Genomic DNA, 57,671 nt, shown 5'->3' with positions numbered 1-57,671 from the left:
TCAAAAAATCGCCGATATTGTTCATGTCAAGCGTCTGCAATGCATCCACATAGTGCAAATAGTGTTCTGTAATCCTGGAAATAGGAATGTCATAAATATTTACCTCTTCCTTTTTAATCAAATAAAGGAGCAGATCAACAGGACCGTTATAAATGTCCAAATCTACTTTATAATTATCCGTTATTTCCATAAAGCTTATCCTGCAAAAAGTAAAAGTACTGCATTTTTCTCTGCCGCTTCAATAAAAATGCCGTCCTCCCTTTTAAGATAATCCGGAGAAAAGCCTCAGGAAGTATTTTATCGGAGGGCCAAGCACCAGGCTAATAATAGACACACCGGTAAAATTCCCCATTACAATAAGCCCTAACAGGATAAAGGGTCCGTAACGTTCTATTTCTTTATATCGGACGGACAGTCTATACGGCAATAAGCCTTCCAGGATATGTGAACCGTCAAGAGGAAAAATTGGGATCATATTAAAAAATGCCAATGACAGGTTTACGACAATCACCGTGATTAATAAATTAAATATCATCATGGAGAGATTTGACGGAAGGGGAATATTGCGCAAAAGCTGAAATGCCATGCCAAATAAAAATGCCGAAATGAAATTAGATGCAGGGCCTGCAAATGAAACAATCATGTTATCCCTGCGTGGAGTTCTAAAATTGTTGGGATTTATGGGAACAGGTTTGCCCCATCCAAAACCTGCAAAAACAAAACATAACGCCCCCATAATATCGATATGGGCAAGCGGGTTTAACGTTAATCTGCCTTGTAGTCTTGCTGTTGGGTCGCCACACCTGTTTGCCGTCCAACCATGAAAAAATTCATGTATTGTCAACGCATAAAGAATTGCTGGTATTGTTATGATTAAATTGTTTATATTAAAAATCGCTCTGTCCCTATTATTAAAATTTTAAAAATTATAAAAAATAATAACACAATAAAAATATGTTGTCAAGTTAGCAGAACAATTTGATTTATGCAAATTTCCTTTTATTTTAGCACAAATAGGCGTATAAATTTGTAATAATTTGTAACACTTTAGTCTTTTGAAACAGGAAATAGTCATTTGTAGTGCGACGAGGTTCGTCGCACCAAAAAAACAGTGCGATATTGTCAAAAAAATAAGGTTTTCGGAAGATGAATAATAAAATTTATTGCAAGGGTGGTACAGGCATCCTGCCTGTATTCCGCACAGGCAAGATGCCTGTGCCACCCATCTATTGATACCTGGATTGTATATTAAATTTTAGAAAAACAGATACTTTTGGCTATATACGATAAAGAATAGGGTCTACTCAAAATAATGCGACGAACCTCGTCGCGCTACATTGTTGGAATTTTTCAAAATACTAAAGTGTTACATAAATTTTAATTGCATTGCATATGTGTCGTGAAAGCCGAATATAAAGAAACATCGCTACCTGTTATACAGCGGGCATTATTCCCTGAAAGGGCGTTAAATGCAGATACTCGTCGATGCTGATGCATTTCCCGGCGTGATAGTGGATATCCTGTTCCGGGCAGTTGAGCGTGTTCGCGTTCCTTTGATTCTGGTCTCGAACAAGCATCTGAAGATTCCTCAATCTATGTACATTTCGAGTATTACTGTATCTACGGGTTTTGATGTGGCAGATAATCGTATTGTTGCAATGGTTCAACAGGGCGACCTGGTTATTACTGCTGATATACCGCTTGCAGACCGCGTTGTTGAGAAGGGCGGATATGCGATTGACCCGCGAGGTGAGCTTTATACGGAAGCGAACATAAAACAGCGGCTGGCTATGCGCAATCTCCTGAATGAACTCCGGAACGGCGGCATGATTACCGGCGGCCCCTCTTCGTTTGGCCGGAAAGACATTCAGTCGTTCGCCTACCAACTGGATCGTTTTCTGACAAAACATTGTAAGGGCTGAAGGAGCATAACAATGACATGCATGCAGTCGCTCCATGCTTCGCGCCGATTATGCTTATGTGAGGCGTTTAAAAATGAATAATTGGTTTTTGTATGTCATACGATGTAAACATGGAAGATTATATACTGGCATTACCACCGATGTGGAAAGAAGATTTGCAGAACACTCAAGTGATGATAAAAAAGGGGCAAAATATTTAAGGGGAAAAGCCCCTTTAACGCTGGTCATGAAAAAGAAGATTGGAAGCAGGAGTATGGCGCTAAAGATGGAAGCAAGGGTAAAAAAACTATCAAAGATCAAAAAAGAGATGTTTGTAGATGGTAAAATCAAAATAAGAGAAATAGGGAAATAGAACAGACACGGGATTGGGCCCACAGCTTTGATATTTACTATTCGTTTTATTTGAATAAACCTTATCAGGTTAAGATTTGACAGAAATATTGAGGTAGCAAAGAATTGTCCAACATTCTAATTCCTACAAAATCACCAGAAGATTGGAAAGACTTCCTGTCTGAACCAGACAAACAGTGGAAATCCGGTTATTCAGCCAGGGCACTTGCCTATTGTTGGGAAGAAGCTAATGGCTTCCCGGCAAGTGTACAATTTGTTTTCTCGAAGGCAGGAGCACCTTTTTATGATTTAGAACCACTTCTGATACTCCCGGAACACAAAGTACCACTGCCCGGAGGCCAGCGACCGTCTCAAAATGATATTTGGGTCTTGGCAAAATCTAAAAATGAATTGGTATCAATGGGCGTTGAGGGTAAAGTTTCTGAACCTTTTGGGCCTACTCTCTATGAATGGATGGAACAAGACTCGCCTGGCAAACGGAAAAGGCTTGAATTTTTGAAAAACGAGTTATGCTTGAATGAAACTATCCCAAAAACCATCAGATACCAGCTTCTGCATAGGACTGCTTCTGCAATCATTGAAGCGAAGCGTTTTAATGCTGCGCATGCCGTGATGATGGTGCGTTCTTTCAGTCAGACGCATGAATGGTTTGATGATTACAACAAGTTTCTAGGCCTTTTTAACCTGCGTGGCGCTCCAAACCTTATTTCATCCATGAGTATGAGTAATCTTGAATTACATTTTGCATGGATACAGGGTGAGGAACAGTATCTCAGCATATAATCGTTGGAATGGGTTTACATCTTTGGTATTTGATATTGGAGTCCGGGGGCCATTAATAAATATATGAACAAAAATAAAACGCGGGATCAAATAGAAGACAAATACAAATGGGATTTGTCTGTTTTGTATGCATCGGATGATTGTTGGGAGAAAGACTACCGGAAGGTGGAAAAAGGACTTCCTCCGCTCCTGGAGTTTAAAGGTGCTCTTGCCGATTCTGGCAAACTCGGGCAGTTCATGCAGTTATACATTAACCATTCTATCGTGAGAGAAAATTTATATGTGTATGCGCATGTACGCTTTTTTGAAGATACCAGGAATGCCGTGTATGAAGAGATGAAGGGACGTGTCGAACTGCTTGTTTCAAAGATTTCTGCAGAAACCGTTTTTATAAAAAAAGAGCTGTCATCTTTATCGCTCGATGATATCGATACGATGATTCATGAAAATTCTCAGCTTGCAGGGTATCGCTTCTTTTTGAAAAGCTATGCCCGATACAAACCGCACATCCTTTCGGAGGAAACTGAAACTGTTTTAGCGGAACTGGAGATTGCTTTAAAAAAACCTGATGATGTTTTTTCGGCCTTTAATGATAACAATATTTCATTTGAGGAATTTGAACACAAGGAGGAAAAAATCCACCTCTCTCATGCAAAATATGCCCAACTATTAGAATTTCCCGACCGTGTTCTCCGGCAGAAGGTGTTTGATTATTACTATAGGCCATTCCGGCAGAATATTGATGTACTGGCAAATACCTATGCTGCAAATGTACTTGCAAATATTAAGCTGGCGAAGGTGCGCAATTATGCGTCGATACTGGAAATGTCCCTGTTTCCCGATTATGTGCCAAACAAGGTATTCAGCAATCTCGTTGAAGTCGCAAAAGAGAATATTGCTGTGATCAGCGAGTTCAATGCCCTCAAACAGGAAGAACTCGGAATAGAAACATTACACTTCTATGATAATTATGTTCCCCTGGTTAAAGATGTTGATAAAAAATATTCCTATGAAGAGGCGCGTACTTTGGTTCGTACTGCACTTGAACCGCTTGGGACTGAATATCTCAGGAAGTACGACGCTACCGTTAGTGCACGGGTAATTGATGTTTTTGAATCTCCCGGCAAAAGATCAGGAGCGTTCTCATGGGGAAGTTATGCGAGCCGGGGATTAATTTTCTTAAATTACACGGAAAAGTTTTCGGATGTTTCAACATTTGCACATGAATTCGGCCACTGCCTGCATCGGGATTATTCCATCGAAAATCAACCATACATTTATTATCAGAATCCCATCTTTCTGGCAGAGATAGCCTCGACATTCAACGAAGCGCTACTGTTTGATCATATGTCAAAGATTGCCGAAACCCGCGAGGAGAAGAAATTTTATCTGTATCATAACATGAAACGTATAGAGGCAACCTTCTATAGGCAGACCATGTTCGCAAATTTTGAAAAGGATATTCACGAGATGGCAGAATCCGGCAAAGTGCTTACCTCGAAAAGCATAACCGGCATTTACCGGAAAAACCTTGAAGCCTATCTGGGTAATGGAATGGTTATTGATGAACAATTAAACTACGAGTGGGCTAGAATTCCTCATTTTTACAATGCCTTTTATGTCTACAAATATGCTACCAGCCTGTCCGCAGCAATAGCTTTGTCTGAACGCGTAACCTCCGGTGAAAAAGGCGCAGTCGAAGACTATCTGGCATTTCTGGGGGCAGGGTCACACAAAGAACCGCTTGAAATCCTGAAAGACGCCGGGGTCGACCTTACCGGAAAAGAAGCATATGAAGTGACGGTTAACAAATTAAGGAAATTACTGAAAGAATACAAATCATTATAAGGGGTATGCTTTATAGTGGCAATACATGCCTTGCTACTACAAGGAAAATGTTTTATTCCTGTTATATAACAGGCACAGGTGAATATCTTTTTCAAAAAACCAAATTGTTACGAAGCCTCTAAAATCAAGCATGGCGTCCCCGGAATTCTCTAAACGTTTTGGTTTTGGAAAGAAGAACAATATGTTTCACGATAAAGAGTACCTTTTAAAGGTAGTGAAGGCACGCATGCCTTTTGGCAAATACAAAGGGCGATTGTTGATTGATTTGCCCGAAGCTTATATTGTATGGTTTGCCCAACAGGGATTTCCGAAAGGTGAATTGGGCAATATGCTTGAATGCGTCTACGAAATCAAGCTGAACGGACTGGAATATTTATTGAATCCACTGCGATAATGTAATAATGCGTAACATTGTCTTAACAAGCATGTATACTCAAGAAGCTCACAATCTGTGATTTATAGACAATGTCGTACAAGTTCAACACGGACAAACAAGGTTTGTCCGTGCCACCCAATTAACACTTTAAAATCCACATTTTATGAGCATCTTGAGTATATATTAACCCTGACAGGGTTATTTCTCTCATTTTCAACGGTAGAAACAGATTTAAAAAGGTGTTTCTTTTCCAATCAATCGTAACACTTTAGTCTTTTGAAACTGGAAATTGTCATTTGTAGTGCGACGAGGTTCGTCGCACAATTTAAGTAGACCCTATTCCTTATCGCACAACTCTTTTTTTGGTGCGACGAACCTCGTCGCACTACATGAATTTAGTGGGCTTAGATATTTCAAGTGAGGAACGAGCAGCAACCGTTTATAACAAATGCCCCGCCCCTACACTATACGGAAAACATCGCTATTATTGGGATTTTTCAAAAAACTAAAGTGTTACGCGTTTTTACTTTTTCAAAGGACTAAAGTGTTACAATCAATCAGAAACTATGCAGATATCCGGTGCTTTTACATATATGGCAGACAGTGTTTTTCTTATTTTTCCTGCCCAGAATTTCTTTTCTGGCGGAAACGTACATTTCGTTATTCCATATTTGCACAAAAGATTCCCTGTTAATATTGCCAAACGCAAACGTCTCGCTGTAGACGGCGCAACAGGGTAGTACTGAGCCGTCCCAATTAATAACGGTTTCCGTCCAGGGAAGTGTGCAGGAGATTCGTTTTTTCTTTTTCTCTGGACAAACTAAAAATTTCCGGTTCCCGGGTATCCAGTCGGCGTCTCTTTCCAGCGCATCTTGTACTGTTTCAAAGATTTCCTTTCCCATATCAGGCCTCATCTTGTTTATTTTAATCTGGATGCCAATCCCTTTTGCCATTTTCTGCGCCTGCTCTCTCTCGTGTTCGTTCTGTTTAAAAACATGAAATAACCATACCAGTTTCGTCCGGCAGCCGTGCATTTCCTTTTTCTTTTGAACAAGGCGTGTCATATTTTCTTTCACCAAATCAAAATCTCCGCCAACATGGTATTTGAGGTACGTTTCCTTACTTGCGCCATTACAGGAAATATACAACACTTTTAGTCCCGCGTGTAACAGTTCCTCGATATCTTTGTCCTCCAGCTTTAGTGAAAGGTTTGTGCTTATTTTCACATCAATCCCATACTTTCGGGCATAGTGGATCATTGGCAGCAGATCTTTATTTAAAAGAGGTTCTCCCCAATTATATAACCGGATCAGTCTGAGGTATCTGCCGATTTCATCGAGGATTTTTTTGTACAATTCAAGGGGAATAAATCCCTTTTTGGCGCTGCTGTCATGCTGTCCCGTAGGGCACAAGGAACAACGCAAATTGCACACATTGCCGGATTCAATGGTAATTTTTGATGGGAAATATGGTAGGTTTGTCCTGCCAAGGAAAGTATAGATGCGGGATAAAATGGAATTAGACAGTTTTTTCATTTTGTTTTTTTTCTCTGCCATTCCCGTGCGTACATTCCCAAAGTTTTACGTATTTAACAAATATGTAAAAAGCGTTTGTAATTGCAAGGATGAAGCCGGGTAGGCCGTCCAAAAAACCCCTCTTTAATATGTATACTTTAATAAACTTGTACAGCGGCCTGAAGATGAGCTGAAACAAACTAAAGTCTTTGTTTCGTTCTACCATAATACCGGAAAAAACATCCGAGTAATTATCCATCGTCTTTAATTGGTGGGAAAGATTCCGGTAGTTAAAATGATACAAGTCGTGTTTCATATACCGTGTTTTTCCTTCGACACTTACCCTTCCATGCGGATTTGTTCCCTGCCACCTTCCACGTCCCCTTTTGAAGAGACGTAATTGATAATCAGGATACCAGTCACCATGAAATATCCAGCGTCCCAGGTAACTGCTTCGTCTGGGGAAAAAAAACCCGTCTGCCGTATCATGGCTATTGAGAACATTTTGTATTTCTTCTGTAAGTTCAGGCGACAATCTCTCATCGGCGTCAAGGCAAAGCAGCCAGTCTTTCGTTGCCAGCCCTATCGTATGGTTCTTCTGATCGATATTCCCGCCCCATGCGCGCCGATAAACACGTTCCGTATATTCTTTGCATATATCTACCGTTTTATCCGTGCTGAAAGAATCCACCACGATGATTTCGTCTGCCCATTTGACGCTTTCAAGGCAATCACGAATTCTGGATTCTTCATTAAAAGTAATGATACAGACAGAGACAGGGTACGTTCGGGTCATTTTTCTTTATGCTGGATAGAGAGGGTTATGAACGACATGAAGCTGCGCTACTATTTTGTGACTGCGCTCGTTCCTAAAGATCCAGCGCGGGAACATAATGGCGCTGGAAAACTACATTAGCGGGTTCAAGCCTTTGGCGGTTTTTTTAAGAGAATACCGAACCGCAGAACAAGGAATATCGAATATTAAAGCAAAATACTTCATCATTCGATATTCAATATTCGGTATTCCTGCCCGGGTATTTCTGTGAAATTCCCAAACAGGAGTTTGGGAATACTCAGGGTAGATATTAAAGGCGATTTTCAAACAACTAAAATGTTACGTAGTATTTATTTTTCTTCTTGTTCATGTTCATGTTCATGTTCATGTTCCTGTTCCTGTTCCTGTTCCTGTTCTTGTTCTTGTTCTTGTTCTTGTTCCGGGATATCATGTTCGGCTTCTAAATCATCCGGGGCTGGATTTTCTTCTGGAATTACGCGGGCGACCGAGATTAATTTATCTGATTTACCAATATCAAAAAGTTTGACGCCCTGGGTATTTCTTCCGATGATTCGAATCGTATTTACCGGAGTCCTTATGATCTTCCCCCCCTTTGTTATCATGATCAATTCATCGGTTTCCCTGACGTCAAGCAGCCCCACCACTTTCCCGTTTCTTTCAGTAGTTTTAATATTGATAACCCCCTGGCCTCCTCTGTTTTTCGCCGAATACTCTTCAAAATTTGTTCGTTTGCCAAAGCCATTTTCACAGATGGTCATAAGTGACGACTCATCATCGACAGCAACCATGCCGCATACTTTATCACTATTTTTAAGCTTTATCCCCTTTACTCCGCGCGAAACACGTCCAACCGATCTGACGTCTTCCTCCGAAAAACGCACCGCCTTCCCCTGTTCAGTCCCGAGTATGAGGTCTTGTTTTCCGTTGGTTAATTTTACCCCGATTAATGTGTCTCCCTCATCGAGGTTAATTGCGATAATACCTCCCTTTTTCGGATTGCCATACGCCTTGAGCACGGTCTTTTTGATAATGCCGTGGCTGGTTGCCATGACCAATTGCCTGTCGTCAAAATTGCGGACAGGAATGAAGGAGGTAACGTTTTCTCCTTCTTTTAATTCCAGCAGGTTGATGAGCGCCCTTCCTTTTGTAATTTTACCCATTTGAGGAACATCATAAACCTTCAGCCAGTACACCTTGCCCTGATCCGTAAAAAAGAGGATATAGTCATGGGTTGATGCTACAAACAGGTGTTCGGCAAAATCCCCTTCCTTCATTTCCGCCCCGATAACTCCCTTCCCGCCACGCTGTTGTTTACGATAGGCGCTTAATGGCAGCCGCTTTATATATCCTTCATGGCTGATAATGACCGTTACATTTTCTTCCGTAATAAGGTCTTCTCTCTCTAAATCGCCCACGGCGCCTACAATTTCCGTCCGGCGTTTGTCGCCAAATTGTTCTTTTATTTCCGCAACGTCTTTTTTTATAATATCCAGCACTAACTTTTCATTTGCCAATATCGACTGGTATTCTTTTATATCTGCACACAGTTTTTCATATTCGGCGTCAATTTTCCCCTGCTCAAGCCCTGTAAGCCTTTGCAGTCTCATATCCAGGATAGCGTTCGCCTGTATTTCCGAGAGAGAAAACGAAGAGATAAGCCCTCTTCGCGCCGCATCTACGGTATCCGAGGTTTTAATCAGTTCGATTACCCGGTCTATATTATTTAAGGCTATTTTTAAACCTTCAAGCACATGCGCCCTGTTCTGTGCTTTTTCCAGTAAAAACTTTGTTCTTTTAACGATAACAACTTTTCTATGTTCAATGTAGCATACCAGCATTTGTTTCAGATTAAGTGTTTCCGGACGATTATCCACAAGCGCAATCATGATAATGCTGAAAGTGTCCTGCAGTTTTGTGTGTTTATACAATTGGTTTAAAACTACCTCTTCATCTTCTCCCTTTTTCAGATCGATCACCAGGCGGCTTCCGTGTCTATCGCTTTCGTTTCTGACATCAGAAATACCCTTAAGCACTTCTTCGCGCACCAGGAGGGCGATACGTTCCAAAATATTATCTCTGTTGAGTTGGTATGGAATTTCAGTTACGACAATGCTCTTTCTTCCGGTTTTTGACGTTTCAACATATGCCTTCGCCCGTACGATTATCGTTCCCCTGCCGGTTTTGTACCCTTCCTTAATCCCGCTTGTTCCGCAAATTTGCGCTCCCGTAGGAAAATCTGGACCTGTGATTACCGTCATCAATTCTTCTATGGTGACGTCGGGATTGTCAATAACCATGGCAATGCCGTCACATATTTCATTTGTATTATGCGGCGGGATGCTTGTCGCCATGCCAACGGCAATACCGGAGCAGCCATTGCAAAGCAGGTTGGGAAATTTTGACGGCAGCACAACCGGTTCTGTGCGGGTATCATCGTAGTTGGAGGTATAGTCCACCGTTCTCTTTTCAAGATCCTCCATGATCGTGATTGTCACGTCCGTCATGCGTGCTTCTGTGTATCGCATTGCCGCAGGTGGGTCCCCGTCAATTGAACCAAAATTCCCCTGTCCCTGAATAAGAGGATAGCGGTAGTTAAAATCCTGCGCCATACGGACGAGGGTGGGATACACTACCTGTTCACCATGGGGATGGTAGTTTCCTGTAGTATCTCCGGCAATTTTGGCGCATTTTCTGAATTTTGCGCGCGGGCTGAGGTTAAGATCGTTCATGGCAACGAGAATGCGCCTCTGGGAAGGTTTTAATCCGTCTCTGGCGTCAGGAAGGGCCCGGCTCATGATAACGCTCATGGCATAGCTGAGATACGAATCCTTCATTTCTTCTTCAATGAACAAATCTTTTATATTTTCTTTTCTTTCGGTCATCTGCTACTTTCTTACTGGAGAAAAGGATTATGTTGTTTCTCTTCTGCCAATGTTGTAGAGGGTCCATGTCCAGGATAGATTATTGTTTTCTCATCAAGGACAAGCAATTTATTTTTGATAGATTGTATAAGCGTTTCCTGGCTGCAACCCGGAAAATCCGTGCGGCCTATTCCGTTTTTAAAAAGACTATCGCCGGAAAATAATACCGGCGGCTGCCCATTTTCCTGATCTTTACAATAAAGGCATATCCCGCCTGGTGTGTGTCCCGGGGTGTGAATTACTTCAAAAATGCATTTACCGGCAGAGATGGTATCACCCTCTTTCAGTGTACGGTCTGCATGTGGAGACCGCACGGTTGCGCCGCCATAAAAGGCAGCAAGGATAGAAAGATTTTTCGCAGGGTAAGGCAGCATGTCCTGGTCTTTTTCATGAACACAAATCTGCAATTCAGGAAAAGCCTCTTTCAATGAGGCGTTTGCCCCAATATGATCTCCATGTCCATGGGTAATTACGACATGTTTCGGGAGCAGTTTCAATGCATTAATAAATGCAATAATTTTTTCCGGATCGGCGCCCGGGTCAACAATCATCGCTTCAGCAGAATCATCATACACAATATAAGTACATACCTGCAATGGACCTACCGTTATCTCTTTGATAATCATTTTTGATTATTTATTGCTTAAATAATCTTCTATCAGGGTCTTTAGTTCCTTCACACTTTCGCTCTTCCACAACCCGATAATCTTTCTTTCCCGTTCCGCATTCTCCACAGAATCCGAGGCATGGGCGGCATTTTTCATGATATCCTCCCCATAGATTCTGCGCACCTTGCCCGGCTCGCCTTTTTTCGAATCGGTAGGCCCTAAAATATTTCTTATTTCATTGATTGCATTCGGCCCGCGGTACAAAAGGGCAAGGCAGCGGGCGGTGCCGGGATTTTTTTTCTCCGCTTCTGTTGCCTTTGCCACGTCCAGTCCCGTCATGTAATGCACAATTTTATTGAATTCGTGTTTTGCATTTATCCCTTTTAACTGTTCTGTTAATTGCGTTGCATGTTCATTAATCGTCACATCCGGGATTTCAAAAGAGAAAATGGATTTGAGACCTTCTCTAAGCTGCGCCGCAATTTTCTCGGGTTTGGGCTTTAGCTTCTCTTCAAATATGCTCACCAGCGGACCGTAAAACTCTTCCGCCTGGGCAATGCTCATCGACAACAACTTTATGCCCACGATAAACAAACCCGTTCTCGAAAACATATCAATGATATTGCCAGGTAGCGGGCTTTGCTTCTCAAAAGGTTTTAATATTACCAATGTTGTTTCCGGCTTCGCCCCTTCGGGAAATGTAACGATATTTTCCAGAATTCCGCCGTCGTTTGTTAAATAATCCGCAAACAATTTCATTTGTTTTTTGTTAGAGTTATGGTCGGCGGCAGTCAAAACTGCAGGTTCAAAATACTCAACCGTACCGTCAGAACGTTCTATGTAATCGCCAAAACTGCCGCGGATAGTATGTCCCTGGAAACTTGAAATAGGGCCGATTACATCGTCCTTTAATTTTTTAATGGCATTGTGTCCTTTAAAGAACAGCAGCACCGCCCTGTTGGTAATGCCAAACTTGTTTCCCTTTCTCAGGCTGCTGTTAATATAATTAATCATAACCTCTTTCCACGAGGACTTCCCTTCCTGTTCCCCGATGGTTTCGCAATATTTCTCAACAAACTCATCGCCCGGAGCAAACATTGTCGCCCCGATAACTTCAAGATTTGATAATGAGAGCAACCGGCCCAAAATACCACCCGTGCGGCTCTTTAAAAGACTGTAAGGCGTTATTAACGCATAGGTTAATTCTTCTTCCATAGTGACGTATATTCTCCAACAACAAGTAATGAATCAAAGGATTATAAAAGGCTAAATGATAACACAATAAGGATATTTGGTCAAATACTTTCAATCTTACGGATAGAGATACAAAATAGGGGGTTTTGTGTCGTTGACTCACTGTATATGAAGTGATACACTTTTATGGCTGCAATTTTTTTTACAAAACTACGTAGGGGCGAAGCATTTGCCTGCATAGGGGAAGGGAAAGAAAGGGTAAATGCTGCACTGCATCAACCTTGTTATGGTGAACGTGTTATACACTGTACGCAGGCAAATACTTCGCCCCCGGCCTGTAATGTTTTCGAAAATAGATTTGTTCCCTTATACGATATTTCCTGAACGCCGGTTAAGATGATTGCCCAAAATACCCTATGCTTACGATCATACGAAGAGGCGTGTGCTTTTCTCAATGCGTCGCTCGACTATGAAAAGCTAATCAGTTACCAATATAATACTTCAACCTTCAGTCTGGACAGAATGGTTCGCCTCCTTGAACAAGTGGGTAATCCGCACAGGGAATTTTCCTCCCTCCACATAACAGGAACAAAAGGAAAAGGGTCTACAGCAATTATGTTGTCAACCGTCCTTCAATATGCCGGTTATAAAACCGGGCTTTTCACTTCCCCACATTTAACTAACCTCAAAGAACGAATTCAGTTTAATCATACGAACATATCCAAAGAGGATTTTACCGCTGCATTAAATATCCTCGTGCCATATATTCAGCGATTGAGAAATACTAATCCTGCAGAATCACCTACGTTTTTTGAAACGCTTACGGCGATATGCTTCCTTTATTTCAAAGAAAAACAGGCGGAGATGGCCGTTCTGGAGGTGGGAATGGGGGGACGTTTAGATGCTACCAATGTAGTACTACCGCTCGTATCGGTTATTACCAACATCGGCCTCGACCATGTCAATATTCTTGGAAATACTATCTCCCGCATAGCCTATGAAAAAGCGGGAATTATTAAAAAAGGCATACCGGTAATCTCTGCTGCAGAAAAACCGGAGGCCCTTTCTGTGATAAAAGAGGTCTGTATGGAAAAAGGCGCACCGCTCTATCTACTGGGCAAAGATATTAGGATAGACGACGCACAGCCCTATACAAATAAGAACTCAAGGGGTTTGCTGTGTAATATAAAAACGTGGCAAGGCGCATACGGGAATCTGTTTATTCCCCTCATGGGAATACATCAGGTAAAAAACTGCGCGATGGCATTGGGGGCATTGGAAGTCCTGCGTGAGCATGGCAAAATCTCAATCGACAACGAAACCATACGTGAGGCGTTTACCCACGTCCGTTGTCCGGGGAGGATAGAGGTTCTTGGGGAGACGCCATTGATCGTACTGGATTTTGCACATACCGTGGAATCAATGGCGTCATTGCGGGAAACCTTATTTGAACATTTCACGTTCAATAAACTGGTCGTCATATTAGGATTTTCACAGGATAAGGATATTGACAATATTCTCCGGGAGATTGTGCCTTGCGCAAACGATATCTTCGTTACAAAGAGCACGAATTCCCGTGCCGCGCCGCCTGAAGAATTAGCCAAAAAGATAAAGGCCGTCTATGGGAAAAGGGCGGAGATATGCAATAGCGCCAGAGATGCGGTAATCGCAGCGCAACACGCCGCTTCCACTGACGATTTACTTTGTATTACCGGATCGGCATACATCGCAGGCGAAGTGAGGCAGGAATTAGCCAACCAAAACATTGCCAGAGCATAACAATAAAAATATAGTCAACAAATAATGAATATCCATTTATCTCATGAAACAATTGCCGCAATTGTGACACCCCTGGGCGAAGGGGGCATTGGCAAGATAGTTGTTTCCGGGCCTAAGGCTTTAAATATGGCGAATGACATCTTTGAAGGGAAACACATAAAAGACCTTTGCAATGCGGAAAACGGCAAACTTTACTACGGTCATATCGTCAGTGGCAATCAAAGGATCGACGAGGTTATTTTGAATATTGAAAAACAAGGGAACAGTTTCACCGGCGAAGACGTGGTTGAAATAAATTGTCATGGCGGTATTCGGATCCTCATGCGGGTATATGAGCTGGTTGTTTCACATGGGGCAAAAAAAGAAACATGGGAAGGGCTGGCAGCACAGGCGCTCGAAAACAACCAAATAGATACTATTCAAAAGGAGGCGTTGCCGGAACTTGTTGCGGCACGCACAAAACTATGCGCGAAAGTGCTTTTAGACCAGTACAACGGCGCATTGTCAAGAATGCTTCACGAATGCCTGGACATTACAAAACAAATGGAATGTACCTCCGCAGAGCGACCAAATGCAGACGAAAAAACCATTCTTTTTTTAAAAGAACTGACGCACAGCATTGACGCCCTGCTCAATACCGCCCCGTTCGGCATGGCATTAATATCCCCGCAGGCTATTGTAATCCTTGGCAAGCCGAATGTCGGAAAATCAACACTGATGAACGCCGTACTAGGCGAAGAACAAATGATTGTGCACCATGAACCCGGAACAACGCGTGATTACGCAAGCGAATATATCTCTATCGAAGATATCCCCTTTGAAATTGTCGATACCGCGGGCATAAGAAAGACAGAAGATACAGTTGAATCCATGAGTATTGAAATGACGCGGGAACAGCTTGGACGCGCGGACAAGGTGCTTGCCATATTTGATAATTCAAAGCCCCTTGATCATGAGGATAGAGAGATATTAGATGCATTGAAATCGTGGAAAATGGCAAAGGAATACGAAAGGCAGCGTGCGTGCACCATCATTCCATTGATAAATAAAACCGACCTTCCCGCTCAATTAGACACAAAGATCATTGAATCGGAAATCGCATCTCCGGTATATTACATTTCCGCCCAAAAAAAGGAAGGACTGGACGTTGTCTATAAAAAACTTGTTGGAGAGTTTAACACCTGCTATTATCCCGGAACGCCCGTCGTGTTTAGCAAAAGACAGCTTCATTTACTCTCGGGAGCACGCCGGATGCTGGAAACAGCCGCATTCAGTGCCGCAGCAAGACAGGAGTTAAGGAACATTTTTAACGAATGTTTGTGGGGAGCCATTTATTGAATTTTCTGGTAAATTTTGTGCCTGCTACCGTAGAAAGCAGTATAACGAGAGAACTTACAGGCATAAGTATTGCCGCAACAAGGGGCGAGATAACGCCGAAAAGAGCGGCTATTCCGCCGGCAAAGTTATAAAGAAAGGAAATGACAAGGTTTCTCTTGATAATAGATAGGGTGTTTTTGCTTAATAAAATCAGGTCTAAAACAGGAGAAACCCCCTCCTTCGCTGAATAGATGTCCGCAGCGACCAAACTCGCCTCTACGCTGCCCTGAACGGCAATGCCAATGGAGCAGGATGACATAGCAAGGGCGTCGTTTACTCCATCGCCTACCATAAGAGCATTTGAAACTGTATTGACGATCGTGCTTTTCTCTTCCGGTGAAACTCCAGCATAGATAGAGTCGTCTGCCAGTTCTAGTTTTTTTGCAACATTCCGCACCGTGGAGTCGTTATCCCCTGAAACTATATGTGGTTTTATGCCAGATTTTTTTAATGCAGTAATTGTTTCTTTTGCATCTTTGCGAAGTTTGTCCCCTAAACAGGCATAGGCAACAAGCAATTCATTCCGGTATATAGCAACGGTACTGGCTATAATGCCGGAATCATCATTGCCGTCATCGGGTAATGCGGAAATTAATTTATAATGATTATCTTCAACTGTTCCTGAAATACCCTTCCCTGGAATTTCCTTTAAAGAACAAACAGGCAATTTCACATCACAGACTTTTTCCAGTTGCTTTACCAACGCCCTTGCAATGGGATGCTGAGAATGTGTTTCGATTGAATATATGGCATTAAGGGTTATGGTATCGGGCACAAAATTAACAGACTCGCCAGACTGAAGAGATTTCCATTTTAAGAACTCAAATTGCCCTTGTGTAAGGGTTCCTGTTTTGTCAAAAAAAACGTTTTTGACCCTGCTTAGTTTTTCAAGTGATTCGGCATTTTTTATCAGATACCCCTTTTTTGAGGCTTTTTTTAAGGATAGGCTTTGCGTCAGCGGCGTTGCAAATGCTAAGGCGCAGGGACATGCAAGTATGATGAGTGCAAGTGTTCGCCTTACCGCTTCGGCAATGTCAATAACGCTGTAAAACAAAAAGAACAGCATTCCCAACGAGAGGATGAAGAGCGTAAAATAGTGGGCGGCCTTGTCCGTCAGTGAAATTAATGGTGTTTTGTTGTAGATTTGCTCCTCAACCTTTTTTAATATCCTTCCGATGCGGCTGCCGCCTGTGGTATGTTCTATAAGAATTTCAGCGTATCCGGAAACCACCTTTGTTCCGGCATAGATTTTTGCCCCTTTGAAAAGTTTTTGCGGAAGGCTTTCGCCTGTCAAAACAGAGGGATTTATATTAACCCAATCATTTATCATTTCCCCATCTGCCGGGATACGTTCTCCTTCATTAACAAGGATTTTATCGCCGGTATTTAAATGGCTGGCAGACACCTTTTCATAGGCATGGCGGCCCTCGTTCCATCTCCGGCATATTTGTGCTTCAAAAAATGATAATAAATAGGAACTGTTTAAAAATTTCTGTTGTGTCCTGCTCAGAAGATATCTGCTTGCCAATAACAAAAAAATTAATACGGAAAGCGAATCGAAATAAAAATCCTGACGTCCCTGAATCAGATGAAGCAGGCTTAAAACAAAGCCTATGGCCACCGCAAGCACAATGGGCAAATCGATGCTTGGCCGCCACGCCCGGAAAGACCTCCATAAATTTATGTAAAACGGCCTGGCGCAGTAAAAGAGCACAGGAAGAAAAAATGCCAGGTTTATATACTGAAACACCTGAGCCATAGGGCCCGTCAGCCCGGAATAAAGGGCGAACGAGTAGAGCATAATACTGCCCGCGCAGGCGCCTGCAACGCCTAGCCTCATTAAATGCCTGTGGTTTTCCTTTTTCTGGAAATGCCTTGCTTCGCCGGTATTCCTGATCGGATATGTTTTATAGCCTAACGCCGCAAGGGTGGATACCACTTTTCCGAAAAACCCCGGACTCTTTAGCGACACAAATAAGGTATTTTGGCTCATGTTCAAATGAACAGTTTCAACCTCAGGAATCCAATGGGGAATCTGATCGATGATCCATAGGCAGGAGGTGCATTGCACCCCTTCGACAAAAAATCTCATGCCTTGCCTGCCATCCTGCAACACTGAATAGTCTCTTAAAAAAGACTCATTATCCAGAATATCATATTCGGAACTGCCAGCGTGAGGTTTGTTGATGAGTGAGAAATGTTCTTTTTTAAGAATTGAATAAACGGTTTCGCATCCCCAGCAGCAAAAAATAGCGCCGTTGGCATTTATAATGGCGTCTTCTTTTTTTGCAATGGTTTTACCGCAATGTACACAGTCAGAATAGGAATATGGAGGCACATCTACACCTTGGGGCAGGGATTGTTAGAATTTTATCCGTTAGGTAATATCATGAACCATATACCAGTATCTGAATCACAGGTAATAGTTCAGCCACTTCCATTAAACTATCTAAGCTGGTATAGCCAGAACCAAACAAGCACGAGAAAAAAAATACGAAGCAAGAAATACGAAATACGAAACAAATTCTAAAATACAAAATCCCAATGAAAAAAACCGGGTTTTGAACATTTGAAAATTAAAATTTAGCATTTGTTTCGGATTTCGTGCTTGTTTGGTTCTGGCTATACCAGCTTAGGGTTTAGATGAATACATAATATCTGACTACAACATAAATAGTCGCCAATACCAATGTCTCTAAAGTAATTGGTATTGAATAGATGAGAAATTTTCTGAAGGTTATCGGGTATCCTGCTTTTTCAGAAAGACCTATGGTAATAACATTTGCGGAGGCGCCAATGGGGGTACCGTTCCCGCCAAGGCAAGCGCCCAACGCTAACGACCACCATACGGGCATAAGGGTTGGATGCTGAAGCACCGGTGTAATATCCCATCCTTGCGGCAATACCGCCTCTGCCGTGTCCTTTACAAGTGGAATCATACTTGCAACAAAAGGAATATTATCAACAATCGCCGAACCTATCGCGGAAAACCACAACAGGACAATCGACAACGTGAACATGCTTTCCACACCTGGCTGCGTCAGCGCAATCAATCCTTCGGAAAGCTTTGAAATAAGACCTACCTTTACAACGCCCCCCACAATAATAAACAGCCCCATAAAAAAGAAAAGCGTAGACCACTCTAAATCCCGAAACACATGATGTACGTCTTCCTTAGAAATGATCAGCAGCACAGCAGCGCCGACCAGCGCTATTGTCGCCGGCTCGTAATGAAATACCCCATGAAAAATAAATCCAAGGATAACCATGCCCAGTACGCCAAGTGATTTTTTTAATAAACCAACATCTTTAATTAAGGCATATTCGTCCATTGCAAGTATCTTCTGTCTTACTTCTTCCCTTACATGCATCTTTTTCGCAAAAAGAAACCGGACAGTCAGGAGAAATCCCCCGAATATGAAGAATACAGCGGGCGTTAAATGATAAATAAAATCCATAAATGTCAAATGTACTTTGCTGGCAATCATAATGTTGGGGGGGTCTCCAATAAGCGTTGCCGTACCGCCAATATTACATGCCATAACCTCAGTAATCAAAAAAGGAAAGGGGTCCAATTCCAACTCCTCCGCAATGAACAACGTTACGGGAATAAGAAGCAAAACACTGGTAACATTATCAAGAAACGCGGAAGCAACTGCCGTTATACAGGCAAAGAAAATGAGGATCAGGAACGGTTTCCCACGCGCAAGTTTTGCTGATTTAATAGCAACAAATTGAAATATCCCTGTTTTCTTAAGGATATTTACAATAATCATCATGCTTATTAGCAAAAATATTACATTATAATCTATAGCATAATGTTCCTCATAAAAGGCTTCATGTTGGCTGACAATCTTAAGGAGGATCATCAAGCCTGCGCCAATGAGCGCCACTTTCGTTTTGTCGATCTTTTCAGAGACAATTAACCCGAAAGATACAAGGAATATGAGCGTCGCAATCCAAAAGACCATATTTTATCTCTCCATTATTTATCAAAGTAATTGATTATTAAACTCAAAAACGTAAAGTAGGATATCATAAAAAACCTGATTAAAAAACAGTAAAACCTGACAAAATTTTAGTTTTTAAATAACACTTTATTTTTTTTGAAAAAGTTTAGTGTAGACGAACTTCATCGCACTACAAAACGACAATTTCTCGTATCAGCTCAATAAATAGTGGCAATGCATCCAACATAACCTATGAAGCCTTTTGGCAACACCTTTTTTTAAAAACGGCATTGATACATACTTTGTGATTTCGTATTCTTGTAATATCGGTAAATTTCCGGCAGCGCAAAGAAGTCTGTCTTCTGACCGCCTGTTTAGGTTTGCCCTGTGAGGCAAAGGTAAAAATGTATCTTTTAAGAACTATGGTGATAAAAAATGATTCGTTTTCATAATGTTTGTCTGAATTTTGGCTCTACCGTCATTTTTGACGAGCTTTCTCTGCAAATTCGATTGAATGACCGCATTGGATTAATCGGACCCAATGGCGCGGGCAAATCCACATTTTTCAAGCTCATCTGCAAATATATCGAACCCTCTTCCGGGAGTATTATTTATGCGAAAGGCGTGAAAACAGGATACCTGCCCCAGGAATGTTTTGCGTTCAGCAAAAAAACTGTTTTTGAGGAAGCGGGTTCCGCCTTTGAAGATATTCACCATTTGAACCGGCAAATAGATGCGGTACATAAAGACCTTGACAGCCCTTCCCTTACCGATGAAGACCGCCAGCTACTCCTTGACCGGCACACACACCTGCTACATCAGTTGTCCGTGGTGAACGCAAACAAAATGAATGCTGAAATTGAAAAGGTATTAAAAGGCATCGGTTTTAAGGACACCGATTTCAGGAAAGATATTGACGCCCTGAGCGGTGGGTGGCGGATGCGTGTTGCCTTAGCCAGGTTGTTGCTGCAAGAACCGGATATCCTGCTTCTGGACGAACCCACAAACCATCTTGACGTAGATTCTATTCTCTGGCTTGAGCAGTACCTTAAGGAATTAAACGGGGGGTTGATTATTATTTCCCATGACAGGGCTTTTTTAGACCGGAATGTTTCCGGTATCTGGGAGCTTGAGAAGGGGAATATCACTGAATATCACGGCAATTATTCTTTTTATGAAACCGAAAAAGAAAAAAGGAGTGGGCTGCAAACCTCACGCTATGTCAATCAACAGAAGAAAATTAAAGAAGTAGAAAGATTTATCGAGCGATTTCGGTCAAAAAACACAAAGGCGTCACAGGTACAGAGCCGAATCAAAATGCTTGGAAAAATGGAAAAAGAGACCTTGCCTGACAACTCGGTTCACAGGGTTACCTTCAGGTTCCCACCTGCAAAACAAAGCGGTGCAAGCGTCCTTGAAGTGAAAGACGTTTCCTGCAAATATGCAGATCAATGGGTATTTCAGGGAGTCTGCCTTTCCATAGAACGGGGAGAAAAGGTTGCGCTCGTAGGGCAAAACGGCTCTGGAAAATCCTCATTATTACGTATTATAAACCGTTTGCATACTCCCCAAAGCGGTACTGCCACTTTCGGGCACAATGTGCTCGCCGACTATTTTGCCCAGGAAACCGCTGAAAGCCTCCAGGGTAACAATACGGTATTGGAGGAAGTCGAATCCATTGCGCCGTTTTCTATGATACCGCACGTAAGACACCTTCTGGGGGCATTTCTCTTCTCCGGAGATGACGTGTTTAAAACGGTAAACGTTTTAAGCGGCGGAGAAAAATCGCGTCTGTGCCTTGCAAAAACCCTTTTAAAACCAACGAATTTCCTCGTGCTGGATGAACCCACAAATCATATTGATATCACTACCAAAAAAGTACTCAAAGAGGCGTTGCTGAATTACCCGGGAAGTCTTTTAATTGTTTCCCACGACAGAGACTTTCTGGACGGACTCGTTTCAAAGGTGTATGAATTGAAAGAGGGAAATCTTTTCATTCATCTGGGTAGTTTTAAGGATTTCTTAGAAAAAAGAGAGGCTGAATTACGGTCAGGAACACATAAAACGGTGGGACAAGAAGCGCCGGAATTAAAATCTTCAGGAATAACCACTCAAAAGCAGATATTTTTACAAAAAAAGGAACAAAACGCTAAAAGAAGAAAACTCACAAAAGAACTTCAAAAAATCGAGGAGAGAATCACCTACCTTGAAACGCAAAAAAAAGAACTTGACCAAACCCTTTTAGATACCGAGCTATATAATGACAAGGAAAAGCATATTATCATCAACAAACAATATAAATCAGTTTCCGAAGAGTTAAACGACTTTTATAAGAAATGGGAGGTCATACACACCGAATTGGGGACTGTAGATGCAGGGATAGCCGTGTAATAATGGTTTGGCCGCAAGCTGCCTTTCCGCTTTCAAACTTCCCTCGCCGGGAGAGGGCGCTCTGTAGTAATGCCTCTCCGGGCGTTATACTGCCTTGCCCGTAAAAATTCTCCGGTTCTTTTTAAGATTACACAATGCCTATGCCTAAATTTTTTATGAAAAGGAAGAAGATGAGTTCAAGACCACAGAGGGTTGCCGTCAAGGCAGTACACAGTATTGCATATCCAGGAAATTTTTCTTCCCTTCTAAGAAGAAAGGCATATACCAGTGCGATAATTACAAGAATTGCAGTAAATGTCTCAAGAGTGGCCACTTCGATGGTGAGTTTCTTTTTATACAATAAGGATATTTCCTCCAGAAGGTCGAAACCAAGACAGACGACCAAGGATACAATGGCAGGCGTAACCGTCTTGCCATGCCTTACTTTTGCAAGTAATATAAGGGCAACGATTGCGGCGGTAAACGTGATTAATTCAAAAATGAGTTCCATTTACATCTCCTTTCTATAGAGGAATTCCGTGAGCACTTCTTTTTTCAAATCAAACAAGATCGGCATGATGACTGTGTATTATTTATTTTCATCCCCTTTTGTAATCAAAGGTTATGGATGTTTCATTAAATCTCTCTTTGTATTTTTTTAAATGGAGGCAAACCGGTTAAGGCATAAATCACCATCTCCATCGAACCTACCCAAATGAAAAAATATCCGCATAGCTCAATTAGTTCTTCAACCATGCGCTTATAATTACGCACGTAATCGGAAAGCATCAATGCATCCAGCAACCTTCCGTGCCCCACCGATTGGGCGCACACAATGACTGTTAACAAACCGAACCAGAGTATCGGGAAGGGATAGCCCTCAATAAACCCGTGCACCTGGCAGGGCAGAGTTTTTCTATAACGCCAGACACAAAGGGCGGCAGAAAGAATGAGAACCCCTGCAGGTACTTTCCATCCAAAAACCGGAATGCACCGGTCTAAGACAGAATCCAGCTCTCTGGCTACTACCAGGCTTACAAGAAAAACAAACAAACACAACAAACCGCGCCAGGCGGGCGCACGCCATGCACCTATCCCAAACAATCCCGCAGAAAATATGAGAAGTACCAATTGAGCCCACTCAACCGGACCGCCTTCCTTAAAGGTTGCACCACCTTTACGTTCTGCAAGTATAGGTAAGGAAAGAATGCCTGCGGTGAAAAAAACTGTGTAAATGGCAAACCGTATTGACTTATACACAAATCGCATATTCGTAATAACGTCGGCGGAGTGCGGTGAGGTTCGAGTCATTTTCAGTCTTTTATTATAAAGAAAGCCTGTATGAAAAATACATTACATTACATTACATTACTTTACTTTATTTTATTTAATTGGGGGGGGATGAACATCAGGAATACTGTTATTATGGAAGGGGTTTGATCCTTTGGCGCTCCTTGTTCAGCGGAAGTCCGTCAAAACATCAGCACACCTACCACAGAGGGTCTGAAACTCTTCAACCGTTCCAACGCTTTCCCTGTAATTCCAGCATCTTTCACATTTTTTATGTTGTGATACGCTACATTCAATCCAAATATCTTGTGTTAATTCTCCTTTTACCGCATTTTTGCCAATGCCTTTGTGTACCTTTACTTCCGATACGATGAATAATGCCGGCAGGTCATTTTCATAGTTTATGAGGAATTTGCAACGTTCTTCATTTTCGGTAAAAAGAGAAACCGATGCCTCTAATGAATTACCAATGGCTTTTGCCATACGCATTTTTTCCAGTTCTTTCGCCACATCGGTACGGATATTTATTAGATTTTCCCAATTTTGATTTAATGAAGCATCTGTCCATGCAGGATTACATTTTGGAAATGTTGTTAAATGAATACTCCAAAGGTCTTCATCCTTAAATTCAATATTTGACCAGACTTCTTCAGCCGTGTGAACGATGATGGGCGCGGAGAGTTTTACCAGGGTAAGTAAAATGGTGTGGAGGGCAGTTTGTGCCGCACGTCGTTCCCTCGAGTCTTTTGCAAAGGTATAGAGGCGATCTTTTAAAATATCGAGATAAAACGAACTCATTTCTACCGCGCAAAAGTTGTGGATGCTATGAAATACCTTGTGAAACTGTAAGGTTTCGTAATGAACAGTAACCTGTTTTATCAATTCCTGTGTTTTATGTATTGCCCAGCGGTCAATCTCCAGCAAGGCATCGTGAGGGATGGCGTTTTCGTGTGGATTAAAATCGTAAAGATTGCTGAGTAAATATCTGAAGGTATTGCGAATACGCCGGTACGCATCTGAACATCTGCTGATTAAATTGCTGGATACCCCCATATCGTGCTGATAATCCATTGAAGATGTCCATAATCTCAGGATATCCGCTCCAAATTCCTTTAAAGTATCCTCTACGGAAATAAAATTCCCGATAGATTTTGACATCTTTTCGCCCATTTCATCAACGACAAATCCATGTGTCAAAACAGATTTAAAGGGGGCCATTCCCCATGCACCTACTGAAGGAATTAATGAAAGCTGAAACCATCCGCGATGTTGGTCGGTTCCCTCCAGGTAAAGGTCGGCAGGATATTCTAATCCTGATCGTTTTCTTAATACGGAATTGTGGCTTGAGCCGGATTCAAACCATACGTCAAAGATATCCATTTCTTTTTCAAAATGAGCGCTCCCGCATTTTTTACATTGAGCATCCTGGGGCAGGAAATGAGATGCGTCCTTAAAAAACCATGCATCCGCTCCTTCCTCTTCAAATTTGTCCCGCACAAAGAAAATAGTCTTTGCGTCAATGTGTTCTTGTCCGCAATTTTTACAAAAAAAGGCCGGTATCGGTACACCCCACGAACGCTGCCGCGAAATGCACCAATCGGGCCGATCGGATACCATTTTTTCCATTCTGTTTTCACCCCACGAAGGTATCCATTTTACGTTTTTAATTTCCGCCAAAACAGTGCTGCGTAAATTATTGTGGTCAAGATTGACAAACCACTGCTCCGTTGCCCTGAATATTACGGGGTTTTTGCAACGCCAGCAATGGGGGTATGAGTGAGTTATATTTGTTTTCTGAAGCAACGCCCCGATTGCATCTAGTTTATTAATTATAGAGGTATTGCCTTCTATGATGTTTTGGCCGGCAAACTCACCCGCTTCACTCGTGAAGGCGCCTTCAGCATTAACGGGACTCAATACAGGCAAATGGTATTTATTGCCGGTTATGAAATCTTCCTGACCATGTCCCGGCGCTATATGAACACAACCCGTGCCGTCAGATAAAGTAACATAATCTGCCATGACAACAGAACCCGTTCTATCCATGAAAGCATGTTGATATTTTACCCCCTCCAGCGCAATCCCCTTTACTGTACCAAGTTTTTTAAAGTCATTTATGCCCAATGATTGCAGTACTTCATTGACACGCCCATCCGCCAGTAAGGAAACCTCTTTTTTATTTGTTTTGGGGTGAAAATAACGGATTGCCGTGTAATCGTAATCAGGGTGTAGTGCTATTGCCAGATTTGCCGGTAGTGTCCACGGGGTTGTCGTCCAGATCATTAAAGAAACATCTTCGTACCCGTCATCAGGAAAAAAGTTTTTAAGCGTGTCCTTTATCTTAAAATTTACGTAGACGGAAGGACTCGTTTTGTCATGATATTCAAGTTCCGCCTCTGCGAGGGCGGTAGAACAACGCGTACACCAATGGATAGGTTTTCTGCTCCTGTATATGTAACCATTTTCAACGAGTTTTGCAAATACCTCAATGACGCCTGCTTCGTACGCGGGAGTGAAGGTAAGATATGGATGTTCCCAGTCGCCGAGTACACCTAGCGCTTTGAATTGTTTTTTCTGAATAGTGACGAATTTTTCCGCATATTTTTTACATTTTTTGCGTATTTCCGTCTTTGTGAGATTTTTAGCTTCGCTTCCAACCTCCTGCATAACACGATGTTCAATAGGAAGACCGTGGCAATCCCAGCCTGGAACGTAAGGGGCGTTGTATCCCTGCATTGTGAAAAAACGCACAATAAAGTCTTTTAATATCTTATTAAGCCCTGTTCCAATGTGTAGCTCACCTGTAGGATAGGGGGGGCCGTCGTGCAGGATATATTTTTTCTTATTTGTTCGTGCTGCGCGAATTTGTTCATAGAGCAGATCCTTTTCCCATTTTTTCTGAATAAGGGGTTCTTTTTCAAGCAAATTTGCCTTCATTGAAAACTTTGTAGTAGGCAGGTTAAGTGTTTTTTTATAATCCATGACGGTTGGCAGGGTTTTCTATGAATTAAAATTCAATAAAGTATTTATGCTTTCAGGAGTCACGCCCTCTATCATTATTTTTTTGTCCCGGGAAGTCTTTCCAGAAATGATGTGTATAGAAGACGAATTAATATGAAATGTTTCTGCCAACAATTCAACGATTGCCTTGTTGGCCTTGCCCTTTTCAGGTGCTGCAGAGACCGCTAATTTTAGACGTCCTCCCAGATTTCCCACTATACGATCCTTGCCTGAACTGGCTTGCACTTTGACGGAAACAATGATACCTGTATTTGTTGCTATGATATCAAGCACGCTATAATATTATAGAAAATCCGTCAAATGCGCCGGAAGGTTCTTCCTTATGAACTTGCACTTCTTCAACAAAAGCGCCCGCGGGGCCTTTCCGGCACCAATCGATTATTTTATCAACCGCCTCTTTTTTACCTTCAAAGACCGCCGCTACCCGGCCATCGGTACAATTCTTCACCCAGCCATGTATTCCAAACTCTGAGGCCTTCTCTTTTGTGGTGGCACGGAAAAACACTCCCTGAACATGGCCCCGGATATATACGTGCGCTCTAACATTTGACATAGGTGAAAAAAATCAAACAGTTAAAGAATTACTTTGCACCGTAAACATGTGCGCTATCTTCCGCCGAAGGTAAATAATTTAAACCAACAAAGGTGAAGTTTACAATACCAAAACAAACTAACAACCAGAACGATAAGATAACGGCCATCTTTGATTTGCTTACTTTCATCTTGGGCAAAACAAGTGGGGTATGCAGATAGGCCAAATACGCAAGCCATGTAATCAAAGACCATGTCTCCTTTGGATCCCACGACCAGTAGTCTCCCCAAGCCTTTTTCGCCCATACTGCGCCGGTAACCATTCCCAAGGTAAGAAAGGGAAATCCGAAAGCAACGATTTTGTAACTCAGCTTATCAAAATTCCTAACCGACATTTCCTTGCCGGATCCGCCGGACTTAATATCGCCTTGTTTCTTAGAAAAGGGTTTTACAACCAGATATATTATGCTGGTGACAAACGCAATGCCAAAAGCGGCATATCCTAGCATATAGGTTATAACGTGTACTAACATCCAATTGCTTTTTAATGCGGGCATGATTGGCCTTATTGTGTCGTCCTGAAGGGTCGCATAAAGCAGTATAAGCATCGCAAGAACAGAGGCTAATGCGCCTACCACCCTGAAATCATAAACAAATTCAAAGATTATATACACAAAGGCGGTGCAACACGCATAAAATATAAGAGATTCGTATAGATTGGAAAACGGCGGATGCCCCGCTTCTATGGAACGTTTTAATACTAGCGTTAAGTTAAAGCAAAATGCCAGGATAAGAAGCCCAAGTGATGTCCATTTAGCAGGAACAGACATCCATATTTCTCTTACAATATAAGCGATTGCCGCTAATACATATACGATTAAAGTAAGATTAACTATACTCATTTTCCGCCACCTCATTTTCTTTTTTTAGTTTTTTACGTAAAAAAGGTTTTACGTAAAATATAAATACAACGCCAACACACAATGCTGCAAAACCGGCATAAGCTACAGGAATACCGGGGTCTTTTACTATTTGCAAACCAGAATAACTTAACTTTTCAGGATCATAGCTGGATTGATAAATTGCGTAACCGTTATACTTTAGAGGGTCGTTTACCCGGATTGATTTTTCTATTATGGTCTGGTTATTTTTTACGATCCTCAAATCACTAACGTAATGTTTAATAGATTCCCCGGTAGATTCGTAAAGAACTGCAAAATTATTATCTTTATACCATGTAGCGTATTTATTGTTTGCAAACAACCACTCCTCTTTTTTCCCGCGTGGTCCGTCGATTCTCACGTGTATGGCTGGAGTGCCCACCTGGTCGGATTTTTTGACTACATCTTGTTTTATATTGAAAGAAGGGAAATAGCTGGCAATTATCAACTGGTGATCATTATTTGCAAACGAATACTGCTTGTTCAATTCCCACGGCATGGTTTCTACTATCTGGTTATCCTTTATATGAACGAGTTGTTGGTTCCCGCCGGGAGCCTGATAAACCCTGATTACGTTTCTTGTCATATGCGCCTTTGCAATGCCGCTACAGGAAATCTTTAAGTTCTCATATTTTAAGGGATGCATCTTATCCCAATCAGGAAAACTTTCAAATATCCAGCGTTTCTCTACGCCGTCCGGCCCTTCTATTTCAACATGGACGGCGGGATTGTTTGCCGGTTGTTCGCTAACAGGTCTTTTGTCGCCATAATTAAGCACGTATTCCAATATTCGCAGAGAGTACTCAGACCCGCTCAGTTTAAATGTCTTATTCAATTCAAGCGAATAATCCTGAAGAACTCCGAGTGCAGGGACAGAAGCCGTTATTTTTGCATCAACATTTTGTACAGTAGTTACCGCGTTATCAAATTCCTGCTGAGAAGGCAACCAGATATATTCCAGCCGCAAGTCCTGCTTCTTTTCATCATGATAATTATTTGCGTGTGCCAGCAGCCAACCTTCCGCAACGGTCCTTTCCGATCCGAGAAGTTTAATAAAGACCGCCGGATTATCAGGTCTGTCTGATTCATTAACAGGTTCTTGTCGTAACTCTGCATCCGAAACATAGTCATTAATGACCACTTTATAATCTGAGCCGGGTATCCGCTGTCTTTTACCAACCTTTACCTCTAATATCTTTTGTTTATCTTTATCTTTAACATACGTTACAAGTTGAAATTTTGGTTCATTTTTTTCGAGGATGAAGTTGTCGAGCGCAATTGTAAAGGGCAGGAGTTTTTTCACATAATCCGTCCGGCCCATACTGTCTATTTTTTGTGTTAAAAAATAATCAACCGATTTCCCTATATAAACATTTACTCCTCCCTTTACCCCCATTTGAAACTTTATTACCCCGCCCAACAATATTAAGACCAAGCTGAGGTGCGTAAGCACAAAACCAGTTTGAAGAAATGTGTTCCTCCATCTCCTTATAGTACAACAGATGAGGTTTGCACACAGCAATACCAAAAGTAACGAAAACCAATGTGAATAAAAAACGTTATTTAATTGTGTTATTCGAACAACAGTAGCAAGTCCATATCCATACCGTGCCGTATATTCTTCAAAGGACCTACCCTGAACAATGAATGTTCCCAGCACACACGCAACGGCCATTACCAGAATAATTATTACTGCTAGTTTGACAGAGCAGAAAAAATCCCAAACCTTGTTTGTATCTTTTCTTTTCTTTTCTTCAGACTTGTTTACGTTTATTTTCTTTTCCTCACCAACGGTTTCGTTTTTAACACGAGCTGATTTCCCTTTACCACTTTCCATCATTATAAGAGCCTATAAATAAATTTTTTTAACAAATTAAACCAAACAACAAAACAGTATGATGTATTAACGAATGTTATTCTTGATGTTACGAATGCAATTTTGGTTGTTTAAAAAAATTGTATGATCAGCAGTTTTTTGCCTTCAAACGCAGCAGTACGTAAAAATTTACCACCCTTTATGTAAATAATTTACATAAAAACAACAAACCAAAATTCAGCACTCAGAGTTCCAAAAAAATCAAAGAAATGGAAAATTCTTTAGGGCAAGAACCATGTGTTCGATACCTTGCATTGCGAATTGGAGATAATGCAGCCAGGTGTTTTAATGAAAAGCGGAAAGGTTTCGACGATAGTGATGGTGAAAAAAAATAATCCCACAAAAACAGCTTTTCCTTTAAAAATATCCGCAAAATATTCTCAACATAGTTAGAAATACCCGGTTTCTGCGAATACGCATTATAGGTTCTTTCGTTCTCAATTATTGCCGGTGTTACTCACGAAACAAGACTTCTTTTGGAGGTAAGGATGCTACCGTTGGTAAGATTAAAAATTCAACTCTCCTGTTTTCCTTCTTTCCAGCCGGAGTAGTGTTTGGTGCTATAGAACGGTTCGGCCCGAAACCAGCAATATGTATCCTTTGCTCCGGAATGTTTCCTTTTTTTGTTAAAAAATGAAAGACACTTAACGCGCGGGCAGCGGATAAGTGATGGTTTGAATCCCACAAGTGTTTTGTTTTTATAATGGGATCGCTGTCGGTGTGCCCGTCTATTCGCAGGGAACTGGCGGGATTTTCCTCTAAAAACCTGGCCATTTTTCTCAACGCTTCCTCTCCTTGCGCCTTGATGGTTGCCATTCCGGAGTCAAACAGAATCATTTCAGGGAAAAGGATTACAGGCCCTTCAACGGTATCCCTGACAGAAACACCGCCGCCAATTGATTCTGCCAGTTTTCGGAGTTTTTCCATTTCTTCTTCGCTGGCTCTGATTTTTTCTGACATTGATGCAAGTTGATTCCTGTATCTGGCAATTTCATCGGATTGGTCTCTTATTGTAATCGCTTGCCGCCTGTTCAAAACCCTCAGTTCGTCCAATTCGGCACAACCCGTCATTCCAACAAATACCGCTAAAAGGAAAAACTTTACAAATTTCCTGTATTTAGACATATTTTTTCTCCCACGGGTTTAGTTTTCGCAAAAATAAGGATAGCAAGTATGTAACTGCCAAAAACAATAATGGTAGACTATAACATCAGATATTATTGTTTTCAAGGGTTTTTTCTGTAAGTCAGGGTAACGCCAAAGCATCTAAAAGCCTTATAAATACGCTGTGAAAACAGGATACGTTGCGGCGGGTTCGTTTTTTTACGAATACGTGCAGATTGTATTCACAGGCTATTTATAAACATTTTCAGGATCAAATACCTTTTCTTCCGCAATCTGAATACTATCTGTCTGTGGGATATATTCCCTGTAATAACAACTCTTATAGCCGGCATGGCATGCCGCTACATGCTGTTCCACCATAAAAACCAGGGAGTTGCCTTCGCAGTCGAAGTATATTCTTTTAACGGACTGAATATGCCCGGATGTTTCTCCCTTCAGCATTAACCGGTTTTGAGAACGGCGAAACACGTGGATTTTCCCCGTTTCAGCCGTTTTTACTACGGCGTCTTTATTCATATAACATAGCGTAAGCACTTTCCCGTCAGCAACATCGGCTATCACAGATGGGATAAGCCCCTTTTCATTAAAGTGTAATTTTTCCAGCAATTGCATAATGTTTTTAACACCTCCTTCTTTTTGGAATATAGTGCCTTATCAGTAATTTCTTTGTATTTTTTGGCAAAATATTTAATGGTAAAATACGAAATGCTAAATACGAAATACGAAACAAATCCTAATGACAAAGCATAAAATTCAAAACACATCTAAAACATCCCTGTCTGCGTGCGATCACGCACAGGCAAGCAACAATACGAAGCACGGAATACGAAAGATGCTGTAACAATTTGGTATTTTGAAAAATTCCAACAATGTAGCGCGACGAACCTCGTCGCACTACAAATGACAATTTCCAGTTGTCATTAGAATTTGTTTCGTATTTCGTGCTTTTTGCTTGTTTGATTATGGCTATGCCAGCTTGGGTTATTTTTTAATTTCAGCCCGGCATTTTACTATAATGCCGTATTATGGAGCACAGTCTCTGTGCGGTATTTTCCGGATTATCCGATTTCAGTACGCTTGATACAACGGCAATGCCGTCTGCCCCGCTTGTCATAACACTTTCTGCATTATCTACAGTAATGCCACCCAGCGCAATTATGGGGATTTTGATTTTTTCTTTTAATTCCCGGATCGCTTCTGTGCCTGTTGGTTCTACTACCCCTTCTTTAGAAGGCGTCTTGAAAATAGGGCAGTAGGTTATATAATCCGCACCGGAGTCCCGCGCTTGCAGGGCCTCCTGCAGATTATGTGCGGATATGCCAATTATTCTTTCAAAACCAATGAGATTTCTTACACTGTTAACCGGCATGGACTGCCATCCCAAATGAACGCCATCCGCATTTGCCGCAAGAACAATATCTACCCTGTCATTAATAATCAAACTGGCATTAAGATCATGCGTAATCGCCCTTAGTTCGCATGCCAAGGAATAAATATCCTTGGTTGGCAAGTCTTTTTCTCTCAGTTGTATTGTGTTAACGCCACCTTTTAGCGCTAGTTTTACAGCGTTAATTAACGGCAGCCGGCTCTGCTTTCTGTCCGTGATCAACATGAAAGTGGGCGAGTATGCCGATTGTTTTCTCCGAAGAGGCATGTTTTGTAATAGCAGTATTGTTTTATACGTGCAGCGTTGGTATCCATTTTTTATCAATACGCTGGCTATTTTGTTTTAAAATGGGTGAAACTACCTGTGTTATAAACTCTTCCACTTGCTGTACGGATCTTCCGGTAAGCCTGTGAGGATCAGAAATCTCCCCCACCTTCGCTCGTATTATGAAAAAGGCCGGGTCTTCTGCGATTCTTTCCAGCAGGTCGTTTTTGGCGCCCTCTTTTTTCATCCTGTCTGCGGATGCTATTGCATGCTTTCGAATCCTTTCGTGATACTCCTGGCGGTCACCACCGGCGTTTACTATTTCCATTAGTATATTTTCCGTGACCATAAAAGGCAATTCATTTTGAAGATTGCCGGCAATAACCTGTGGATAGATGTTCAATCCTGCGGCAACGTTTAGCACAATATTCAATATGCCGTCAACTGCAAGAAATGCCTCCGGGATTGAAATTCGCTTATTGGCGGAATCGTCCAATGTCCTTTCGAACCATTGTGAAGCCGCGGTAAATGCCGGGTTTAAGCAGTTACAAAGGACATAACGCGCAAGAGCCGCTATTCGTTCACAGCGCATGGGATTCCTTTTGTACGCCATTGCGGAAGACCCAACCTGGTCTTTCTCAAACGGTTCTTCCGCTTCCTTCATATGCTGCAACAACCGGATATCATTGGAAAATTTGTATGATGATTGTGCAATGCCTGCCAGGCAAAACATTATCTGACTATCAATTTTGCGCGGGTAAGTTTGCCCCGTCACCGGGTAAAAGTGGTCGAATCCCATTTTTTTTGTTACAAGATCGTCTAGTTTCCGGACCTTTTCGGTATCATTATTAAAAAGTAACATAAAACTTGCTTGCGTACCGGTCGTTCCCTTTGCGCCAAGAAAACGCAGTTTCTCAACCCTAGTTTCAATCTCTTCGATATCGAAAAGGTAATCTTGCAGCCACAGGCAAAAACGTTTTCCCAGAGTTGTTGGCTGCGCGGATTGGAAATGGGTAAAACTTAAAGCCGCAATTTCTTTATAGGCTATTGCCCGGTCGGAGAGGATTTTTATTATATTGATTAGTTTTGCAAGGAGAAGGTTTAGTGCATCCCTCATCTGGATCAGATCTGTGTTGTCCTGTACATAAGCACTCGTTGCACCAAGGTGGATAATGGGCTTTGCCGCAGGACACTGTTCACCGTATGCGTGAATGTGAGACATTACGTCGTGTCGCAGGGTCTTTTCGTATTCTCTTGCCGTCTCAAAATTAATGGTATCCTGAAAACGTTTCATTTCACTGATTTGCGCTTCTGTGATGGTCTGCAATCCCAGTTCATGCTGTGCTTCGGCGAGCGCTATCCAGAGTTTTCTCCACGTGCTGAATTTGTAGTGGTCTGAGAAGATATAGCACATCTCTTTACTTGCATATCTTTCAGAAAGAGGAGATTGATATTGTTTATAGCGGCTATCTGTTGTCATAAAGGTGTCATGCAAATTAGTTATTTGAGAAGTGTGAATATTTTTTCTTCATTGATATCATTTCCCGAAAGTTATCCGGCAGGCAGTTACTCCGAAGTTTTAGTAGCTATCGTGTTACCTGGTAAAAACGTATTTTCCTGCAAGTATTTACCTCCTCTTTATCCCTCCTCCTTGTCGGGGAGAAAAGAGAGGGGTGGTTATCTTTGGTTGTGGGCTTACGTGGATTACATGCGCTATCAATAGGACGTTATTTTAGCGTCTATAATAATGAATGGTTATGAAAATGCAATTTATTAAAATAAAAAAAAGGCGTTGCATGTTTGCACGCAACGCCTTTTCCCTCATGGTAACTATGTCAATTAATGCTTATGAGCTGATGCTGATGCTCCGGCGCCCTCTTTCTCTTCCGGTATTTCTCCGATTATCGCATTTGTAGTAAGCAATAAGGCGGCGATACTTGCCCCATTTTTTAAGGCAACTTTTGTAACCTTTGTTGCATCAACAACGCCTATTTCGATCATGTCTGCAAATTTGCCCTGAAAGGCGTCGTACCCAAAGTTCCCCGTGCCTTCCTTTACCTTTTGCAGTATAACCTCTCCTTCCAGTCCGGCATTTCTCGCAATTTGTTTGATCGGGGTTTCAATAGCAGCGCGAACGATGTTTACTCCTATCTGTTCGTCTCCTTTTACCGAGAGTCCGTCTAAAACGCTGGACGCCCTTATTAAACCAACGCCTCCCCCCGGCAAAATACCTTCTTCCGTTGCAGCCCTGGTGGCATGCATTGCATCTTCTACCCTCGACTTTTTCTCCTTCATTTCTGCTTCCGTTGCGGCGCCTACATTGATTTGTGCGATACCGCCGGAGAGTTTTGCCAGTCTTTCCTGCAGTTTTTCCTTGTCGTAATCGGAAGTTGTTGTTTCAATTTCTGCCTTTATCTGAGAAATTCTGCTCTGTATCTCCTTTGAATCTCCCCCACCCTCTGTAATGGTGGTATTTTCCTTGTCAATAACCACTTTTTTTGCAGCGCCGAGATCGGCAAGTTCTATACTGGAGAGCGGTATTCCCAAATCTTCAAAAATTGCCTTTGCACCGGTAATGGCCGCAATGTCTCCCATCATCGACTTTCTTCTATCGCCAAAGCCGGGCGCTTTCACTGCGGCAGAATGAAAGGTTCCGCGGAGTTTGTTTACTACGAGCGTACTGAGCGCTTCTCCTTCAACGTCTTCTGCTATTACCAATAATGGCTTGCCGGACTTGGCAATCTTTTCTAATAATGGCACCAGTTCTTTTATATTCGACATCTTCTTTTCGTGTATTAAGATATAAGGATTTTCAAATACTACTTCCATTGTGTCGGGCGATGTGACAAAGTAGGGAGAGAGATATCCCCTGTCGAATTGCATGCCCTCGACAAGCTTTACCGTTGTTTCCAGGCTTTTACCTTCCTCGACGGTTATAACGCCATCTTTCCCCACCTTTTCCATGGCATCAGCTATTTGATTGCCAATTTCGCTGTCATTATTTGCGGCAATTGTCGCTATTTGAGATATCTCTTTCCTTCCTGAAATCTTGATACTCATCCGGGAGAGTTCATTGCACAGGGCTTCAACAGATTTTTCAATGCCATGTTTAACGTCAACAGGATTTGCACCTGCAGTAATATTTTTTAAACCTTCTTCAAAAATAGCTTCCGCCAGGATAGTGGCGGTAGAAGTGCCATCTCCTACCATGTCATTTGTTTTTGAAGCAGCTTCTCTTACAAGTTTTGCACCCATGTCTTCGTATGGGTCTTCCAGCTCTACTTCTTTTGCAACGGTAACGCCATCGTTGATCACTACCGGCGACCCGAAACTTTTTTCAATAATAACATTCCTGCCTTTAGGACCCAACGTAACCTTGACGGCATGCGCCAGTTTTCTGACTCCCTGTCTCACCGATTCCATGGCTTCATGCCCGTAAATAATCTTTTTTGCTGCCATTTCTTCCCCCCCTAAAATTAATCAATCACTGCAAGGATATCATCCTCTGACATTAATAAATATTCATCGCCATCAATCTTTACTTCCGTGCTGCCATATGAATTAAACAACACCTTATCGCCATTTTTTACCTGGAAGCGTGCCCGTTCGCCATTTTCGAGCAGTTTGCCGTCTCCCAAAACGATTATTGTTCCCTGCTTCGGTTTTTCTTTTGCCGTTTCCGGCAGTAAGATTCCTCCGGCAGTCTTTCCTTCCGCTTCAAGGCGTTTTAATAAGATTTTTTCTCCCAAAGGTTTTACATTCATAACTTAGATCTCCTCTTACCTAAAATTATCCCTAAAAAATAGAATGGTGCTTTTTGTCTGTTTTAATGCGTGAAATGGTGCTACTGAAAAATTATTTCCAGTAGTATTTCTCTATAACCTGTTCTACGGAATCCCTGAAGATATTAACATTGATGGGCTTCGGTATCAGTGTATAAGCATTGGCATTAATAAGATTTATCTGCAGCTCTTTTGATATATCCCCTGAGATAAATATACAGGGAATGGAAATGCTTATTTCCTTCTTGATTATATTAAATGTCTCCAGGCCGCTATAGTCGGGAAGATGTGCGTCTAAAATCAATACATGCAATTCTTCAGACCTGGCGATTTTTATCGCTTCTCTGCCACAACTTGCAAGGTAAGTGGTGTAGCCTTTTAGTTCCAGTATTTCCCGTAAACTATCGCGGCACGATTTATCATCGTCCGTAATAAGAAGCGAAAAACTACCTGCACCATGAGGGTATAATGCTACCATGGCCCTATTATACTCTTAAAATGTTTTTTAAAGAATATACCGCAAGAGGGTAGCGCAAATATTATGCCTTAACCCCTGAATAAGGTTGTTCGCTGTTTTCACATGCTGAAATGTTGCGTGTTTTAGGTTCATTTGTTTGATTAACTATAGTGCAACATTATCATATCGTTTACCAGATAAGGTACTTATACGTATGTTGTTATTTTAGGGTTGGTAATATTTTATAAAAAAAAGATTAAACTCGTCAATATTTTTTATTATTGTCATTTTGACATTTTTACTGTGTAGAAATTCTTATTGCTGTCACTATGGCAGTAGCATTCCCCGGATTCTCAGTTTTTCAGATGATTTATTTTGTAGAGAATCAAAGCCACAACCAAAAAGATTTTAAACAGGAAGTACAGTACGTAAAGCACACGAAGAACTGTGAATAAAACCTTTTTGGATATAAAAACTGGACAAGGTTAGGGAAAAACACTAATATGTCGTAAATTTTTTGGGAAGGTTGGCAGGGGTACCATTAAACCTAAGCTGGCATAGCCAGAACCAAACAAACACGAAACGCGAAACACAAAAGGGGAACCACAGATTACACAGACTTCGTCGTGAGCTCAGTCGAACGATTACACAGATTGCAGATTAAAAGAAGCGGCACAAGCTTATACAGGGAATATTTGCTAATACTATGATTTTTTCTATTCTTTACAAAAAGATTTCTTCCATACTTGAGTTAATTAAGTTTTCACATACTATTTTTTCTTTTCCCTTTGCAATAATGAGTGCATTTATTGCTGCCGGCGGGATGCCGACTTTGAGGCAATTAATTCTGATTGTCGGAGCGTTGGCGATGGCACGCAGCGCCGCAATGTCTTTTAACCGCATAGTTGATGTTGATTACGATATCCATAATCCCCGAACGGCGTATCGTGTTGAATTGCAGAAAAAAATTGGTAAAAAAAACGTTTGGATATTTACGCTGGTATGTACGGGTCTTTTTATTCTATTTGCGGGGCTGCTTAGTCGTCTTGCCCTTTACATGTCTCCATTGGCAATGCTTATTATTTTTGGTTATTCTTTTACCAAACGGTTTACCAATCTATCGCATTTTGTGCTTGGTCTGGCGCTTGCGCTTTCTCCTATCGGTGCATGGATAGGAATCCAGGGTAGATTCGGCGTCACGCCTTTTATGCTGGCGTTTGCCGTGGTTTTATGGACGGCAGGTTTTGATATTATTTACGCGTGCCAGGATATTGACCATGATAAAAAATTGGGGTTGCATTCACTGCCAAAAAAAATCGGGCTTCGATGGGCACTGGTACTCTCCGGTATTTTGCATTTTTTTATGGTCTTACTGTTGTTTATCGTTCCCAGATACTCAGACCTGGGGATTATTTATTTGATAGGCGTATGCCTCGCCGCTGTTTTGCTTTTTTATGAACATTTACTGGTAAAACCAAAGGACCTTTCAAAAATCAACACGGCCTTTTTTACCGTAAATGGCATTATAAGCATGGGGCTTATGGGTGTGACGATCATTGATATTTTTGTTTAAGAGGGTTTCTGGACAGCACGGACAAAAAATAACGTTTGTCCGTGCTTAATATGATATTAGGGGCGTCTGTGGCCCCAAGTCTTCAATTTTAACCCTATAATTTATATCGTGACCACGATAGGAAACGACGACCTTTTTATATTCCGTTGCAGCAGGAGTTTTATTTTGCCGCCCCCATCGGGATCAACTGGATTACTGTGCGAAGCGCACCCAACAAAACAGCGGCAAAAATAGTTTTCGGCCATACAAAAATCGTGAATCCGCCCGATATTGGCCGTTAAGCGACAAGGAGTGATTATGTCCGATCTCAAAGATCCACGGGTTTTTTTTGCGGCAGAAAGGACATTGTTAGCATGGACTAGAACCAGCATTGTCATGATCGCATCTGGTTTTGGCATAGAGCGGGCCAGTATCCTGATACAGGCGATTACCCATGGAAGAGCGACTGCCGATAAGACTGGGACGGTATTTTGGGTGGGGCTTGCCTTTATTGCGTTGGGAACGTTTGCCGCTTTTTGCTCTTCCCGTCAGTACCTTGCTGTTCTTAAAACGCTCACACCGGAAGAGTACCCTGCAGGCTATGGGACAAAATGCGGACTTGCGATAAACACTATCGTAGCAGTTCTGGGTATATGCCTGGGTATCGCCGTTTATGTGGGACATGTTTCGTAGAATGCCTGAACGCCAAATAATTCTTTCAAGACAGACTTTTTTGATAAGCGATGGACAACTTAAATCTTTCAGTTTGTGGAATTTAAAATGCTTGGCGTGAATACAAAACTGTTGATTTTGTTTATTGTTCTCACGGCAACGCTGATTTTGTTTGTATGGAACCGGTGGCGCTACGATATCGTTGCACTGGTTGCCCTTCTGATCGTTGCAATTGCAGGACTCGTACCACCTGATCAGGTGTTTGCCGGTTTTGGACACCCGGCAGTCATTACTGTGGCAGCAGTCCTGGTGCTCAGCCGCGGGTTGCTCAATGCCGGCGTGGTAGACTCACTTGCACGCCAATTGACGCGCGTGGGTAACCACCCCATGATCCAGGTAGCAACGCTCACCGGGATTGTCTCCCTCTGTTCCGGATTTATGAACAATGTAGGCGCTTTGGCGCTACTCATGCCGGTTGCCATATGGATGTCGCGCCGGGGAGGTCGTTCACCATCATTCCTGCTTATGCCACTTGCCTTCGGTTCGTTGTTCGGAGGTACGCTCACATTGATCGGTACTCCTCCAAATATTATCATTGCCGCGTATCGCGAACAATCCGGCGCATTACCATTTGGCATGTTTGACTTTATTCCGGTAGGCGCAGCCATAACGATATGCGGCCTCTTCTTTATTTCAATCATCGGCTGGCGACTGACGCCACAGCGCAAGGAACAGGATTCTGCCGCTGATCTGTTCGAGATCAGCAGTTACCTGACCGAGCTTCTTGTTCCGGAAGGCTGCAAATTTGCAGGCCGGACGCTATACGATCTGATTGCGGCTGTCAGGAATGACGCCGATGTTGTGGTAATAGGCCTGGTTCGCACCGGACGAAGACAGCAGATGCCATCAACGTATGAAGTCATAAAGGAAAATGACATACTGCAGGTCGAAGCCGATTCAGACAGCCTGAAGACGTTGATTGATGTTACCGGACTTAAGCTCTCGGAAGCCGGCGGGAATGCGGATAAAGGAAAGGCCAGTGAGGGTGAGCTTAATCTTGTTGAAGCCACGGTTACTCCTGGGTCTATGCTCGCCGGAAGAACGGCGACGAGTCTCGATTTGCGCGAGCGCTATGGCATCAACGTACTTGCAGTTGCACGTCAGGGGCGCCGCCTGAGGGAGCGTCTAGGTAAGATTCGTTTCGTCACCGGAGATATCCTGCTGATACAGGGACGCGAAGAATCTCTTCCGTCCGCGCTGAACGACCTGGGATGCCTGCCGCTTGCATCGCGTGGATTACGTATCGGCAAGCCGCGTAACGTTCTTCTGGCAATCTGCATCTTTGCCGTCACGCTGGCATTGATCGCCTGCAAGCTCCTTCCGGCGGCTACGGCACTGGCTGGAGGCGCAGCCGTCATGGTGCTTGCCGGACTAATTTCCCCATCTGAAATCTATAAAAGCATTGATATGTCAGTTATCCTGTTGCTGGCTGCAATGCTGCCCATAGGTCAGGCATTGGAAAGTACAGGCGGTTCCCAGTTAATAGCTTACAAATTACTGGCGGTAGGCCGTTCCGCATCGCCGGCAATGACTCTTGTTATCCTGGTAACGGCCACGATGCTTCTGTCGAATCTGGTCAACAATGCCGCTGCCGCAATTCTGGCAGCACCGATAGCGGTTAACCTTGCGAAGGGCATGGAGTTGTCCTCCGATCCATTCCTGATGGCAGTAGCCATAGGGTCCTCCTGTGCGTTTCTTACCCCGATCGGGCACCAATCGAATACCCTTGTGATGGCGCCTGGAGGGTACAAATTCGGCGACTACTGGCGGATGGGGCTTCCGCTGTCTGTACTGGTCGTGGCAACCGCTGTCCCTGTGATCCTTTGGATATGGCCCCTGTAGTCGCCATTTTTCCTAAGATTATCAGTTTGGGTATGAATGCATTTATGACAATTTATCGCAAAAGCTTCACCCCTGCATTAATCTTATCCACAGATGAACCACCCAAAGAGTTTTCATGATCTAAATTCAACATGCAATGGGGATTCGGTAGAGATATTTGTGAATCAGTTCCGGATAAAAAACATTATGGTCGGGACGATCATAATGCCAGTCGTGTTTGTCCGGGACATGATTTTCATGATATGGCCATTTGCGAAAGGGATCAAAGCCTAACGCAGCAAGGAGTTTTTTATTACTCATGGCAACATTCCCTGCCCGGGGAGGCATAGGTCCCGCTTCTATGCGCATACACCCTTTAAGCAACCGTGGAGAATAGCCTCCCACCTTATTGACTATCTGTCCGATTTGGTAGAGGCTGAGGTAACGGTTAGCGCCAAGGTGGTATATTCCGCATATTTTGTTCTCTAAAGCAATTTCTGTAATGCTATTAAAATCTTCGCAATAAAAAGGAGACCGGATTTCATCGTAATATAACGTTGCCGGATTATTTTTTTTAAAACGTGACAATATCCAATCAATTGCCCCTGCATGCCCATTAACACTAATTCCCATGGGGAGCGATATCCTGAAAATCGCCGCAGAAGGGTACTCGCGCGCTATAATTTCTTCTGCCATAACCATGGTTTTCCCATATACCGTGACAGGAGAAACGGCGTCATCTTCCGTGTAACAGCCCGATGATTTCCCAGGAAATACTAAATCGGTGGAAAGAAATAGGAGACGAATGGTACGGTCTCCGATTATCTTTAGTATGTTCTTTGCCGATTGAACATTCACCCGGTACGCCATTTCAGGATTCAACTCGCAGGATTTCAATGCACATGACCCAGCCGCATGCAGTATAGAATTAAACTTCCATGTCTTCATTAAGGCAGCAAGTCCTTGTACATCTTCTATGTCAAGCGGAATTATTCCATTCCCGCGCAATGGCCAATATCGGGTGGGACGAATTGCAACTACATGCTCCGGATATTGAGAATGAAAATGCCGAAATGCATTGTAACCGGGAACGCCATTCACCCCGGTAATTAAAAGAGGAAGATACGCTGGTAATGTCATAGCCCGAATTATTTTCAAGAGAGAGTTTTGTTTTTTCAGTAAGTCTAAATAAAAAAGGGAAACAGATAATCAATTATCCGTTTCCCTTTTAATGTCGCTGATATTTTGTCTCTAAACACACATTAAAGCGTTACTTCAGCCTTTTTAAGGTGTGTTCTGCTCTGGAAATCAATGTGCTGACTTCAGAGAGCGACATGGTAGGAGAAGATATCCTTTCGCGGAGTAATGTAAACGTCTTGTCAAGTTCTTCCGTTAGATTTAGATCCCACTGTGTTTGGCTTACCGCGCGTGTTTCTACCGGCGCTGAAGATGTTTCTTCACCGCTTTTCAACCTTGCCAACTCCGCTTCCAACTCCTGAATAACTTTCTTCTTTTCTTCAATCTCTACATCCGAAATCTTCTTTGCTTCAGTATAGTAGATAAGCTGGTTTTTTACCTCTTCTTGTCCGCGCTTTATATCGTCTATCTGCAACTTAAACTTCTCTTCGGTGGCACTGTGCATTTCCTGAAGTGCGGCAATCTGTCCCGCAAGCTCCGCGCTGTTTTTTTCCGACACAGATACCTTTTGTTGCTGCTCCTTTATTATGGTTTCCAATCCTGCAATCTGAATTCCAACCGCGGCCTTCACTGCACCAAAAGACCCCACCTCAACCTCTAGCTCGCCAAGCTTTTCGGACAACCCTTCTTTTTCTTCTGAACATTCCGCAAAAGTACCCTCTATTTCTTTCTTAGATGCTTCAACCTTATCTAATTTTTGCATCAAATCAGGAACTTTTAATACCTCCGTACGTCCTGCCCGAAGCTGTCTCTCAAGACCGTGTACTCGTTCCTTCTGCAACCGGTACTTTTCAGTAACAGAAACCGCAAAGCCAACGCACAATAAACCGAAAAGCCCTACAAGCACAACCATTATCGCCTTAGATTTACTACAACTAGCCATAGAAAACCCCCTTATTCTGCATTTATTCTAAAACCCATCTACTGTTATATAGATATAAAATGATACATTTGCCAGAAAGGCAAATGAATACTGCCCGATTACCCTTCTTTAGCCGCGAAACGGAAATTGAGGTGGGAGTTATGCTAGCAAAATATAAAACAAGTTTCAAGTAAATTTGTCATTAAAATTTGGACGTCCGTTTTCATATGATGTTGCCAAAATAATCGAATTTCATATTGACTTTTCAGTTGTATGGCTATAAATTGGATTACTATATCAGTTAGGGTACAACATCTTGCGTTTACAATGAAATATTCCTGCTCAAAGTATAAGGCTTTTCCAACGTTCCACATCAAATTCAATCGGGTGTAACTTATGGACACAAACAACTTCGTTCATCTCCATGTCCACAGTGAATATAGCCTTCTTGATGGCGCCTGCAAAATAAAAGACCTTGTTAGCAAGGCATTGCATTTTAAAATGCCTGCCCTTGCCATTACAGACCATGGCAACATGTACGGCGCAATCGAATTTTACGAAGCCGCGCAATCCGCTGGAATAAAACCCATTATAGGTTACGAAGCATACGTTGCGCAAGGCGGTCGCCTTGACAAGGAATCAAAAAATGGGAAGGAAACACTTAGCCATATAACACTCCTGGCGGAAAATTATGAAGGATACCGAAATTTACTAAAACTTTCCACATCTGCATATCTGGAAGGCTTTTACTACAAACCGAGAATCGATAAAGAACTGCTGAAATCCCATTCAACCGGGATTATCTGCCTTAGCGGATGCATGGCTTCTGAAATCAATCGCCACTTGTCCTTTGACCGCCATAACGACGCCATGAACCTTGCCAGAGAATACCGGGAACTCTTTGGTGAAAACCATTTTTACCTTGAAATACAAAACAACAAAATCCCACTGCAGGAAAAACTGGTGTCTGAGGCGGTCAAAATTGGGAAAACACTAAACATCCCCCTCGTCGCAACCAACGACGTGCATTATATGAATATCGATGACGCAGTTGCCCATGACGCATTGTTATGCATAAATACCGGCAAGCGCGTATCTGACAGACAAAGGCTTCGTTTCGATACGAACGAATTCTACTTTAAAAATTACCAGGAAATGCACGCCTTGTTTATGGAAATACCTCACGCCCTCGAAAATACCCTGCACATTGCAGAACGCTGCGATGTAAAAATGGATTTCGGGAAGCTGCATCTCCCAAAATTTACGCCTCCCGAAGGGATAAGCAACAAGGCATATCTGAGAAAACTCTGCGAAGAAGGGGTGATAAGAAAATACGGCGCCATACTCCCTCACATCAGCGAACGATTGGACCATGAACTTAAAGTTATAGAGAAAACGGGGTTTGTCGAATATTTTTTAATTGTATGGGATTTTATTCATTATGCAAATACCCTCAATATCCCCGCAACAGGAAGAGGATCAGGGGCGGGCAGTATTGTCGCCTATGTATTGAACATCACCAACATAGACCCTATCGAAAACGATTTATTGTTTGAACGATTTTTGAATGCGGAAAGAATATCAATGCCTGATCTGGATATTGATTTCTGCGCAGAAGGCCGTGAAGAAATTATCCGGTACGTAAGGGAAAAATATGGCGGAGATAGCAATGTTGCACAGATCATTACATTCGGTACGATGAAAGCAAAGGCTGTCATCCGGGATGTTGGGCGGGTGCTTGACATACCTCTTTCTGAAGTTGACAAAATAGCAAAACTGATTCCTAATACCCTCAATATCACCTTAGAAGAAGCCCTGGAACAAGAACCGGCTTTAAAAGCGATCTGTCAAGCCGAAAAACAATTTAGGGAATTGTTCGACATTTCAAAGAAACTGGAAGGGCTATGCCGCCATGCCTCAGTACATGCGGCAGGCATTGTTATTTCCGATGAACCATTAACAGAATATGTTCCGCTTGCCAAAAAAGGGGACGCCGTCACCACTCAATATTACGATGAAATACTGGTAGATAAAATAGGGTTGCTAAAGGCCGACTTCCTGGGTGTACGGAAATTAACGGTAATAAAAAGGGCGCTCCAGTTGATCCATGAAACAACGGGAGAAATAATTGATCTCGCAAAAATACCCGTAGACGACAAGGCAACCTATCAGATGCTTTCCAGCGGCAACGTAAAAGGGGTCTTTCAGGTAGAAACCAGCAAAGGATTTAAGGAATTACTTAAAAAACTGAAACCGGACGCATTTGCTGATATCCTGCCTTTGGTAGCACTCTATCGCCCTGGACCATTACAAAGCGGCATGGTTGATTCATTCATCAACAGAAAACACGGGAAAGAGGCGGTTGAATATATCCACCCAACCTTAGAATCGATACTGAAAGAAACATACGGCGTCATTTTATATCAGGAACAGGTGATGAGGATCGCCAATCGCCTGGCAGGATTCACACTGAATGAAGCCGATAATTTGCGCAAGGCGATGGGGAAAAAGAAACCCGAAATTATGGCAAAATTCAAGGACCAGTTTGTAAATGGAGCAATTTCAAACGACATTCCGAAAAAAACAGCGATAAAAATATTTGAACTCATGGAATTTTTCGCTGGCTATGGCTTCAACAAATCCCATTCAGCGGCATATGCCGTAATTACTTACCAAACCGCTTATTTAAAAACCAATTATCCCCTCCAGTACATGACTGCCCAATTGAGCTGTGAAAAGCAAAATACAGAAAAAATCATTGATTATATTGAAGACTGCCGCCGGATGAATATCGAAATACTCAAACCGGACGTCAATGAGAGCCTCAGCGATTTCACCATCTCTGAAGGAAATAAAATACGTTTCGGTCTTGGCGCTGTCAAGAATGCCGGCGATAAGGCAATTGAATCTATTGTTTCTACAAGGGAAAAAGGCGGAAAATTCTCTTCAATACTGGATTTCTGTAAGAGGGTTGATTTGCGCACGGTTAACAAACAAGTCATTGAGAGCCTTGTTAAATCAGGAAGCTTCGACTCTCTGTCTGACGACAGGGCAAGACTGCTTGCCTCTCTTGACTCGGCAATGGAACTGGGAAGCGCAGTAAACAAGGGGAAGCTTAGGGGACAAAGATCATTATTCGATATCGGAAGCGCTATGGATGTGATCGAAACAGGAAACACCGCAATAAGCAACACTACGCCATGGAACGAAAATGAAATCCGCCAGGCGGAAAAGGAAAGCCTCGGATTTTACTTCAGCTCAAGCCCGCTGAGCGAGTATGAAGAAAAAATCAAGCTATTGGCCACCAATTCTTCCTCGGAAATATCTGAACTACCGGAGGGGACTGATGTGATTGTTGGCGGTATTATCACCGATATCAAAAAAAGCACCACCAAAAAAGGCGACCCGATGATGTACATCACACTTGATGATATGGAAGGCGCGATCAAATGCATCGCTTTTAGCAAAGAACTGAAGGAATATGAGCCATTGGCAAAAATAGACGCCGTCGTTTTTATCTGCGGTAATGTGGGGTATAAAGGCTCAACGCCGAGTGTAAAAATAAATGAAATAATCACCGGGAAAAACGCTTTCCCGCGCCTGGTAAAATCTTTTGGATTGCGCCTTGAAGCGGCTCATTTTGACGAAACCAAACTGATACAGTTAAAAGACCTTATTAAAAAACACAGGGGCGTGTGTCCGTTTTTCATTGAAATTGCCACTCCAAACAACGGAAGCGTTCAAATCAAAACCTCCAGCCAATATTCTGCCGCGATCACAGATGATTTCCTTTCCCGCACCAGGGAGCTTTTCGATTCACAAAATCTGCTGATTAACCAAACGACAATGGCAGTACTCAATTGAATACCTAAAAGGGGCCTTGCCCGATTTTTTGTAACGTGTCATTTTTGAGTAGGAGGAGTAAAACGCTAGCGCACCCATAAGAAAAATATTATTGATGGATGCGCTTCACCTGACCCACCCTACCTAAATCAATAAGCTTTATTACAAAAAATCGGGAATGTTCACCTCCTCAGACACAGTTGATCTGGAAGCGATATTCTTTCTCTGAAAGAACAGTATGGTAGACAGACCGTCCCGGTCTGTTTTTTTCGGGGTTATACCAGAGCGGGGCGCACTGGCTACCTTGTCTCTGGCTTACCTCGACGATTACATGTACATGATTCGGCATCACGCACCATGCGTGCAAATGATAGCGTTCCCCATCGAAATGTTTCAATGCCCCTGCGACTATTTCAGCAATTTCCGGCTTTTTCAAATGACAATCGCCATGGCCTGTATCCGAAAAAAATTCGATTCGTTCTGAATAGAGGAATTGGAGCCGCTTTTTTTCTTCCTCCATCAACTCTCGTCCCAAGGCTTTTGCGTTTTCTTCAATCGAATTTCGTTCAGCAAGCCATTCATTCCGCCTGGAGTTCGGTACAGAATCAACGAGGCGAAATGAAACATGATAAATCGCATTATCACATGTCCAGTGTGGTAGATTTTCGCCTTCGGATATTTGAAGTGATTGGTTGTCTAATCCGATATTCAGAGAACCAGACCGGGACGGTCTGGCTACCTTACCAGCCAATATAAACAGCTTTTCGCATGTTTCCTGGTCGATATTGTTGCCCCGCAGAGAAGAACAGTGGTATAGCCAAAACCAAGCAAGCATGAGATAAAAAATACGAAGCACTAAGCACGAAATGCGAAAGATGCACTTTTTTAGAATTTCAAATCATTTTGTCATTAGAATTTGTTTCGGATTTCGTGCTTCGGATTTCACAATTACCGGATTGCGACGGAGGCATGCTTTAAAAGAGGCCACTGCAATGACTCGCGCAGCCGGATGTACCCCTCCGCGCAGCCTCTTGCCAGACTTCTTACCCTTTTAATATAACCCGTTCTTTGCGTAACGCCAATTGCCCCCCGCGCGTCCAGCAAATTGAAAGTGTGAGAACACTTCATAACATAGTCATACGCGGGCAACGGAAGGTCATCTTTTAATAACCTCTGGCATTCAATTTCGTAGAATTCAAAGAGTTTAAAAAGCATTGACGTGTCCGCAACCTTGAAGTTGTAAGTGGAGAATTGCTCTTCATCCTGCTTATGGATATCGCCATAGGTATATCCTTCCACCCATTCCAGGTCAAACACCGATTCCTTTTCCTGAATAAACATTGCAATGCGTTCGAGTCCGTAGGTAAGTTCGAGGGTAATCGGTTCAAGTTCAAATCCGCCTACCTGTTGAAAATAGGTGAATTGTGTAATTTCCATGCCGTCCAGCCATATTTCCCACCCGAGACCTGTCGCCCCCAGGGTAGGAGACTCCCAATCGTCCTCAACAAATCGCACGTCATGTTTTACGAGGTCTATCCCCAGTGCCCGCAAACTGTTTAAATAAATCCCCTGCGAATCGTCAGGGGCGGGTTTTACAATTACCTGGAATTGGTAGTAGTGTTGCAATCTGTTTGGATTCTCCCCATATCTGCCGTCCGTTGGGCGACGGGAAGGTTCGACATAGGCGCATTTCCATGGTTCTGGACCGAGTACCTTAAGGAACGTTGCGGGATTAAAGGTTCCCGCCCCCTTTTCCGTATCATATGGCTGCCAAAGTATGCACCCATAATCAGCCCAGTATTTTTGTAACGTTAAAATAATCTCTTGAAATGTCATTTCGTTCACTCATAATTTTAAGTGCTGAAAATTATTGAAACTTCTCCCTGCGTAAACAGTTTTCGGAGTCTATCACCGCACGTTTTCCTTGTCAAGAAATTACCCTATCATTGGATTTTGCCGTAATTTCAGAACTTCAGAAGTGCCTTCTTTTTTAAGAATATTGTAATTATTCAGCGCAAACATTACACGACTCCCGGCGGGTTCCGGCGCCATTACGCTCCCAAACAGGAGTTTGGGCACGAGCCGTGCTTCGGTCGTTTAACGTTTAGGAATTTCAAACTGTTCATGTAGTAGCAAGGCGCGCCTTGCTACTACGATACCATATTAAATTTTTAGAAAAATAGATACTTTTTGCGATAACTAACTTGATGAAACAACTGTTACCTCCAAATTTCACAGTGCAATTGGTAGTGTATCGCTTGCATCTTACTCAACCTGGATATACATCTGGTCAATATAGATAGAGTCTAAATTTTTATTCCCTTGCGTTCTATCAGAATCAATAACCCTGATGAATACTTCACCATTCAACGTTGCTGGTAATTGCCAGATTTCCATGTTGTTGATATCGGTGCTGCTTACTCCTGCGATATAGTTAAAATTCTTACCATTAGTGGAATACTGGAAGATAAAATTGTCTTCACCCGAATTGCTTTTATAAACATTGGCGTATAATGTAACAGAAAATCCCGCGCTGATAGTAAAATGCCATTTATGCTCAAGGTAGCTGTAACGTTTGTTTAATCTCCCCCGGCATTCCACTTCGGTAATAACCTGAGGCATATCATCATTATCCCATGTGTCAGTATAATCTCCTGAGACTTGACCGGAAACCGCTGTTTCACTTGTTGCATAATACTTGATAACTGACGGTGGTAAATCGCTGGTTGTTGCTGATGCAATGTTTGAATAACCAGAATTTCCCGTATCGTTATATGCGCGTACCTGGTAATAGTAAGTAGTGTTCGCACTCAGCCCGCTATCATTGTAACTGGTTACGTCTGTTCCTGCCGACGCAATTTCTGACCAGATTGTTTGATCCAACGACCGTTCAATCCTGAACCCGGTTTCATCGGAAGAATTATCAATCCAATTCAGATCTATTTGATTATCATTCAATGCATTTGCTACAAGATTGGCAGGCGATATGGGCGGTACAGGCTCCGCAGCCAGCGTGGTTACACTGAATGTATCGGAGACGCCTCCAATCGTCAGCGTAGTATCAGTTGTGGTCGCAAAGTTTGCCGACGCTGTCTGGCGGACGGCAACCGTATCACCGCCATTTACCGTTCCTGATGTGGTTACATATGCACCGCCGTTGACAGAATATTCACCGTTATTTCCTGCTATGGATATAGCAGCAGCGGTATTAATCCCCGTAACGATTATGGTGTTAGAAGTTGCTAACGTACTTAATGCCACATCTGTTTGATCGGTAAATGTGAACTGATCCGGTATGGTATCTTCGACAATATCAAAATTCATAACATCGATAACATTATATAGTGACTGAGGCCCATCCATACCGCATAAAGCATAGACCGCGTTATCAACAACCGCTCCCCTTACCCCCTGACGTGCAATACTCAACGGACAATCATGGAGACTCCACTGATTCAAAGCCGGATCGTATATCTCCACACTGTCAAAAAAGGGCGGGCTCTCTACCGAATCATTTCCCCCAAAGACAACAAGTTTCCCCTCTATCGCGACACAACCAAAATCATATCGTACCGAGTTCATCGGGGCTAAAGCTGCCCACGTGTCCGTTGAAGGATCATACACCTCCATTGAACTTAAAAACCCTGCGTCCCCATGCCCTCCACATACATATATCTTCCCGTTAATAACCGCAGCGCCAAAAAATGACCTGTTGGTGTTCATAGGAGATAACTGCGTCCATGAATCGGTTACAGGGTCATAGCGGTACAATTCTTTTTCATCAATAAAACCGCCAGAAGTAGTGGTAGAAGCCCCTCCCATTACATACAGCATTCCGTTCAGCGCCACCGCAGACGCTCCGGACAACCCTTTCGGAAGCGGTGTCTTTGTTGTATCCCATGTATTCGAGGCAATATCATATACCTCCAATACATCAAGCCGTGTCGGAGGTGTTGTAGGTACATACCCTCCCGCTACATATATCTTACCATCAATAGCTGCGGCACAGGCGTTTGACGCCGACGTGGGCTTACCAACATCATTTCCGTTGACGTCCGTAGTTGTTGAAAACGTATCGGCAATGGTATCATATATTTGCACAAAATCGGCATCCTCATTCACCACCTGCCCGGTAGATAAGAGCGTTAGCGTAAAACCGCCGATTGCGTATATCTTTCCATCATGTACGGCCACCGCAGGACGATACACCGCAGTGGGCATTGCCCCGCGGGAATCCATACACGACACCGTGAAGACTGGATTTGAGGGATTGCTGACAAAACTGCCGGTGGTTACCTTTGCCTTCCCCGTGCCAGCTCCATCAGGCACTGTGCAGGCAATGACGGTATCACTCCATGAAGATATCGCGGCAGGTATGCCGTTGAATGTAACACTTCCCTCCGTAGCGCCGAAATGACTTCCTGTAATCGTAACAGTTGCTCCGATACTTCCGAATATGGGTGATATCCCGGTAACGACAGGGGGGAGATTGGCAGGATAGTTTGGGTTAAGCGCATTATTCGCGTTTATCCTGCCTCCCGTTATGGTCTTTCCCGATGGCGCCGTTGCCGGCAGGTCAACGGTGGAAAACATAATATCCCTTACATCCGCATACGTTACCGATGGATAATACCCAAATATTAAAGATGCAAGCCCGGAGGTATACGCAACCGACATCGAAACGCCGCCTGCGGTCGTATAGCTGTTATTTAATATGGTAGTCCTTATATTTTCCGTAGGTGCAAATACATCAACTGTGGACGCTCCAAAACTGCTATAACTGACCATCGAATCTTTGGCGTCTGTGCCCGCAACGCTGATTACATTGTCCTGCGGATAGCTTGCAGGGTAGTAAGAAGAGACATCTGTATCCCTCGATAAGTTTCCGGCTCCTCCTATAAAGAGGATATCAATGTCCCTGAGTTCATCGATAGCGTTGGAAAGTGCCTGTGAATAGGGGCCTCCGCCCCAACTGTTATTGAGTACCTTTATATTTACATTATGATTCTTTTTCATATCAATGGCATAATTTAAACATTCAAGGGCGGTCGCCAACTGGCCTTCTCCCCTGCGTATAAACTTTAGCGCCATGAGTTCCACATTAAAATTCACACCAACGATCCCCTTTCCATTTCCCTCAACGGCGCCGATTACCCCTGCCACAGCGGTTCCGTGTCCACCCTGTATATCGCTTGCATCATCCATGGGGTCGCCACTGCCCCTGTCGTTATCGGTAGTGTTTATTCCATGGATATCGTCAATATATCCATTATTATCGTCGTCTATGTTATTCCCCGCAATTTCACCGGGGTTTGTCCACATGTTGTCAGCCAGATCCTCGTGGGTATATTCGATCCCTGAATCCACCACCCCGACAACAATCTTCGGATTGGGAGAAGGGTCTCCGTTAAAGGTGTCCCATGCCTCAACGGCATCTATATCCGCATCTGCAGTTCCCCCCGTTTGTCCGGTATTGTGCAATGCCCATAATGACGAGAAATTCGTATCCGTAGGAATGTAATCCTCGTAATAGATAAAGTTCGGTTCGGCATATTCCACATTCGTGTTTTTTTCGTACACCTTTGCAAAATCATGAACGTCGCTGCCTTCGGGCAGTCTCATGTGGCTTAAGCCGAGTGCTTTAAATGAAGTTATTTCCTTAGCGCCAAGGGATTCGTTCACAGCTTCAATCGCCTGTTGCGGGACATTTTTATTAAATTTTACAATTAATTCTCCCTCGACATACTCAAATGCGTCACGGTAAGGGTCGTCAGGGGTGCTTTCTCCATAAGAAGTCTTCCCTGTACTGCTCAAATGCAATACCGTAATTGCAAAAAGAAATGAAAGTATCAGCAAAATTCCATTCTTTTTTGCTCTTTGAAATAGTGTAAAGATATTATTTTTCATTTCATTTCTCCTCGATAAAAAAGATACAGGATACAGGAATCATCAATAAGATATAATTATAATCTCTCACATAATTTATATTTTCAATGCCCACAAATGAGACCACCCAAATGGATGCATAATGAAATCTTAAAGGTTCATATTGCCATCGAAAGAACACATATTTTGCAGGGTTAAAGCCCGCCATTCTCCACACGACGAAACGCATGGGGTTAATGACTGGCGGGGTTTTTCAAAAAACTAAAATGTTACAATTTTTTTTATTTTGGTTTTTATTTCGGTAAAATAAAAAGACCCAAGACAAGTTTTGTACTTGCCTTGGGTCTTCGGTTTTATTAAAAGCAGATTAAATTTCTAACGCAAAATCAATAAAGTATTATCAATTTAAAAAAAGAAATTACCAATTCATCTACCTAACGTCTGTTTTTGAAAAGAGATACTTTATAGTTTCAACGAAAGCTCTGTAATTTGTTTTTACGCCTTTTTAAGGCGGCAACCTGACATTCTTCCTATAAAAAAGAAGACCCATGGCTTTGCGTCCCAACCTCACGATTGGTTTGCCGTTTTTTATACTATTTATCACATCAAATTCATAAGTCAAGAAATAATTGTTTTTCAATATTCTGAAAAATATTCTTTCCTCGCCCCCAATTGACCCTCTTTACAAGATAGAATATAAAAATGTAGATAAATTCCATTAGCCGTTATTTCAAATATTTCAGTCCCCTACCTTCCCCTTTTTTCTGCGTGATCATATAAACCATAAAGAACCGCATCATCATAGGACCTTGTTATCCTGTTTCCTTTCTGGTCATCGTAAAGAATGTTTTTTATGCGATACGCCGCGTCCGACGTGTTTAGTGCAAAAACAATCAACCCTTGCACTTCTTCTTTTGGTTCCAGTTCAGTAATTTGGAAAGGATCTATGGTCTTGCAGGTATAATTGTCAATCGACAGGGTAAATCCATTATTGGTAATTGCCTTAAAATGTGCCGGGTCTACTTTTATTGTCTTGTCCGTCTGGTTTACAAGCCAAACCCTCACGATTGCGGCGTGTTTTCCGGTATTCTTATAAAAATCATCAGAACCAAAGCCAACTTCTTTCCCATAATTAACAGAGGTTGAAATGTCTTTAATCAATATACCCAGTGTATCCCCTGTCTTATAGGTTTTTGCCTTTTCCAGTTTAGCATTTTGTCCAATTGCAGGTTTAATTGCAAATATAGGCATCGGAAGGTAAATGAGGGCAACAAATAAAATGAAAAATACCACATTAATTTTCACAAAATCTCCCCTATTAATATTTTTTTCGCGAATTTTCCCCAATCTAAAGATGCTTGAGGGACAACAGAAACTATTAAAAATTAACGTAACGTTGCCTTAAGAAATGAGTCCATTGCTTTATATTGTAATCTTTTTCCCTTAGAGCACAATTTACTTTTTACAACGGGAATATCCCACAAGCTCAACAATCAATTCGGGATATGAAGAAAAAAGGGGACCGTTTAGATTTTTGACTTTTTCATCACATGTTTTCTTTGTAGGAAAATTACCATATCATACAATCGTGCAATAAGTTACGGTTTGCTTGACAATCTGAACAGCATGTGTTAGTTTTTATCACTATCAAAAGAAGGGGCGAAGCATTTGCCCGTTTGGGTATGAACTTATTTATAACAATTTACAGCAAATGCTTCGCCCCTACACCGTGCGGCAAACATCGCTATTATTGGAATTTTTCAAAAAACAACATTATTACGCATTAAACAATCGATCAGATGGTTTATTCTTTATAGGAGAGGTATATGGCAGAAGAGTCAAAAAAAGAAGAAGGCTTTGAGTTTCAGGCGGAAATAAAAAAACTACTTAACATACTTTCACATTCTTTATACACGCACAAAGAAATATTCCTGCGGGAACTCATTTCCAATGCGTCAGACGCACTTACGAAGCAGCGCTTTCATTCGCTTACCAATGAAGATTACGAGGGAAAAGAGCTGCCACTCGAAATCAATATTGAGATGGACGAACAAAACAAAACCCTTACCATAATCGATACTGGCATTGGGATGACGAAGGACGAAGTGGTAAAGAACGTGGGAACCATTGCGAAATCAGGGTCCCTTGAATTTATTACCAATTTATCCGAGGAGGCAAAAAAAGATTCAAACGTAATCGGACAGTTTGGGGTAGGTTTCTACTCTGTTTTTATGGTTGCCGATGAAGTAAGGATCAGAACAAAGTCCTATAAAAAGGGAGAACCTGCTTATGAATGGAGATCAGACGGTACCGGGAAATATTTTCTGCACCAGATTGAAAAGGAAAGGCGCGGTACGGAGATAATAGTCCATTTAAAGGAGGAAGAAAAAGAGTACACTGACAAAACAAGGATTTCCTCCATCATCAGGAAATATTCAAACTTTGTAAGTTTTCCGATAATGGTCTGCGGTGAAAGGGCAAATCAGATCACCGCCCTGTGGAAAGAACCCAAAAAGAATGTTACCGCTGAACAATACGAGGAGTTTTACAAGTTCATTGCAAACGTTGAAGAAGCGCCCCTTTTCCATTTGCATGCCTCCGCCGAGGCGCCTATTCAGTTTTACAGCATCCTCTATTGCCCGGCGGTAAATTATGAATCTGTTATTTTAAAAAAACTGGAACACGGTATTCAGCTATATTGCAATAAAATCCTCATTCAGGCAGACTGCAAGGCGCTTTTGCCGGAATACCTGAGATTTATTCGCGGCGTAGTGGACTCTTCCGATATTCCATTGAATATTTCGAGGGAGACCTTTCAGGACAACCGGGTTATCCAGAAGATGAAAAACATACTTATCAGGCAAGTCCTGGGTCTTTTGCAGAATATCGCAAAAAACGATAAGGAAAAGTATGAAATCTTCTGGAAGCAATTCGGCAGAATATTAAAGGAAGGGGTGCACTTTGATTTTGAGAACAGGGAAACAATTGCGCAATTAATGCGGTTTAATTCTTCGCAGTGCAAAGATGCAGGAGAGCTTGTTTCGCTGAGAGAATACACAGAAAGAATGAAACCCGAACAAAAAGAAATATACTATATAACAGCCGTAAGCCGGGACACTATCGAGAAAAGCCCTCATCTGGAAATATTCCGGAAGAAAGGCGTCGAGGTGTTGTACTTAACCGACCCCAACGATGAATTCCTCCTTTCCGGCCTCGGGGAATTCGAAAAAAGACCCATCCGTTCCGCAGATCAGGCAAATTTAGACGTATTGAAAGACGCCGATAAGGGGATTGTCGATACGTCTTCAGAACCGCAAAACTACGATGTGATATTTAACCATCTTTTAAAAACCATGAAGGTCTGCCTGGCAGACAATGTAACAGACGTCACGGAATCCCACCGGTTGAGCGAAAGCCCATGCTGTCTGGTAAGTCCTGATACTTCGCCAAGCGTTCACGTCCAGAAACTCATCCACATGATGGACAAGAATTATCAGATGCCAAAAAAGATTATGGAAATTAACAGAAAAAACAAGATGATTCAAAACCTGGCAAGGATGAACGAAATACCGGACAATCAGCAGATCGTCGGCAAAATAATTACCCAGTTATACGAAAACGCGCTGATGCAGGACGGCGTAGTCTTTGACCCCACGGCGATGGTACCGCGGGTAAACGAACTCCTTGAAGAATTAACCAATGCAAAACTGGGAGAAGGGAAGAAGATTATTATTTAAACAAGCTTTGTAGTAGTGTGCGTATAGGAATTGTATGGTAGCAACAAACTGCAGAGACGCATTGCATGCGTCTCTTTGTGCGGCGCAAAGGGATTACTATGGTAAGACAACACCCTGTCAAATGGATGAAGGATGAAGGCGGAAAAATGACGGATAAAGAAAAGGTGAAATGCGGACGATGGAAAGATAAAGACAATTTTCAGAGTTCTCCCTTATCCTTCATCTCTCATACATACTTTTAAGAAGGATTCGGGAAAATGATTACGGACTACCATGCAATATATTACGCGCATGAACTAAGCAGGGCGGGCGGCAGTGGAAAGGTAGCCAGACCGTCCCGGTCTGGTTCTCTGAATATCGGATTAGACAACCAATCACTTCAAATATCCGAAGGTGAAAATCTACCGCATTGGACATGTGATAATGCGATTTATCATGTTTCATTTCGTCTCGCTGATTCTGTACCGAACTCCAGGCGGAATGAATGGCTTGCTGAACGAAATTCGATTGAAGAAAACGCAAAAGCCTTGGGGTGCGAGTTGACGGAGGAAGAAAAAAGCGGCTCCAATTCCTCTATTCAGAACGAATCGAATCTTTTTTGGATACAGGCCATGGCGATTGTCATTTTAAAAAGCCGGAAATCGCTGAAATAGTCGCAGGGGCGTTGAAACATTTCGATGGGGAACGCTATCATTTGCACGCATGGTGCGTAATGCCGAATCATGTACATGCAATCGTCGAGGTAGCAAGAGACAAGGTCGCCAGTGCGTCCCGCTCTGGTATAACTCTGAAAAAAACAGCCCGGGACGGTCTGGCTACCACCACCCAACTAACGGTGGAAAATAGTGACTTTACGAAAGCCATGTCTGCCTCGGTGAAGGATTCGACTTCTCCGGTCAATCTACTGATTGGCTACAAGAAATTCGTCGAAGGCTGGGATTGCTGGCGTGTCAGTACCATGGGCATGAGATGCACATGGAGCGCTCCGAAGGCTCCCAGATTATCCAAAGGGAGGCACGGGATGGTCATTGATCGAATTAGCAAAATTAAAAACCATAGGATTTTCTGTGGTTTTGCATGGACCCAGGATTTGCTCGATTTCAAAAAAAACAACCTGTTTTACGGATGGAATGAAACCGGCTACCAAATCAATCACAATGGGACTATAGCAAAAAATCTGCGCGAGGGGGAGAAAACGGCAATCGCGTTTTTATATTTCTTGAAGTCGCCAGGAGATAAGTCCTTTTCTTTAAAGAAAGTGGGATCGTTGTTATTGATGATTCGGTTTTCAGTTTGGATAGCAACACTCTTTTCCACGCCTTCTTACACCTGAATGCCGGATAGACGAGGATTTTTAAATGGGCAAGCTTAAAGAAGTGTCTGGCGTATTTAGTCAGAGGTTAACAGGACATCCCCTTTTGATTTTAAACCAATTTTTGAAATCACTGATCAACAGGCTGTCCGAGAATGTGATCAGCAATGAAAATAAAACGCAAAGAAAATTGTGTGTAAATCAAAAGCAATCTATAAACAAATCAGGAAAAGGTTAAAATTTTTCCATCTAAATCATAATTTTGT

45 protein-coding genes and 1 riboswitch (1 of these 46 running past the window's edge) are annotated in these 57,671 nt (G+C 42.5%); of the genes, 16 read left to right on the top strand and 29 right to left on the bottom strand.

Translation table 11 applies throughout. From position 1 onward, the window contains the following. Both ABJL82_RS03990 and ABJL82_RS03985 read right to left on the bottom strand, forming a co-directional pair. A protein-coding gene (locus ABJL82_RS03990) for a segregation/condensation protein A (RefSeq protein WP_347273423.1) crosses the window boundary here: on the bottom strand, positions 1 to 190 show its 5' portion. 548 nt of this gene lie to the left of the window's left edge; only the first 190 of its 738 coding nucleotides appear in the window; its start codon is at positions 188 to 190; the stop codon falls past the left edge of the window. A gap of 72 nt (positions 191 to 262) precedes the next feature. Continuing rightward, entirely contained in the window at positions 263 to 844 is a 582-nt protein-coding gene (locus tag ABJL82_RS03985; protein ID WP_347273422.1) for a site-2 protease family protein, read from the bottom strand. Between the two features lie 625 nt (positions 845 to 1,469). Here ABJL82_RS03985 and ABJL82_RS03980 point away from each other — a divergent pair. From ABJL82_RS03980 to ABJL82_RS03960, 5 genes are all read left to right on the top strand, one after another. After that, entirely contained in the window at positions 1,470 to 1,922 is a 453-nt protein-coding gene (locus tag ABJL82_RS03980; protein ID WP_347273421.1) for a YaiI/YqxD family protein, read from the top strand. Between the two features lie 73 nt (positions 1,923 to 1,995). Then, on the top strand, positions 1,996 to 2,274 hold the full coding sequence (locus tag ABJL82_RS03975; RefSeq protein ID WP_347273420.1) for a GIY-YIG nuclease family protein: 279 nt from the start codon (positions 1,996 to 1,998) through the stop codon (positions 2,272 to 2,274). A 104-nt stretch (positions 2,275 to 2,378) separates the two neighbouring features. Further along, positions 2,379 to 3,056, top strand: coding sequence for a hypothetical protein (locus ABJL82_RS03970; protein WP_347273419.1), 678 nt, complete (start codon positions 2,379 to 2,381; stop codon positions 3,054 to 3,056). Positions 3,057 to 3,119: 63 nt separating this feature from the next. Further along, a complete protein-coding gene (gene pepF, locus ABJL82_RS03965; protein WP_347273418.1) occupies positions 3,120 to 4,904 on the top strand; it encodes an oligoendopeptidase F in 1,785 nt (594 codons plus the stop codon). Positions 4,905 to 5,085: 181 nt separating this feature from the next. Further along, positions 5,086 to 5,298: a DUF3820 family protein gene (locus ABJL82_RS03960; protein ID WP_347273417.1), complete on the top strand. Its 213-nt coding sequence runs from the start codon at positions 5,086 to 5,088 to the stop codon at positions 5,296 to 5,298. A gap of 539 nt (positions 5,299 to 5,837) precedes the next feature. Here ABJL82_RS03960 and ABJL82_RS03955 read toward each other — a convergent pair. The 5 genes from ABJL82_RS03955 to ABJL82_RS03935 all read right to left on the bottom strand — a co-directional run bounded on the left by ABJL82_RS03955 (position 5,838) and on the right by ABJL82_RS03935 (position 12,334). Continuing rightward, a complete protein-coding gene (locus ABJL82_RS03955) occupies positions 5,838 to 6,815 on the bottom strand; it encodes a radical SAM/SPASM domain-containing protein (RefSeq protein ID WP_347273416.1) in 978 nt (325 codons plus the stop codon). Continuing rightward, the gene (locus tag ABJL82_RS03950; RefSeq protein WP_347273415.1) at positions 6,799 to 7,590 is read right to left on the bottom strand and encodes a glycosyltransferase family 2 protein; all 792 of its coding nucleotides are present in this window, start codon (positions 7,588 to 7,590) and stop codon (positions 6,799 to 6,801) included. The genes ABJL82_RS03955 and ABJL82_RS03950 overlap by 17 nt, the downstream gene beginning before the upstream one ends. Before the next feature lie 329 nt (positions 7,591 to 7,919). After that, a complete protein-coding gene (gyrA, locus tag ABJL82_RS03945) occupies positions 7,920 to 10,472 on the bottom strand; it encodes a DNA gyrase subunit A (RefSeq protein WP_347273414.1) in 2,553 nt (850 codons plus the stop codon). Positions 10,473 to 10,483: 11 nt separating this feature from the next. Further along, positions 10,484 to 11,137: an MBL fold metallo-hydrolase gene (locus ABJL82_RS03940; RefSeq protein ID WP_347273413.1), complete on the bottom strand. Its 654-nt coding sequence runs from the start codon at positions 11,135 to 11,137 to the stop codon at positions 10,484 to 10,486. A gap of 6 nt (positions 11,138 to 11,143) precedes the next feature. After that, the gene (locus ABJL82_RS03935; protein ID WP_347273412.1) at positions 11,144 to 12,334 is read right to left on the bottom strand and encodes a nucleoside-diphosphate kinase; all 1,191 of its coding nucleotides are present in this window, start codon (positions 12,332 to 12,334) and stop codon (positions 11,144 to 11,146) included. 375 nt (positions 12,335 to 12,709) lie between these two features. On the opposite strand from ABJL82_RS03935, the gene ABJL82_RS03930 reads away from it, so the two are divergent. Together ABJL82_RS03930 and ABJL82_RS03925 are read left to right on the top strand one after the other, a co-directional pair. Then, positions 12,710 to 14,092 carry a folylpolyglutamate synthase/dihydrofolate synthase family protein gene (locus ABJL82_RS03930; protein ID WP_347273411.1) on the top strand — a complete coding sequence of 461 codons (1,383 nt, stop codon included), beginning with the start codon at positions 12,710 to 12,712 and terminating at the stop codon, positions 14,090 to 14,092. A gap of 24 nt (positions 14,093 to 14,116) precedes the next feature. Next, positions 14,117 to 15,430, top strand: a complete 1,314-nt coding sequence (locus tag ABJL82_RS03925; protein WP_347273410.1) for a GTPase — start codon at positions 14,117 to 14,119, stop codon at positions 15,428 to 15,430. On the opposite strand, the gene ABJL82_RS03920 is transcribed toward ABJL82_RS03925, so the two are convergent. Both ABJL82_RS03920 and ABJL82_RS03915 read right to left on the bottom strand, forming a co-directional pair. After that, positions 15,399 to 17,807: a heavy metal translocating P-type ATPase gene (locus ABJL82_RS03920; protein ID WP_347273409.1), complete on the bottom strand. Its 2,409-nt coding sequence runs from the start codon at positions 17,805 to 17,807 to the stop codon at positions 15,399 to 15,401. The two genes, ABJL82_RS03925 and ABJL82_RS03920, sit on opposite strands and share 32 nt — an antisense overlap. A gap of 301 nt (positions 17,808 to 18,108) precedes the next feature. Then, positions 18,109 to 19,440, bottom strand: a complete 1,332-nt coding sequence (locus ABJL82_RS03915) for an ArsB/NhaD family transporter (RefSeq protein ID WP_347273408.1) — start codon at positions 19,438 to 19,440, stop codon at positions 18,109 to 18,111. Positions 19,441 to 19,854: 414 nt separating this feature from the next. Between ABJL82_RS03915 and ABJL82_RS03910 the strand changes: the two genes are divergently transcribed. Continuing rightward, positions 19,855 to 21,810: an ABC-F family ATP-binding cassette domain-containing protein gene (locus ABJL82_RS03910; RefSeq protein ID WP_347273407.1), complete on the top strand. Its 1,956-nt coding sequence runs from the start codon at positions 19,855 to 19,857 to the stop codon at positions 21,808 to 21,810. Positions 21,811 to 21,937: 127 nt separating this feature from the next. Here ABJL82_RS03910 and ABJL82_RS03905 read toward each other — a convergent pair whose 3' ends face one another. From ABJL82_RS03905 to ABJL82_RS03840, 14 genes are all read right to left on the bottom strand, one after another. Next, positions 21,938 to 22,300, bottom strand: coding sequence for a hypothetical protein (locus ABJL82_RS03905; protein WP_347273406.1), 363 nt, complete (start codon positions 22,298 to 22,300; stop codon positions 21,938 to 21,940). A gap of 125 nt (positions 22,301 to 22,425) precedes the next feature. Further along, positions 22,426 to 23,100, bottom strand: coding sequence for a hypothetical protein (locus ABJL82_RS03900; protein WP_347273405.1), 675 nt, complete (start codon positions 23,098 to 23,100; stop codon positions 22,426 to 22,428). Between the two features lie 147 nt (positions 23,101 to 23,247). Further along, positions 23,248 to 26,061 carry an isoleucine--tRNA ligase gene (gene ileS, locus ABJL82_RS03895; protein WP_347273404.1) on the bottom strand — a complete coding sequence of 938 codons (2,814 nt, stop codon included), beginning with the start codon at positions 26,059 to 26,061 and terminating at the stop codon, positions 23,248 to 23,250. Positions 26,062 to 26,079: 18 nt separating this feature from the next. Next, entirely contained in the window at positions 26,080 to 26,373 is a 294-nt protein-coding gene (locus ABJL82_RS03890; RefSeq protein WP_347273403.1) for a DUF167 family protein, read from the bottom strand. A gap of 1 nt (position 26,374) precedes the next feature. Next, positions 26,375 to 26,653 (bottom strand): acylphosphatase, encoded by a 279-nt coding sequence (locus tag ABJL82_RS03885; RefSeq protein ID WP_347273402.1) that lies wholly within the window; start codon positions 26,651 to 26,653, stop codon positions 26,375 to 26,377. A 28-nt stretch (positions 26,654 to 26,681) separates the two neighbouring features. Further along, positions 26,682 to 27,533 carry a c-type cytochrome biogenesis protein CcsB gene (gene ccsB / locus ABJL82_RS03880; RefSeq protein ID WP_347273401.1) on the bottom strand — a complete coding sequence of 284 codons (852 nt, stop codon included), beginning with the start codon at positions 27,531 to 27,533 and terminating at the stop codon, positions 26,682 to 26,684. Then, the gene (locus tag ABJL82_RS03875; RefSeq protein ID WP_347273400.1) at positions 27,520 to 29,412 is read right to left on the bottom strand and encodes a cytochrome c biogenesis protein ResB; all 1,893 of its coding nucleotides are present in this window, start codon (positions 29,410 to 29,412) and stop codon (positions 27,520 to 27,522) included. Before ABJL82_RS03875 ends, ccsB begins: the two co-directional genes overlap by 14 nt. 489 nt (positions 29,413 to 29,901) lie before the next feature. Further along, positions 29,902 to 30,573: a flagellar motor protein MotB gene (locus ABJL82_RS03870; RefSeq protein WP_347273399.1), complete on the bottom strand. Its 672-nt coding sequence runs from the start codon at positions 30,571 to 30,573 to the stop codon at positions 29,902 to 29,904. Between the two features lie 228 nt (positions 30,574 to 30,801). After that, complete coding sequence (locus ABJL82_RS03865) at positions 30,802 to 31,185, bottom strand: phosphoribosyl-AMP cyclohydrolase (RefSeq protein ID WP_347273398.1); 384 nt, start codon at positions 31,183 to 31,185, stop codon at positions 30,802 to 30,804. A 382-nt stretch (positions 31,186 to 31,567) separates the two neighbouring features. Next, positions 31,568 to 32,185, bottom strand: a complete 618-nt coding sequence (gene thiE, locus ABJL82_RS03860; protein ID WP_347273397.1) for a thiamine phosphate synthase — start codon at positions 32,183 to 32,185, stop codon at positions 31,568 to 31,570. A 64-nt stretch (positions 32,186 to 32,249) separates the two neighbouring features. Next, a complete protein-coding gene (purB, locus tag ABJL82_RS03855) occupies positions 32,250 to 33,704 on the bottom strand; it encodes an adenylosuccinate lyase (RefSeq protein WP_347273396.1) in 1,455 nt (484 codons plus the stop codon). A 359-nt stretch (positions 33,705 to 34,063) separates the two neighbouring features. After that, complete coding sequence (gene groL / locus ABJL82_RS03850) at positions 34,064 to 35,683, bottom strand: chaperonin GroEL (RefSeq protein WP_347273395.1); 1,620 nt, start codon at positions 35,681 to 35,683, stop codon at positions 34,064 to 34,066. A 17-nt stretch (positions 35,684 to 35,700) separates the two neighbouring features. Next, positions 35,701 to 35,988 carry a co-chaperone GroES gene (locus ABJL82_RS03845; RefSeq protein ID WP_347273394.1) on the bottom strand — a complete coding sequence of 96 codons (288 nt, stop codon included), beginning with the start codon at positions 35,986 to 35,988 and terminating at the stop codon, positions 35,701 to 35,703. Between the two features lie 91 nt (positions 35,989 to 36,079). Next, positions 36,080 to 36,484: a response regulator gene (locus ABJL82_RS03840; protein ID WP_347273393.1), complete on the bottom strand. Its 405-nt coding sequence runs from the start codon at positions 36,482 to 36,484 to the stop codon at positions 36,080 to 36,082. Between the two features lie 685 nt (positions 36,485 to 37,169). On the opposite strand from ABJL82_RS03840, the gene ABJL82_RS03835 reads away from it, so the two are divergent. The 3 genes from ABJL82_RS03835 (at position 37,170) to ABJL82_RS03825 (ending at position 40,589) form a co-directional block, all read left to right on the top strand. Then, positions 37,170 to 38,036, top strand: a complete 867-nt coding sequence (locus ABJL82_RS03835) for a 4-hydroxybenzoate octaprenyltransferase (protein ID WP_347273392.1) — start codon at positions 37,170 to 37,172, stop codon at positions 38,034 to 38,036. Between the two features lie 297 nt (positions 38,037 to 38,333). Beyond that, on the top strand, positions 38,334 to 38,708 hold the full coding sequence (locus ABJL82_RS03830) for a DUF202 domain-containing protein (RefSeq protein ID WP_347273391.1): 375 nt from the start codon (positions 38,334 to 38,336) through the stop codon (positions 38,706 to 38,708). Positions 38,709 to 38,804: 96 nt separating this feature from the next. After that, positions 38,805 to 40,589: an SLC13 family permease gene (locus ABJL82_RS03825; protein ID WP_347273511.1), complete on the top strand. Its 1,785-nt coding sequence runs from the start codon at positions 38,805 to 38,807 to the stop codon at positions 40,587 to 40,589. Between the two features lie 126 nt (positions 40,590 to 40,715). Here the strand turns inward: ABJL82_RS03825 and ABJL82_RS03820 are convergent, their stop codons facing one another. Then, positions 40,716 to 41,708: a sugar nucleotide-binding protein gene (locus tag ABJL82_RS03820; protein WP_347273390.1), complete on the bottom strand. Its 993-nt coding sequence runs from the start codon at positions 41,706 to 41,708 to the stop codon at positions 40,716 to 40,718. 130 nt (positions 41,709 to 41,838) lie between these two features. Next, on the bottom strand, positions 41,839 to 42,648 hold the full coding sequence (locus tag ABJL82_RS03815; RefSeq protein WP_347273389.1) for a hypothetical protein: 810 nt from the start codon (positions 42,646 to 42,648) through the stop codon (positions 41,839 to 41,841). 375 nt (positions 42,649 to 43,023) lie between these two features. Here ABJL82_RS03815 and ABJL82_RS03810 point away from each other — a divergent pair, with 375 nt between their 5' ends. Next, positions 43,024 to 46,491, top strand: coding sequence for a DNA polymerase III subunit alpha (locus ABJL82_RS03810; RefSeq protein WP_347273388.1), 3,468 nt, complete (start codon positions 43,024 to 43,026; stop codon positions 46,489 to 46,491). A gap of 169 nt (positions 46,492 to 46,660) precedes the next feature. On the opposite strand, the gene ABJL82_RS03805 is transcribed toward ABJL82_RS03810, so the two are convergent. The 4 genes from ABJL82_RS03805 to ABJL82_RS03790 all read right to left on the bottom strand — a co-directional run bounded on the left by ABJL82_RS03805 (position 46,661) and on the right by ABJL82_RS03790 (position 53,661). Further along, entirely contained in the window at positions 46,661 to 47,221 is a 561-nt protein-coding gene (locus ABJL82_RS03805; RefSeq protein WP_347273387.1) for a hypothetical protein, read from the bottom strand. Positions 47,222 to 47,418: 197 nt separating this feature from the next. Further along, entirely contained in the window at positions 47,419 to 48,306 is an 888-nt protein-coding gene (locus tag ABJL82_RS03800; RefSeq protein WP_347273386.1) for a glycine--tRNA ligase subunit alpha, read from the bottom strand. 429 nt (positions 48,307 to 48,735) lie between these two features. After that, positions 48,736 to 52,377, bottom strand: coding sequence for a S8 family serine peptidase (locus ABJL82_RS03795; protein ID WP_347273385.1), 3,642 nt, complete (start codon positions 52,375 to 52,377; stop codon positions 48,736 to 48,738). Positions 52,378 to 52,865: 488 nt separating this feature from the next. Then, a riboswitch (cyclic di-GMP riboswitch) is annotated at positions 52,866 to 52,949 on the bottom strand. Between the two features lie 154 nt (positions 52,950 to 53,103). Continuing rightward, the gene (locus ABJL82_RS03790) at positions 53,104 to 53,661 is read right to left on the bottom strand and encodes a DUF4352 domain-containing protein (protein ID WP_347273384.1); all 558 of its coding nucleotides are present in this window, start codon (positions 53,659 to 53,661) and stop codon (positions 53,104 to 53,106) included. 521 nt (positions 53,662 to 54,182) lie between these two features. On the opposite strand from ABJL82_RS03790, the gene htpG reads away from it, so the two are divergent. The 4 genes from htpG (at position 54,183) to ABJL82_RS03770 (ending at position 57,426) form a co-directional block, all read left to right on the top strand. Next, positions 54,183 to 56,093: a molecular chaperone HtpG gene (gene htpG / locus ABJL82_RS03785; RefSeq protein WP_347273383.1), complete on the top strand. Its 1,911-nt coding sequence runs from the start codon at positions 54,183 to 54,185 to the stop codon at positions 56,091 to 56,093. 98 nt (positions 56,094 to 56,191) lie between these two features. Next, entirely contained in the window at positions 56,192 to 56,335 is a 144-nt protein-coding gene (locus ABJL82_RS03780) for a hypothetical protein (protein WP_347273382.1), read from the top strand. A gap of 15 nt (positions 56,336 to 56,350) precedes the next feature. After that, positions 56,351 to 56,746: a hypothetical protein gene (locus tag ABJL82_RS03775; protein WP_347273381.1), complete on the top strand. Its 396-nt coding sequence runs from the start codon at positions 56,351 to 56,353 to the stop codon at positions 56,744 to 56,746. Further along, complete coding sequence (locus ABJL82_RS03770) at positions 56,692 to 57,426, top strand: hypothetical protein (RefSeq protein WP_347273380.1); 735 nt, start codon at positions 56,692 to 56,694, stop codon at positions 57,424 to 57,426. Before ABJL82_RS03775 ends, ABJL82_RS03770 begins: the two co-directional genes overlap by 55 nt. Positions 57,427 to 57,671 lie beyond the last annotated feature (245 nt).

It is taken from the genome of Candidatus Kuenenia sp., assembly GCF_039794105.1.
In the GTDB taxonomy this organism is placed as follows: domain Bacteria; phylum Planctomycetota; class Brocadiia; order Brocadiales; family Brocadiaceae; genus Kuenenia.
Note: the sequence above shows the minus strand (reverse complement) of the source record. Positions and strands in the feature narration are given on the sequence as shown.

What these genes read in the sequence shown, in the direction of transcription:
- ABJL82_RS03795 (WP_347273385.1), bottom strand. Translation starts at nt 52,377, where the DNA reads ATGAAAAATAATATCTTTACACTATTTCAAAGAGCAAAAAAGAATGGA.
- gyrA (WP_347273414.1), bottom strand. Translation starts at nt 10,472, where the DNA reads ATGACCGAAAGAAAAGAAAATATAAAAGATTTGTTCATTGAAGAAGAA.
- ABJL82_RS03915 (WP_347273408.1), bottom strand. Translation starts at nt 19,440, where the DNA reads ATGGTCTTTTGGATTGCGACGCTCATATTCCTTGTATCTTTCGGGTTA.
- thiE (WP_347273397.1), bottom strand. Translation starts at nt 32,185, where the DNA reads ATGTTGATCACGGACAGAAAGCAGAGCCGGCTGCCGTTAATTAACGCT.
- ABJL82_RS03975 (WP_347273420.1), top strand. Translation starts at nt 1,996, where the DNA reads ATGAATAATTGGTTTTTGTATGTCATACGATGTAAACATGGAAGATTA.
- ABJL82_RS03830 (WP_347273391.1), top strand. Translation starts at nt 38,334, where the DNA reads ATGTCCGATCTCAAAGATCCACGGGTTTTTTTTGCGGCAGAAAGGACA.
- ileS (WP_347273404.1), bottom strand. Translation starts at nt 26,061, where the DNA reads ATGGATTATAAAAAAACACTTAACCTGCCTACTACAAAGTTTTCAATG.
- ABJL82_RS03865 (WP_347273398.1), bottom strand. Translation starts at nt 31,185, where the DNA reads ATGCAATTGCTGGAAAAATTACACTTTAATGAAAAGGGGCTTATCCCA.
- ABJL82_RS03875 (WP_347273400.1), bottom strand. Translation starts at nt 29,412, where the DNA reads ATGATGGAAAGTGGTAAAGGGAAATCAGCTCGTGTTAAAAACGAAACC.
- ABJL82_RS03900 (WP_347273405.1), bottom strand. Translation starts at nt 23,100, where the DNA reads ATGACTCGAACCTCACCGCACTCCGCCGACGTTATTACGAATATGCGA.
- ABJL82_RS03960 (WP_347273417.1), top strand. Translation starts at nt 5,086, where the DNA reads ATGTTTCACGATAAAGAGTACCTTTTAAAGGTAGTGAAGGCACGCATG.
- ABJL82_RS03925 (WP_347273410.1), top strand. Translation starts at nt 14,117, where the DNA reads ATGAATATCCATTTATCTCATGAAACAATTGCCGCAATTGTGACACCC.
- ABJL82_RS03810 (WP_347273388.1), top strand. Translation starts at nt 43,024, where the DNA reads ATGGACACAAACAACTTCGTTCATCTCCATGTCCACAGTGAATATAGC.
- ABJL82_RS03940 (WP_347273413.1), bottom strand. Translation starts at nt 11,137, where the DNA reads ATGATTATCAAAGAGATAACGGTAGGTCCATTGCAGGTATGTACTTAT.
- htpG (WP_347273383.1), top strand. Translation starts at nt 54,183, where the DNA reads ATGGCAGAAGAGTCAAAAAAAGAAGAAGGCTTTGAGTTTCAGGCGGAA.
- ABJL82_RS03845 (WP_347273394.1), bottom strand. Translation starts at nt 35,988, where the DNA reads ATGAATGTAAAACCTTTGGGAGAAAAAATCTTATTAAAACGCCTTGAA.
- ABJL82_RS03800 (WP_347273386.1), bottom strand. Translation starts at nt 48,306, where the DNA reads ATGACATTTCAAGAGATTATTTTAACGTTACAAAAATACTGGGCTGAT.
- ABJL82_RS03885 (WP_347273402.1), bottom strand. Translation starts at nt 26,653, where the DNA reads ATGTCAAATGTTAGAGCGCACGTATATATCCGGGGCCATGTTCAGGGA.
- ABJL82_RS03870 (WP_347273399.1), bottom strand. Translation starts at nt 30,573, where the DNA reads ATGTCTAAATACAGGAAATTTGTAAAGTTTTTCCTTTTAGCGGTATTT.
- ABJL82_RS03780 (WP_347273382.1), top strand. Translation starts at nt 56,192, where the DNA reads ATGGTAAGACAACACCCTGTCAAATGGATGAAGGATGAAGGCGGAAAA.
- purB (WP_347273396.1), bottom strand. Translation starts at nt 33,704, where the DNA reads ATGACAACAGATAGCCGCTATAAACAATATCAATCTCCTCTTTCTGAA.
- ABJL82_RS03820 (WP_347273390.1), bottom strand. Translation starts at nt 41,708, where the DNA reads ATGACATTACCAGCGTATCTTCCTCTTTTAATTACCGGGGTGAATGGC.
- ABJL82_RS03955 (WP_347273416.1), bottom strand. Translation starts at nt 6,815, where the DNA reads ATGAAAAAACTGTCTAATTCCATTTTATCCCGCATCTATACTTTCCTT.
- groL (WP_347273395.1), bottom strand. Translation starts at nt 35,683, where the DNA reads ATGGCAGCAAAAAAGATTATTTACGGGCATGAAGCCATGGAATCGGTG.
- ABJL82_RS03835 (WP_347273392.1), top strand. Translation starts at nt 37,170, where the DNA reads ATGATTTTTTCTATTCTTTACAAAAAGATTTCTTCCATACTTGAGTTA.
- ABJL82_RS03840 (WP_347273393.1), bottom strand. Translation starts at nt 36,484, where the DNA reads ATGGTAGCATTATACCCTCATGGTGCAGGTAGTTTTTCGCTTCTTATT.
- ccsB (WP_347273401.1), bottom strand. Translation starts at nt 27,533, where the DNA reads ATGAGTATAGTTAATCTTACTTTAATCGTATATGTATTAGCGGCAATC.
- ABJL82_RS03775 (WP_347273381.1), top strand. Translation starts at nt 56,351, where the DNA reads ATGATTACGGACTACCATGCAATATATTACGCGCATGAACTAAGCAGG.
- ABJL82_RS03930 (WP_347273411.1), top strand. Translation starts at nt 12,710, where the DNA reads ATGATTGCCCAAAATACCCTATGCTTACGATCATACGAAGAGGCGTGT.
- ABJL82_RS03980 (WP_347273421.1), top strand. Translation starts at nt 1,470, where the DNA reads ATGCAGATACTCGTCGATGCTGATGCATTTCCCGGCGTGATAGTGGAT.
- ABJL82_RS03905 (WP_347273406.1), bottom strand. Translation starts at nt 22,300, where the DNA reads ATGGAACTCATTTTTGAATTAATCACGTTTACCGCCGCAATCGTTGCC.
- ABJL82_RS03910 (WP_347273407.1), top strand. Translation starts at nt 19,855, where the DNA reads ATGATTCGTTTTCATAATGTTTGTCTGAATTTTGGCTCTACCGTCATT.
- ABJL82_RS03935 (WP_347273412.1), bottom strand. Translation starts at nt 12,334, where the DNA reads ATGGAAGAAGAATTAACCTATGCGTTAATAACGCCTTACAGTCTTTTA.
- pepF (WP_347273418.1), top strand. Translation starts at nt 3,120, where the DNA reads ATGAACAAAAATAAAACGCGGGATCAAATAGAAGACAAATACAAATGG.
- ABJL82_RS03815 (WP_347273389.1), bottom strand. Translation starts at nt 42,648, where the DNA reads ATGGCTAGTTGTAGTAAATCTAAGGCGATAATGGTTGTGCTTGTAGGG.
- ABJL82_RS03950 (WP_347273415.1), bottom strand. Translation starts at nt 7,590, where the DNA reads ATGACCCGAACGTACCCTGTCTCTGTCTGTATCATTACTTTTAATGAA.